Raw genomic sequence first — 54,297 nt, forward strand, 5'->3', positions numbered from 1 at the left:
TTGGCGAAAGTGCATGCCGCTGGTGAGCATGCCCAATGGCAATTCGATCAGCGCCTCCCAGCTCAACGGCTTGTCGCCGAAGCTAAAAAAACGCTGGTCGTAGAGCAGGCCCATGCGGGTTTCGCCCAGGGCCAGCGAGTCGAAGCGCTCGTTGTCCAGGCGTTCCAGGTAGGACACGCCCAAGTCCAGGCGATTGCTCGCCAGTTGTTCGAGGATTTGCTCGGAGCTTAATGCCGACAGCTCAAAGCGCAGGCTCGGATGCTCTTTATGCAGTTGCTGCATCAGCGTCAAGGGGTCGAAGCTCGACAGTGGCACCACGCCCAGGCGCAACGTACCGACCAAATTGCCGCGACACGCCGCTGCTTCGGCCTGCAAGCCGTCATACGCCGCCAGCACGGTGCGGGCCCATGCCAATACGCGTTCGCCCGGCGCGGTAAAGCCTTCGAAGCGCTGGCCGCGATTGACCAGCGGCAAATCCAACTCTTCTTCGAGGTTGCGCAGGCGCATCGACAGGGTCGGCTGGGTGATGTGGCAGCGCGCTGCCGCCTGGCCGAAGTGCCGGGTCTCGTCGAGGGCGATGAGGAATTTCAGCTGTTTGATGTCCATCTTCGCTCCGGGCTTATTCCAATGGCGGGGGATTCTAGCGCGTTTGGGTCTTTGGTCGGCCTGGAACCCAAGCCTGTAGGACTGGTCTAGTCTTGGGCATCTGGAACTTAAACCCCAAGGAGAGCGCACCATGAGTATTTTTAGCTTTGTTAAGGAAGCTGGCGAGAAGCTTATTGACCTGTTGACGCCGGGTAATGCGAACGCAAGTGAGGAGTTGAAGAAGCACATCAGCGATGTTGGGCTTGGAAATCCGAATGTCACCGCAACCGTTGATGGCGACAAAGTCACCGTCAAAGGCGAAGTTGCCACCCAGGAAGAGAAAGAAAAAATCATCCTGGCGGCAGGCAATATTGCCGGTGTTGGCAGTGTAGATGACCAGATCACCGTTTCTGGGCCTGTAGTCGCTGCAGCCACCTTTGTCGTGGTGAAAAAGGGCGACACCCTGAGCGCTATCTCCAAGACTGTTTACGGTGATGCGAATCTGTACAACAAGATCTTCGAAGCCAACAAGCCGCTGTTGTCGCATCCGGACAAAATCTACCCTGGGCAGACGCTGCGTATTCCAGCCAAGTAAGCACTCTCTGTAGAGCGCGCTTGTGTGGGCGCTGGCTTGTCGAACCGCTGCGATAGCATCACCTCGGTGCAATTGATAAACCGAGGTGCCTGCATCGCGGGCAAGCCAGCGTCCACATTTGATTAAAGTCCGGCAATGAGGTCCCGGTAGTCATCAACTGCCGCAAATTCCGCCGTGTCCTTTGGCCCCTTCTTACTGTCCGGCTCTTTCACCGCCAGCAAATGCCCCACGCCAAAATCCCGGGCACTGCGCAGGATCGGCAGGGTGTCATCAATAAACAGGCTGCGGGCCGGGTCGAAGTGGATGTCGGCTTGCAGGGCTGCCCAGAATTGCGGGTTTTCCTTGGGGAAACCGTAGTCATGGGAGCTGATCAGCCGCTCGAAATACGGCGCCAGTTCAATGCGTTCCAACTTCAATGACAGCGAATCACGATGAGCGTTGGTGATCAGAATCACGCGCTTGCCGGCCTGTTTGATCGCCGCCAGAAACGTGTCCGCGTCCGGGCGCAGGGCGATCAGGTGGGCAGTTTCCAACTTGAGCTCGCGCACCGGAATATTCAGCTCCGTGCTCCAGAAGTCCAGGCAATACCATTGCAACTGTCCGGCGTTACGCTCGAACAGCGGCTGCAATTCCATCTGCGCCATGGCGCGGCTCACCCCGTGCAGCTCGGCGTAGCGCTGGGGCAGGTGCTCCATCCAGAAGTGGTTGTCGAAATGCAGGTCGAGCAAGGTGCCATCCATGTCCAGCAAGACGGTGTCGATGGCGTGCCAGTTCAAAGCGGGCATGGGGCGTTCTCATGTAAGTAAAGATATCCGACACAGACAATCGGAAAAGCCACGGTATAGTAACCCGATCACGCCAAGGAGCCGCTTATGCGCCAGAAACCCACCGTCCTCGCCCGCGAAATAGTCGCCAGTAGCCGTTTGTTCCGCGTGGAGGAAGTGCAATTGCGCTTTTCCAATGGCGTTGAACGGACCTACGAGCGCCTGGTAGGCCGCGGTGCCGGCTACGGCGCGGTGATGATCGTGGCGATGATTGATGAGGACCACGCGTTGCTGATCGAAGAATACTGCGGCGGCACCGACGAATATGAGTTGTCGTTGCCCAAGGGCCTGATTGAACCCGGCGAAGACGTGCTGGCGGCCGCCGACCGTGAACTCAAGGAAGAGGCCGGCTACGGTGCGCGGCAGTTGGAACACATTACCGAGCTGTCGCTGTCGCCTGGCTACATGAGCCAGAAAATCCAGGTGGTGCTGGCCACCGACCTGTACGAAGAACGCCTGGAAGGCGATGAGCCTGAGCCGATGCGCGTGGAGCGGGTCAACCTGCGCGAGTTGTCGCAACTGGCGCAAAACGAGCAATTCAGCGAAGGCCGCGCCCTGGCTGCGCTGTATCTGGTACGAGATTTGTTGACCCAGCGTGGAGCGTTTAGCGCATGAGCGAACTGTTTTTAGGCCACCCGTTAATCGCCCCTGTGATTGAACTGGCCCGCCAGGCCGGTGAAGTGATCCTGCCGTACTGGCGCGCCGATGTGGCGGTCACCTCCAAGGCTGATGATTCGCCCGTAACGGCAGCGGACCTGGCCGCTCACCACCTGATTCTCGCCGGCCTTACCACGCTCGACCCAAGCATTCCGGTGTTGTCCGAAGAAGACGCGGATATCGACCAAAGTGTACGCGCGGGCTGGCAGCGCTGGTGGCTGGTGGACCCGTTGGATGGCACCAAGGAATTTATCTCGGGCAGCGAAGAGTTCACCGTCAACATTGCCTTGATCGAACAAGGCCGCGTGGTGTTTGGCGTGGTGTCGATGCCTACCAGTGGCCGGTGCTACTTTGGTGGCGCGGGCCTGGGGGCGTGGCGCTCCGATGTGAATGAAGCGCCCAAGCACATTCAAGTTCGTCGGGCCCCTGCAGCGGGCGAGGCTTTTACCGTGGTGGCCAGCCGTCGCCATACCAGCCCGGAGCAGGAGCGCCTGCTCGACGGTTTGAGCGAAGGCTTGGGTGAGCTGAAACTGGCGAATATCGGCAGCTCGCTGAAATTCTGCCTGTTGGCCGAGGGCAGCGCCGATTGCTATCCGCGTTTGGCGCCGACTTCGCAGTGGGACACGGCTGCGGCCCAGGGTGTGTTGGAAGGGGCGGGCGGCGAAGTGTTGGAGTTGAGTGGTAAACCCTTCAGCTATCCGGCGCGGGAATCGTTGCTGAACCCGTTCTTTTTGGCGTTGCCGGCGAAGGCCGCCTGGCGCGAGCGCCTGCTGACCCTGGCCCGTTCTTAAGGCCTCAAAAAATCAAAATGTGGGAGCTGGTTTGCCTGCGATAGCGATCTGACAGTCACCGCTTAAGTGACTGATCTACTGAAGTGCGCCCCAGAAGTTGGACACCCGTCCAACTCCTGGGGCTTTTCATGAGCAAATACACGACGCAGTTCAAGCTTTCCGCCATTACCACTTTCCTTGAGCAGGGCCGAGGCTTTCGCCGCATAGCCGCTCAATTCCAAATGGATCCCACCTTGCTTCGTCGTTGGGTGGAGGCTTACCGATTACATGGCGAAGCCTGTCTAAGCAGAACCGGCGAACGCTACAGTCCCTTGTTCAAGTTTTCAGTGCTGCAACGCATGTGGCGCGACTCCTTATCCTTGCGCCGCGCAGCGGCGCTCTTCAACCTGGGTAACTCAAGCCAGGTGGGCAGATGGCAACAGCAGTATTACAGTGGCGGTATTGAAGCCCTGGAGTCAGGGAAAAAAGGATCGATTACCGCTATGCCCAAGCCGCCTTCTAAACCGCGTAAAACTACCACCCCACTCACCGACGCACAGCTTGCACACAAGGCATTACTCGATGAACTGCAGTATTTGCGCATGGAGAACGCCTACCTAAAAAAGCTTGGAGAGTTGGGCGAGGCGGTGATGAGGCGAGAGAGAGAAGCGAAGAAAAAGCCCGATTAGTCACTGAGCTCAAACAAGCTTTCCCCTTGAGTGATTTGCTCAAGCTGGTAGGTCTTGCGCGAAGTACGTACTACTACCAACTCAAGGCGATGGGCGTTGCGGACCGGTTTATCTCGATCAAAGCCTCTATCCAGACTATCCAAGACGAGAATGAGGGCCGCCTTGGTTACCGTCGGATGACTTTAGCGCTACGTAAGCAAACGCCGTTGATCAACGGTAAAACGGTACGACGGCTGATGGGAGAGTTAGGCCTGAAATGCACAGTGCGACCGAAAAAATACAAATCGTATAAAGGGCCAATGGGAGAGGTATCGCCCAATATCCTGGCTCGTCAGTTCGAAGCTGAGCAACCAAATCAGAAATGGGTGACCGATGTCACCGAGTTCAAAGTGGCCGGCAAAAAGCTGTATCTGTCCCCAGTACTGGACTTGTACAACGGAGAGATTGTGGCCTATAAGACCGCCGTCCGCCCCCAATACGCCTTGGTAGGCGACATGCTGGAGCTGGCCCTTGAGCGCTTGCCCGAAGGCGCCAAACCCATGCTGCACTCGGATCAGGGCTGGCACTATCGACACTCAAAGTATCGGGAAAAACTGGAAAAAGCTGGGTTGGAACAGAGCATGTCTCGCAAAGGGAACTGCTATGACAACGCCACAATGGAAAGCTTTTTCGGTACCCTGAAGTCGGAGTTTTACTATCGGGAAAGCTTCGACAGCGTTGCTCAGCTGCAGGCCGGGCTGGATAAGTACATCCATTACTACAACCATAAGCGAATCAAAACGAAGCTTGGCGGACTGAGCCCTGTGGCTTACAGAACCCGGTCCGCGGTAGCCTAACCATTAGCTGTCCAACTTTTGGGGCGCACTTCACTACCGCTATCGCAGGCAAGCCAGCTCCCACATTGGTTTTTGTGTTGTGGCGGTTAGCGGTGCAGGACGTACTGGCCGGTGAAGGTCACCGCCTGCTCCTCACTGCCCTCATTCACAACCCACGTTTCCAGCGTCAACCGCGCCCGGCCATAACGCCTGTACGTCGCCAAAAAGCGCTTCCACACCTTCTCCTCTGGCGCCTGGCACACCACCGTCGCATCCCGCGTGACCGGCAGCGGGTAACTGATCTGCCCTTCCTGAATCACGATATGCCCGTCTTCAATACCTTCTTCACGTAATTGCAGGTGCAGCCAACCCCAGCCCGCCAGCACCGTGCCGCAGTAGAGGCTGCCACCGAACATGGTGCTCTTGTGGTTGATGTTGGCTTGCAAGGGCAGGTGCAGTTGCAGTTGGCCGTGTTGCCAGTCGAGCACCTTGAGGCCCATTTCTCGGGTCAAGGGGATGTCGTGGTGGAGGATGGATTCCAGGTAACGGCTGTTGCGGCTCATGGCGGCCTCTTGGCGGGTGGGCGGGGTCATTCGTCGTCGGCGCTGTGGCTGGCGCTGTCGGCGAAGTTCAGGCCGTGCTTGCGCAGTTTGTCGTGCAGGGTTTTGCGCGGTATACCCAGGGCTTCGGCGAGGCTGCGCACCGAGCTGTGGGGGCGGGTCAGTTCGGCGGCGATCAGGCTTTTTTCGAACTGCTCGACCTGCTCACTCAAACCACCTGAGGTAGAAGTCAGCACGCCGGCGGCGGGGTTATCCGCTGTGGCGTCCAGTGCCAGCTCCAACCCAAGGGCAAAGCGTTCGGCTGCATTTTGCAGCTCGCGCACGTTGCCCGGCCAACTGTGGCGCAACAGCAGCGCCCGCTGGCCCGGTTGCAGCTCGTGCAAGGTTAGGCCGTGGCGGCTGCTGGCTTCGTCGGCAAAATGTTGGAACAGCATCAAGGCATCTTCACCGCGCTCGCGCAGCGGCGGAATGCGCAGCGGCGCGACGTTGAGGCGGTAATACAAGTCGGCACGGAAGCGGCCTTGATCGGCCGCCTGGCGTAGGTCTTCCTTGGTGGCGGCGATGATGCGGATATCCAGCGGGATCAGCTGATTGCCGCCCAGGCGTTCGACCACACGCTCCTGCAACAGGCGCAGCAGCTTGACCTGCACATCCAGGCTCATGCTTTCGATTTCATCGAGAAACAGCGTGCCGCCATTGGCGAATTCGAATTTGCCGATACGGCGTTTTTGCGCGCCGGTAAACGCGCCCGGCTCATGGCCGAACAGCTCGCTTTCGACCACCGATTCGGCCAGGGCACCAGCGTTGATCGCCACAAACGGCCCGCTGCGCCGGTTCGACAGGTCATGCAGCGCACGCGCCACCACTTCCTTACCGGCACCGGTTTCGCCGAGGATCAGCACGTCGGCGCGGGTTGCGGCCAGGGCGCCGATCTGCTCGCGCAAGCGCAGCATCTGCGGCGAGTGCCCCACCAGCCGCGTGCTCAATTGCTGGCGGTCACTGAGGGCCAGGCGCAGGCTGCGGTTGTCCAGCACCAGCCGGCGCAGGGCCAGGGCGCGGCGCACGCTGTCGAGCAGCGCGTCGCTGGCGAAGGGTTTTTCCAGGAAGTCGTAAGCGCCGGCGCGCATCGCTTGCACCGCCAGCGGTACGTCGCCGTGGCCGGTGATCAACAGCACCGGCAGCTCCGGGTCCTGGCCGTGCAGTTCGGTGAGCAGCTCCAGGCCGTCCATGCCAGGCATGCGGATGTCACTGACCACCACGCCCGGCCAGTCCCGCGACAAGCGCGCGGTGAGGCCGGTGGCTTCGCCCAGAGTCAGGACGTTCAGCCCGGCCAGGTCCAGGGTCTGGCACAGGGCCTGACGCAGGTGTGGATCGTCGTCGATCAGCACCACCTGAATCTGGTTATCGATACTCATACACTGCGGTCCTCGGACGGTTGCAGACTGACGCCCGGCGAGCCGGCACGCAATTTCAAGGTTAACAGCGCGCCGCCTTCCTTGTGGTTGGCGAACGACAAATCGCCGCCAAAGGCACGCATCAGCGTGTCACAAATCGCCAGCCCCAACCCCAAGCCTTGGGTGCGGGTCTTGGTGGTGTAGAACGGCTCGCTGGCGCGGCCCAGGGCTTCCATGCAAAAGCCTGGGCCATTGTCGCGAATGTACAGGTTGACGCCCTGTTCGGTGGCTTCGGCACTCAGCCAGAGCTTGCGCGGCGGGCCTTTTTCGGTGAGGGCGTCGAGGGCGTTGGCCAGCAAGTTGCCCAGCACCTGGCGCAGACGTGTTTCCCCGGCTTGCACCCACAGGGTCGCCTCCGGCAAATCGCGGATCAGCTCGACTTCCATCGACCGCCGCCGCTTGGCCAGCAACGCCAGCGCATCGTCCAGCGCTGGCTGCAGGGCCACGCTTTCCGGGGCGTGACGGTCGCGCCGGGCGAACGCACGCAAATGCGCGATGATCGAGGCCATGCGCCCGGTCAGTTCGCTGATCAGTTTGAGGTTGCCGCGAGCGTCATTGGTGCGCTCGTGGTCGAGCAGGATCTCGGCGTTTTCCGCATAGCTGCGAATCGCCGCAAGCGGTTGATTGAGTTCGTGGCTGATGCTCGCCGACATGGTTCCCAGCGCCGACAGTTTGCCGGCTTGCACCAGGTCGTCCTGGGCGCGAACCAACTCCTGCTGGGCGTGTTCGCGCTCGAGCACTTCCTGTTTCAGGCGCCGGTTAAGGCCTTCCAGGTCGCTGGTGCGCTCGACCACACGGGCTTCCAGCTCACGGCGCGCCTTGGCTTCAAAGGCGATGCGCTCCAGGTAATGACGACGGCGCTGCATCATCAACCCCAGCAGCAACATCAACACCAGCAACGTCGCACCACCCACAGCGACCACCGTGCGCACCGGGCGGTTGATCAGCGAGCGTGGCGCGAGGATTTCCACATTCCAGCCGGTCTCGGCGATGGCGGTGGATTGGCGCAACCACGCCGTGGAACTGAGTGCCAGCGGCTGCGGGTCGCGGGTTGGGTAGGGCTGGATCGCGATGATTGCCTGGTGCTCTTCGGCGGTCAGTGGCCGCGTGGCGCGGAACCGCCATTGCGGGCGCGAGGTGAGGATCACCACGCCGTTATGGTCGGTGACCAGCAGTTGTTCCGGCGTGTTGCCCCACAGGCTTTCGGTGTGGTCCAGGTCGACCTTGACCACCAGCACGCCAATGATGGTGTCGCCATCGCGCACGGCGGCGGCGAAGAAGTAGCCGCGCTTGGCCGACGTGGTGCCCAGGCCGAAAAACCGCCCCAGGCGCCCGGCCATGGCTTCGCTGAAGTAGGGGCGAAATGAGAAATTGCGGCCGACAAAGCTGTCCTGTTTATCCCAGTTGGAGGCTGCGAGGGTCTTGCCGGTGGTGTCCATCAGGTACATCACTTCCACCCCGGCCTGGGTGGCGACGTCCTTGAGCAGCAGGTTGGCATTGGCTAGGTTGGTGCTGACGTGGGGCGCATCCAGCACGGTGCGCAGGGCCGGCAAGTCACCGAGGATCTGCGGCAGCACTTCATAGCGGTGCAACGTGCCGAGCAGGTTGGCGACGTACAGGTCGAGGGTCTGGCGGTTTTGCCCGGCGAGTTCGCTGCGGTAATAGCGCTCGGCCAAGTGCTCCAGCGGCCACAGCAGCGGTGCCAGGCACAACGCCAACAAGGCGAGGCTGCGCCAGCGGGGTCTTCGCGGGAGGGGAGGAGTCATGGGAGTCGTGCGCCTGTGGGTACAGGCGCATTATGCCTAGCTGTGGTGCGTGATGCTTTGTTATGCGATCAGGTCTTTTGGCTCGGTGTTGCCAAGCCGTTCGCCTTGATAGCTACCGTCCTGGACTCGGCCGCACCAGTCGAGGTTATTGAGGTACCACTGAACGGTTTTGCGCAGGCCGGTTTCGAAGGTTTCTTGCGGAACCCAACCCAATTCGCGCTCGATCTTGCTCGCATCGATTGCGTAGCGTTGGTCATGGCCTGGGCGGTCTTTGACGAATGTGATCAGGTCGGTGAATTTATCCACACCGGCCGGGCGTTGTGGCGCTAGCTCTTCCAACAGGCCACAAATGCCGCGCACTACATCGATGTTCTTCTGCTCGTTGTGGCCACCGATGTTGTAGGTCTCGCCTACGACGCCTTCGGTCACGACTTTTAACAGCGCGCGGGCGTGATCTTCGACGAACAGCCAGTCGCGCACCTGCAAACCGTCACCGTAGACCGGCAGTGGCTTGCCCGCGAGGGCGTTGAGGATCACCAGCGGGATCAACTTCTCAGGGAAATGGAACGGCCCGTAGTTGTTCGAGCAGTTAGTCAGCAACACCGGCAGGCCATAAGTGCGCTGCCAGGCGCGAACCAGGTGGTCGGACGCCGCTTTGCTGGCGGAGTACGGCGAGCTGGGCGCGTAAGGCGTGGTTTCAGTGAACAGGTCGTCCACGCCATGCAGGTCGCCGTAGACCTCGTCGGTGGAGATATGGTGGAAGCGGAACGCGCTCTTGGCCGGCTCTTGCAGCGTTTGCCAATAAGCACGAGTGGCTTCCAGCAGGCTGTAGGTGCCGACGATATTGGTCTGGATAAAATCCGACGGGCCGTCAATGGAACGGTCGACGTGCGACTCGGCGGCCAGGTGCATGATCGCCTGGGGCTCAAAGCGCGCCAGCACGGCGCTGACAGCGGCCTGGTCGATGATATCGGCCTGCACGAACTCATAGCGGCTGTTGGACGCGATGCTGGTCAGCGACTCCAGGTTGCCGGCGTAGGTGAGTTTGTCCAAGTTGAGCACTTCGTGCTCGGTGTTTTGAATCAGGTGGCGAACCAGGGCGGAGCCAATAAAGCCGGCACCGCCGGTGATGAGAATACGCATGTCGAGGGCCTTTTCCTTAGACGGACACTGGGCGAATGAGACATAGCTTGAGTTGTGAATCGGGCCCGTGCAAGCGCGGTATGCGTGAGGGGTTGATTAACGCCCCCGAACAATGGCGATATAGGCGCCTGAAAACGCAGAGGTCGCCACAATGTTACTCGCCACGTTGATCCACCGTGCCAGCTTGCCTTGCCCAGACGTGAGTGCTGATCAAGCTGCGCAGTTGCTCGAGCAACATTACGGCCTGACAGGCACATTGCAGTCGCTGGGCAGCCAACAAGACCTCAATTACCGAATCGACAGCGCCCGTGGCCGGTTTGTTCTGAAAATCTGCCGGGGTGACTACGTGGCGGTTGAGCTGCACGCCCAGCATGCCGCTCTCCATGACCTGCAAGCACACGTACGCGTACCCAAGGTGATCCGCGCACTGACCGGTGAGGAGTTGCTGAGCGTGGCCGTCGACGGGCAAACCGTGCACCTGAGGGTGCTGGACTACATCGACGGCCAGCCCCTGACCCATTTACCTCACCTGGGCCGCGACGTAATCGCAGGCTTCGGTGAACTGTGCGGCCAGGTCAGCCATGCCCTCGCACGGTTCGAACACCCGGGCCTGGACCGCACGTTGCAATGGGACCCGCGCCATGCGCATGCACTGATCAAGCACCTGCTGGCCACCTTGGAAAACCTGCCGCATCGTGACGCTATCGAGCGGGTGGGCGAGCACGTAGAGGCGCGCATTCGGCCGTTGGCCGAGCACCTGCCGTGGCAAGCCGTGCACATGGACATTACCGATGACAATGTGGTCTGGCAGCGCGACGCCCAGCGGCACTGGCAGGTTCAGGGCGTGATTGATTTCGGCGACCTGGTGCACACCTGGCGCATTGCCGACTTGTCGGTGACCTGCGCAGCCCTGTTGCACCACGCTGACGGTGACCCGTTTGCCATCCTGCCGGCGATCCAGGCGTGTCACGCGGTGACACCGTTGCGGCGCCAGGAGCTGCAAGCGCTGTGGCCGTTGATCGTGGCGCGCGCGGCGGTGCTGGTGCTCAGCAGCGAACAGCAGCAACGCCTGGATCCGGATAACACCTACTTACTGAAAAACGCCGAGCACGAGTGGGAAATCTTCCATGTGGCGACCTCGGTGCCGTTTGAGCTGATGGAAGCGGCGGTTCTGGGGTGTGTCGGTGAAGCATTGCCGCCGATGGCCGACCAAGACTTCGCACCTTTGCTGCCGGGCCTGGTGGGGCGTGAATTTGCGCTGATCGACTTGGGCGTACTCAGCCCGCATTTCGAGGCCGGCAATTGGGCGTTGCCCGGCATAGACCGGCGGTTGCTGGATGAAGCGGCGGCAGTGCATGGGTTGGCGGCCAGCCGCTATGGGCAATACCGGCTGTCGCGGACCTGTGCCGACAGTGCCATCGAGCCGCAAACGTTCCCGCTTCACGTGGAATTGCACCTGCCCCATGGCACAGTATTGGACGCGCCGTTTGGCGGGACGCTGCGCCAGGGCGCCGACGGTTTGCTGTGCGTGCATGACGCCCAGTTGAGCCTGCGTTTATGGGGTGTAACCACCGCGTTGAAACCGGGCGCGGTGCTGGTGAAAGGCCAACTCCTCGGTGAGGTCCACGCGCCGCTCACCGTGCAGTTATGCCGCGCCGACCTTGAGCCGCCGTTGTTCTGCACGCCGTCTCAGGCGCAGGCCTGGCAGGCCCTCTGCCCATCGCCCGCCACGCTGCTGGGGCTGGCCTGTGATGCGGAACCCGAGTTGGACGCCGAGGCCTTGCTGGCGCGCCGTGACGCCAGCTTCGCCCGTTCGCAAAAACACTATTACGTCGACCCGCCACGCATCGAGCGCGGCTGGCGCAACCACCTGATCGACATGCAGGGCCGTTCCTACCTGGACATGCTCAACAACGTGGCGGTGCTGGGCCATGGCCACCCACGCATGGCGGCGGTGGCGGCGCGGCAATGGTCGCTGCTCAACACCAACTCGCGCTTTCACTACGCAGCAATTGCAGAGTTCTCCGAGCGTTTGCTGGCGTTGGCGCCGGAAGGCATGGACCGGGTCTTCCTGGTCAACAGCGGCACCGAGGCCAATGACCTGGCGATTCGCCTGGCCTGGGCCTACAGCGGCGGGCGCGACATGCTCAGCGTGCTGGAGGCTTACCACGGCTGGTCGGTAGCGTCGGATGCGGTGTCCACCTCGATTGCCGACAACCCGCAGGCACTGAGCAGCCGCCCGGACTGGGTGCACCCGGTGACGGCGCCGAATACCTATCGCGGCGAGTTCCGTGGGCAGGACAGTGCGCCTGACTACGTGCGAAGTGTGGAACACAACCTGGCGAAAATCGCCGAGAGCAAACGCCAGTTGGCGGGTTTCATTTGCGAGCCGGTGTACGGCAACGCCGGTGGCATCTCCCTGCCGCCGGGCTATTTGCAGCAGGTGTACGGGTTGGTGCGCGCCCAGGGCGGCGTGTGCATCGCCGATGAAGTGCAGGTGGGTTACGGCCGCATGGGCCATTTCTTCTGGGGCTTTGAGGAGCAGGGCGTGGTGCCGGACATCATCACCATGGCCAAGGGCATGGGCAACGGCCAGCCGCTGGGCGCGGTGATTACCCGGCGCGAAATCGCCGAAGCGCTGGAGGCCGAGGGGTATTTCTTCTCCTCGTCGGGCGGCAGCCCGGTCAGCTGTCGCATTGGCATGGCCGTGCTGGATGTGATGGAGGAAGAAAAGCTGTGGGAAAACGCCCAAGTAGTTGGTGGGCATTTCAAAGCGCGACTGCAAGCACTGATTGATCGCCACCCGCTGGTGGGGGCGGTTCATGGTTCCGGCTTCTATTTGGGCCTGGAGTTGGTGCGCGACCGCCACACCCTGGAACCCGCCACAGAAGAAACCGCGCTGCTGTGTGATCGCTTGCGGGAACTGGGGATTTTCATGCAGCCGACCGGCGACTACCTCAACATCTTGAAGATCAAACCGCCAATGGTCACCTCTAAACGCAGTGTGGATTTCTTTGTCGACATGCTGTCGAAGGTGCTGGAGGAGCTACGCTAGATAGCCGATTGTTATCGGCTATTAACCGTCATGTTTGCCAGCTATTATATTCAATCGCTTTTAAGGCCGATTTTTATCCGTTATAAAATCGGCCTTCATCCCATTCGGAGTCCTGAACGCCATGACCACCCTGCACAGCACACCTCGCGCCGATGGCTTCTACATGCCCGCCGAATGGGCGCCACAGACCCAAACGTGGATGATCTGGCCTGAGCGCCCCGACAACTGGCGCCTGGGCGGCAAGCCGGCGCAGGCGGCCCACGCGGCCGTGGCCAAGGCCATTGCGCGGTTCGAGCCGGTGACGGTCGGTGTGTCCGCCGGGCAGTACGAAAACGCGCGTGCGCGTTTGGACGTGCCCAATATCCGTGTGGTGGAAATGTCCAACGACGACGCCTGGGTGCGCGACACCGGCCCAACCTTCGTGATCAACAACAGCGGCGAAGTGCGCGGTGTGAACTGGGATTTCAACGCCTGGGGCGGCTTTGACGGCGGCCTGTACTCGCCGTGGAACCGTGATTCGCAGGTGGGTGGCAAGATCCTCGAGATCGAGCGCGCGCCGCGTTACCGCACTGAGGGTTTTGTGCTGGAAGGCGGTTCGATCCACGTCGACGGCGAAGGCACGCTGATCACCACCGAAGAATGCCTGTTGAACCGCAATCGCAACCCGCACCTGGATCGCGCGGCCATCGAAGCGGTGCTCAGCGCCAACCTGGCTGTGGATAAGATCATCTGGCTGCCGGACGGCCTGTTCAACGACGAAACCGACGGCCATGTGGATAACTTCTGCTGCTACGTACGCCCGGGCGAAGTGCTGCTGGCCTGGACCGATGACCCGCAAGACCCGAACTACGCGCGCTGCCACGCGGCCATGAACGTGCTGCAAAGCAGCACCGACGCCCAGGGACGCGCGTTCACCGTGCATAAAATGCCGATCCCCGGCCCGTTGTACGCCACCGAAGAAGAGTGCGCCGGTGTGGACCCGGTGGATGGCAGCCAGGAACGTAACCCGAGCGTGCGCTTGGCCGGTTCCTACGTGAATTTCCTGATCGTCAACGGCGGCATCATCGCGCCGAGCTTCGACGACCCTATGGACCGCCAGGCCAAGGAAATCCTGCAGAACCTGTTCCCGCAGCACGAAGTAGTGATGGTGCCGGGCCGCGAACTGTTACTGGGCGGCGGCAATATCCACTGCCTGACCCAACAACAGCCGGCGCCGCACAAAAACTGAGTGCAGTTGTAACAGCGCTTGAGCGAAACCCCGGCGCTACCTGTTTATAGCGCTCACAGCAAGCCCGCGGCCCAGCAAGGCCGCGGGCTTTTTTGTGTTCGAATGTCTATAAACACAGGACATTGGCATAGCTCTTGTATCGGTGTTGGCACAGTAACCCAAGGTCGTGACTGCACAGTTCTGTCATAAACCTTGAGTAAGTTAGCCGCTCAAGCAGTAGGAGAGAGCGCTGAAATGAATGCCGATATCAACCTGATCCACACGCGCCCATTCCACCCCACGCGGGTCAACGGTGAGGCGATCCAGGCGCTGGCGCTTTGGTTGAAGGCAAACGGCTCGCGACAGGCAAGGCAACAGCCTGACTTGCGCAGCGTGATGAGTGAACGTTACCCGGTGGGGTTGTTCAGTGAGGATGAAGTGCATGCGTTGTGTGAGTTGATGCAAAACTGAAAAAGCACCACGATCAATTGTGGGAGCGGCGGTGCGACGATTCGACTTGCTCGCGAAGACGTCGGCCCAGCAAACATGGATGTTGACTGACCCACCGCTTTCGCGAGCAAGCCCGCTTTCAACAACAAGCCCGCTCCTCACCACAAGCTTGCTCCCACATTAGAGCGTGATCGGCGTTAGAAACTGTAGGTGCCTGTGACCACCAAGCTACGCGGCTCACCCGGCTGAATCTGCGCCGCACTCGTCGCCGAGGCGTAGTAGTTTTTGTCAGCGATATTGTTCAGCGCCGCGCGCACGTCCCATTCCTTCTGGCGGAACCCCGCCAACGCATCCCAGCGGCCATAACCCGGCAACACCACAGTGTTGAGGCTGTCGGCATAACGGTCGCCTACCAAGGTCAAACCAGTTTCTGCATACCAACCCATTTCCGGTTTCCAGGTGATAAACAGGCTGGCATTACGCTTGGCCACATCGCTGACACGCTTACCTGCAAAGCCGTTGTTGTCTTTCTCGACCTTGGCGTCCTGCAGGCCGACGCCACCGCGCACATACCAGTTATCCACAATCTTGCCGGTGGCGGTCAGCTCCACGCCGCGTGAGCGTTGCAGGCCGCTGAGCAGGGTGATGGTGCGGTCCAGCGGGTCGCTGGTGCGGCGGTTGTAGAGTTCAAGCTCGTACACGGCGAGGGTGGTGCTCAGGCGGTCGTCGAGCCAGTCGCTTTTTACGCCGATTTCCTTTTGCTTGGTCAGCTCGGGGCTCAGGTCGTTGACGCTGCCGGCGGCATTCGGCGTGATGCCAATCAGGCCGCCGCCTGCCGGGGAGAAGGTCTTGCTCCACGAGGCATAAAACGAGTGCTGTTCCAGCGGCGTCCACACCAAGCCTACGCGCGGGCTGGTGCTGCGGCTGTCGACGTCCTGCTGGGTGTTGAGCACCTTGCTGGTGGTGTCCACTTCAAAGTGGTCGTAACGCAGGCCTGCCAGCAGTTGCCATTGATCGTTGAGGCGCAGTTGGTCCTGCACGTACACGGCACGGCTTTCGACTTCGGTGTGGTTGTTACTTGAAAGGCTCATCCGCCCAGTGTGGCTCAGGTGGCGGTTGGGCTGGTTGAGGTCCAGGCTCGGTACGGCCTGGCCGCCCCGGTTGACGGCGGTGGCGCTGTAGAGCTTCGGATCGCGACGTTGGCTGCCCAGCTCTATACCGGTGAGCAGGCGGTGCTCCAGGCCGAAGGTGTCAAACCCACCTTCCAGCTCAAGGTTGTTGAACACGTTGCGGGTGGTCAGGTCCTGCTGCCAACGCTGGCGCGTGACCTGGTTGGCTTTGGGGTCGTAGCCGGTCTGGTAGGTGTTGTCGAAATCGCTGTCGAGCTTGAACACGCCGAGGGTGTGGCGCAGTTGCCAGTTGGCGTTGAGTTCATAGGCAAGCTTGGAGCGCAGGGACTGGGATTTGTCGTCGATGTAGTCGCGGCTGTCAAAGTAAGTGCTGCTGCGGCTCACGTCCGCCGGGCGACCGTTGACCCCGGGGATGCCACGGTCTGGTGTGCGGTTGTAGCGGCTGTATTCGTATTGCACCAACCAATTCAGGTCGGGCGTCAGCTGCCAGCTCATCGACGGCGCGAACAGCTGGCGGTTGCCGCTGACGCCATCACGGAAGCTGTTGTTGTCCTGGTTGCCCATGTTCAGGCGCAGGCTGATGGTGTCGGTGGGGTCGGTGCTGAGGTCGGCATACAGGCTGCGCAGGTCGTTGCTGCCGCCTTGGGCTTCGATACTGGATTTTTGCCCCGCCGTGGGCAATTTGCTTACGCGGTTGACGATGCCGCCCTGGCCGCCTCGCCCGTACAGCACGGCTGCCGGGCCTTTGAGCACTTCGATGCGCTCGATGTTGTGCAGGTCGCGCACGTACTGGCTGTCGTCGCGAATGCCGTCCAGGTAGAAGTCATTGCTGGCGTCGAAACCACGGATGCGCAGGCTGTCGAAGCGCGTGTCGGCGCCGCTGCTGACGTTGGGAATCCCGCTGAGTGCCTGGCCCAGGTCGTTTGTGCCGTAAGAGCGCAGGCTTTCGGTTTTGACCGAGTCGATGGCCTGGGGCACATAACGCACCGACGTGGCCGTGCGAGTGGCGGTGTTGGTCTCTTTGACGCGTGGGTCGTCTTCGTCAGCTTCGGTGCTGATTGAAGTGGCGGGTAAGACCGTGGTCGCGCCGGCAAAACCGGCAGACAGCAGAACAGAAAGCCCAAGGGTGATGGGCGTCAGGCGAGAGGCAGGCATGGGGGCAGGCATCCAAAAAGTTCGGGAAGTAAAAAACGCGCGAATGTTAATGCTTTGCATTTGCGTACGTTATCTATTCCCAAACATGTAGGCGCTAAATATTGTTACTTGATGTGTTTCTGAGAGGTGTAAGAGGATTTTTCAGCGTTTTGTATCAGCAGTTTATAGCCGTCTTTAGACTTTTTTTGAATAAATACAGACGACTCACGAAATTGACACATAGTTCAACGCGCGCATACGATTGCGCCCAACGCCTGTGGCTAACAGCCATAACTCATCCAATAAAAAAGGCCTGCGGCAGTTCAGTCGTCCGCGGGCCTTCTTTTTCCTGGAGAAAGTTGACACCAGAAAAGCAACACGGGGCCTGGTGTCACAGCGCGTACTCAACCAGTAATAAGGAATATAAGAAATGTTGAAGCAACGGATGGGTTTGATCGCTCTGGGGATTTTGAGCGCCACTCAGGCAATGGCTAACGACCAGGAGCAATCCAAGGGTTTTGTTGAAGACAGCCACCTGAATATCGCAGCACGTAATGCCTACATCAGCCGTGACTACAAAAACCCCAAGCAAGACAAAGCCGAATGGGGCCAAGGCTTCATCGGCAAGTTTGAATCCGGCTTCACCCAAGGCACCGTCGGTGTGGGTGTGGACGTGATCGGTCAATACGCTATTCGCCTGGACGGTGGCAGAGGCAGTGCCGGCGCTGGCGGTATCGACTTCTTCAAAGAAGGCGCAAGCACCAAGCGCGCGGATGGCACCACTCGCAACGGCGCACCTGCCGACGATTTGGCCAAGGGCGGCGCAGCCGTCAAATTCCGGGTTTCCAACACTGTACTGAAGTACGGTGATCAGTTCCCGGCTGTGCCTGTGCTGCAGTACGACAGCTCGCGTCTGTTGTCCGAAACCTACACCGGTACTTCGATCGTTTCCAAAGAGATCGCCGGTCTGCAACTGGACGCCGGTCACTTCACCAAAGAAGCGCGCAAGAGCGCCGAAGGCACCGACAGCGGTCGCCTGAAAAGCATCGACTACATCGGTGGTAGCTACAAATTCACCGAAAGCCTGTCGGCTGCTCTGTATGCCTCCGACATGCAAGACGTGCTGAAGAAGCAATACGTCAACGTCAACTACGTGCTGGCCCTGCCAGAGAAGCAATCGTTGACCTTTGACTTCAACGGCTACAAAACCAAGCTGGACCGCAGCTTCGCCCTGGAAAACCAAGGTGATGCGGACGCCCGCGACAACAAAATCTGGAGCCTGGGCGCTACCTGGGCTGTTGGCCCGCACAGCTTCACCGTGGCTCACCAGCGCAGCACCGGCGACACTGGCTACCTGTACGGCGGCTACCGCAACGCTGGCGGCATCGGCGACGGCGGCAACACCATCCTGCTGGCCAACTCCTACTGGTCCGACTTCAACGGTAAGGACGAGCGCTCCTGGCAAGCAGGTTACGGCCTGGACTTCAGCGCCTTCGGCGTGCCTGGCCTGACCTACAACATCGCCTACGTGCGCGGCACCAACATTGACGACGGTACCAACCGCGGCCGTGGCACCGAGCGTGAAATCTTCAACCAGTTCAAATACGTCGTTCAGAGCGGCCCAGCCAAAGACCTGAGCCTGCGCGCTCGTGCCTCCTGGTTGCGCGTCTCCAGCAACGCCAGCGAGTACAACGTAGGCGGTAACGAAATCCGTCTGTTCGCCGACTACCCAATCAACGTTTTCTAATTGATTCGGCGTCGCGCCTGATTCCAGGCGATAAAAAACCCCGACTGGTTCGGGGTTTTTTTATGCGCGCCAACCGGCCTCTGACTTGTTACATCGCAGTACTAATGAAGTACTCCGCGCCACCTTTATCCCCTTCAGGCGCACGCCTAAATTAGCCCCACTTGCCCGCCCATCACCCCGATGGCCGGCCACTGGAGCCACTGCCATGCCCTTTGTCAGCCTGCGCATCACCCGTGACGGCGTTACCCCGGAGCAAAAAGCCCAGGTCATCGCCGAATTCACCGAAACCCTCGAACGCGTCCTCAACAAACGCCCCGACCTGACCCACATCGTCATCGAAGAAGTCGACACCGATAACTGGGGCTACGCCGGTCTCACCACCACCCAATACCGCAAATCCCAAGCCTGAACCGGAGCATTGTCATGAGCAAAGTCGTCATTATCACCGGCGCCTCCCAAGGCATCGGCGCCGCCGTGGTCCACGCCTACCGCGCCCTCGATTACCGCGTGGTCGCCACCTCGCGCTCGATCCAGCCTTACACCGACCCGAACATCCACGCCGTGGCCGGCGACATCGCCGACCCAGCCACCGCCGAGCGCGTGATCCGTGAAGGCGTGGCGCGCTTTGGCCGCATCGACAGCCTGATCAACAACGCCGGCATCTTTGTTGCTAAACCCTTCACCAACTACACCCACGAAGACTACGCAAACGTGCTGGCCGTGAACCTCAACGGCTTCTTCTACATCACCCAACTGGCGATCACCGAAATGCTCAAACAAGGCGCCGGGCACATCGTCAACATCACCACCAGCCTGGTCGACCACGCGATTGACGGCGTGCCGTCAGTGCTGGCCTCGCTGACCAAAGGCGGCCTGAACGCCGCGACCAAATCCCTGGCAATTGAATACGCCAAACGCGGCATTCGCGTGAACGCAGTGAGCCCCGGGATTATCAAAACGCCCATGCACGACGAAGAAACCCACGCGGCGTTGGGCAGCCTGCATCCGGTCGGGCACATGGGCGAAGCGAGTGACATTGCCCAGGCGATCATCTACCTGGAAAACGCCGGGTTCGTCACCGGCGAGATCCTGCACGTGGACGGCGGCCAAAGCGCCGGGCACTGACAAAAAACACCCCGGCCTGCTCAGGCCGGGGCGCTCTATCAACTACCCGTGTAAATCACCTGTGGTGAGCCGGGCTTGCCCGCGATAGCGCCCGCCCGGCCACCCCATTCACATCTTATTGCTCAGCATTGCAGGGCGACTCCAACACCTTCACCACATCATCAATCACCGCCTTTACCATCTCCTGCAAATAATGCGATGCCCAAGCATAACGGTCCGTCTCCTTCGTCATCGCCGCATCTTCTGCTAGCAGTTTGGCGACGTGGAGCAAATCGGAAACGTGGTGCAAGGCTTCATGCAGAGGGACGCCGCTGTTAACTCGGAATAGAGGTTGATCGCAGTGGAAGGAGAAAGGGGTGACGCCGAGGGTGGTTAACGCGGAGGGATTTGTAACGGTCATTGGTGAGACTCCCATATCGAGTGAGAGCTACCACGTTCGTTGTTTCAACGAATACGTGGCGCTTTGGGCGCCTGCATCAAAATCGGGTTCTCAGGCCCGGTCGCTGCATTGGCAGTGACGGAGCGGAGGTTAGCGTGGTGGGGAGAGGGGAGCAATCGGGAAAATGGATTGGTTGTTTTTTAGCCTATCCGAGCGGGATGGATAGGCTGCTGAGGAAATTATTTGTTTTATGGATACGCCATAATTTTGCATAAAGATAGAAGTGCCAGCGGAGGAGGTGGCTTCCGGGGCTATAACCCGTCTATTTCAACGCATGACGTACACCCAAACCCCAGAAACAACAAAGCCCTCACATTGCTGTGAGGGCTTTGTCTTATATGGTGCCGGCACCAGGAGTCGAACCCGGGACCTACTGATTACAAGTCAGTTGCTCTACCAACTGAGCTATACCGGCGTGTTAGGGCGACGATTATAGCGATTGGCAAGCTTCTGTAAACCCCTGAATTCTGACTATTTTTGCAGAAGTGAAGGTTTTTTTGCGATCCCCGCTTTTTCGTCGCTTCAGGGCCTGCAAATCAGCTCAATTCCCGTCGCCGCAATCGTCGGTGAATTTCAGCTATTTCAGCACCTGCGCCTGGCCCTTGGAGTCCAGATACGTCATCCGCGCATTCACTACGCCGTAGCCCGTGCGGGTGTCCTCTGGGGCATCAACGGTGGGTTGGGCTCATTGAATGCCTCGGAGGTAGCTGGGCTGTGTGCGGGTTTTGTCGGGTTGTGTATTGCGTGGCGTCATGCCACTCATCTGAAAGCATTTCGTTACAAACATCCAAATACTGACAGCATCAGTTTGATATCACACAATGCGCGCCACAATAATTCAGCGGTTTAAGCCGGGGAGCAGTCAGTGGGGCGTGCAGATCACAGTTCAACACCAAGCACCGCGCTGGCTGAGCCTTTGCAGCGTTTGCTCGAGCAACTGAACCAAGGCGTTGCGCAATCTCTTCGCCCGCCTGAGGTGGTTGAAGGCCCGCATGGCGAGGTGTATTCGGATGCTTCGGCGCCGAAGGTTGTGGTGGTGGTTTCTGCCACGGGCGGTGTGGGGCGCAGCACGTTGGCGGCGGCGCTTGCCAGTGGTTTGCAGCGTCAGGGGCATCCGGCGTTGGCGTTGGACCTGGACCCGCAAAACGCGCTGCGTGATCACTTGTGCCCGGGGTTTGATTTGCCGGGTCTCGGGGCTGTCAGCCTGCTCAACCAGACCTGGGAGGCCTTGCCTAAGCGCGGGTTTGCCGGGTGCCGTGTGGTGGCCTTTGGCGAGACCGACCCGGTGCAGCAGCAAAGTTTGAATCGCTGGCTGGGGCAGGACCTCGAGTTTCTGCGCAAGCGTTTGGCCGGGCTCGGGTTGAATGGGCAGGACACGGTGGTGATCGATGTGCCTGCGGGTAATTCGGTGTACCTCAGCCAGGCGCTGTCGGTGGCGGATGCGGTGTTGGTGGTGGTCCAGCCGGACGCGGCTTCGTTTCGCCGCTTGGCGAAGATGGACGAAGTGCTCGCGCCTTACCTCGCCAGCGAATCTCCACTGCAACGGTTTTACGTGATCAACCAAGTGGACGCTGGCCACGCCTTCAGCCAGGACATGGCCGGGGTGTTCAAGCTGCGCCTGGGCGATGCGGTGCTGGGTGCGGTGCACCGCGACCCTGCTTTCATCGAGGCCCAGGCCTACGGGCGCGACCCGCTCGACCCGTCGCTTAACAGTGTTGGCGGCCAGGATATAAATGCTTTATGCCGGGCCTTGAAGGGGCGACTGCACGAAGGCCATTAATTTGACTGTTTACCGCCTGTCTAAAAAACAACCAGTCAAAACATCAAAATAATGACACTTTCCTGCGCCTGTCACAGAATGCCTCACTAAGACGCCCATAATAAGACCTGCGGTAAGTGCCTGCTTGCCGACCTTCACGTCTTTAAGCTGCGTCGTGAGGAGCTGGCTATGAGCCTTAGCGAAGAACTTCTGGCGTTGTTCGGCAAGAACGTCACCCATGATGCCGAAGGCATTAATGCGCGCATGCACTTTTTTGGCAGCGTGCCTGCTAATGAAACCCACCCTGCCCACTCCCAATTGACCGATATCGCAGCGCTGCGCCCCAAAGTGGTGGCGTTGGTGTCGATGAATGGCGGCGTCGGCCGCAGCACCCTGGCCACGGCCTTGAGCAGCGGTTTGCAGCGTTATGGCGAATCCGTTGTGGCGCTGGACCTGGACCCGCAGAACGCCTTGCACCATCACTTTGGCGTCAGTGCCGCATTGCCCGGTATCGGCCGCACCAGCCTGGAGCACGGGCAGTGGAGCCCTTTGCAGCAGCTCGGCTTTGCCGGTTGCCAGGTTATTACCTTTGGCGATATCGACATTCAGCAGCAGGAAAACCTCGAGCGTTGGCTCAAGCACGAGCCCACCTGGTTGGCGCAGCGCCTTGCGTCTTTGGGGCTGAGCGAGCGGCAGACGGTGATCATTGATACCCCCGCCGGCAATAACGTCTACTTCCATCAGGCGCTGAACGTCGCCGATGTGGTATTGGTGATTGTGCAAGCCGATGCCGCGTGCCTTGGCACCTTGGATCATCTGGATGTGCTGCTCGCCCCGCACCTTGAGGGCGACAACCCACCGACTGTGCAGGTGGTGGTCAATCAGGTGGATGAGGGCAACCCTTTCAGCCTGGACATGGTTGAGGCGTTCAAACAGCGCCTTGGCACGGCGCCGTTGGAGGTTCATCGCGATATGGCAATCAACGAGGCACTGGCGTTCGCCGCCGACCCGCTGGACAACGTGGCGAAACGCTTGGCGAGTGACGATATCGGCGAGATTTGTCGGGTGCTGAAGGCGCCGAAAAGACGCGCCTAAAGTGCGGTTTATACGCTTAACGCCAGATGCTTATGCACAATCGGTTGGTTGAACCTGCCCCCAAACAGCCATTTTGTGGCGCTGTTCTCAATGCGCTGCAACTGCCTGTTTTGTGTGCATTTTATTTTATGAACAAAAAATGACCAGGGCACCTTTTGCCCTGTAGCGCTGATAACTACAGCCTCTGTAAAGATTTCATCAACAGAGTTATCCACAGGGCGCGTGTAAGATTTTTGCCCTCTAATCGCGCTCGGCCAGCACCATCAAGTTGCGCGGGGTCAACGTCGTTTCGCAGAAGTTGCCTATCTTGACCTTGTAGCCCTGTTCCTTCAGAAAAAGTGCCCGATCCAGCACCAGCCACATCTCCAGTGGGCGCCGAAACAGACCGCGCACCAACTCCAGGTTTCGCACGTGGGCCAGGCGCCGCCAGCCGTGCGCCTCCAGCGCCGCCCAATCCTGTTCACCTGTGGATAAACCTTTGAGGCTCGCCAGCGCTCGGCAATAGTCAGCGAAGGGTTTATCCAGCCAATTGGCGGGCAGGGACGGTGTGGGCAGGTACTCGTCGCAGCCGCGCAGTTGCCGTTGTAGCTGATCGAACCCCAGGCGCCGGGCCATGGACGAGTCCCGTTGCTGGCGTACACGGTTGCCAGCGGTGACCGTTTCGCTCAGCGGCAGGCCGAGGTCATCAATCGACAGCTTAAGTTTCGACGCGCGCCCAGCGTCAGACACGGCTTGATAGCGGTCGGCATTGATGCGGTTGTAACAGCAGGGCGCCAGCGCCAGTTGTTTGCAGCCAGCCGCGCTGGCCAATTGCAGCAGGCGCACGTGCAGGTCGCCGCAGGCATGCAGGGCGACGGGGGTGTGGTCGGCGCTGATCGACACAGGCGCCATCACGTCTTGCAGGCGATGGGTAGCGGGCAGGCCGTGATGGTCGCTCAAGGCCTGGCCCGAGGCGATAAGGGCCGGGTCGTATTCCAGGCACGTCAGCTGCTGGCCGGATTGCAGCAGGCGGCGGCCGAGGTGGCCTTTGCCGGCGCACCAGTCCAGCCAGTGCGTGGGCGTTTGCGCGAAATGCAGCGCGGCGCCGAAGGCTTCGATCTGTTGCCACTTGCGGCCCGGCACGTCGACATTCAGTCGATGGCGAGCGGGTTGCAGCGCCTGTGTCGGTAATTTATCCACAGCACTGAGCTGCAGCGCCTGTTCGGCCAGCTGTGGAAAAGGCGCGGGCGCCGGCAGGTCATGAGGGTGGTTGTGGCAGCTGTCGGCATCGGCCAACGAGCGTTGGCGCAGCCATTGGGCCAGCTCGGGGTGCTGGGTTTCCCAGGGTAAATGCAGATGGGTAAAGGGCCGTGGTCGCCACAGCCCTTGGTGCTCGATTAAAAACGCATCCAGCGCCGCAAAGCGTGATTCAACGTCCTTGGCAAGCATCGACGCGCAGCCAGCGTTCGAGCAGTTTGAAGCCGCGTACCAGGATGTAAGCCATCAGCAGATAGAACAGCCCTGCGGCGAAGAAGATCTCCACCGGCAGGTAGGTGCGCGCGATGATGGTCCGCGCCATGCCGGTCAGTTCCAGCAAGGTCACGGTACTGGCCAGGGCGCTGGCCTTGAGCATCAGGATCACTTCGTTGCTGTACGCCGGCAGGCCGATGCGCGAGGCACGCGGCAGGATGATGTAGAACAGCGTCTTGGGCTTGGACATGCCCAGCGCGCGCGCCGCTTCGATTTCACCCGGCGGGATGGCCTGGATCGCGCCGCGCAGGATCTCGGCGATGTAGGCGGCGGTGTGCAGGGTCATGGTGGCGGTGGCACACCAGAACGGGTCGCGCAGGTACGGCCACATGAAGCTCTCACGCACAGCATCGAACTGCGCCAGGCCGTAATAGACCAGGAACAACTGCACCAGCAGCGGCGTACCACGGAAGAAGAAAATGTAGGCGTAGGGCAGGGCACTCACGTACCAACGGCGCGAGGAGCGGGCAATGCCCAGTGGGATCGCCAGCAGCAAACCGGCGATCACGGCGATGGCCACCAGTTCCAGGGTCAGGGTCGCGCCCTGGGCCAGTTTGGGCAGCCACTTGATGATCACTGCCCAGTTCAGGCCCAGGTCGAAGTGCGACAGCCAGCTGTAGTCACCGCTCATTGGGTGCTCCTCGCAAAGCCGCGGGCGGCGCGTTTTTCCAGGAAGTACATGCCGGTCATGGCCAGCACGGTGAGGCCCAGGTACATGAAGGCGGCGACCATAAAGAAGGTGAACGGCTGTTTGGTCACGGTCACGCCGATCTGCGCATGGCGCATGATTTCTTCAAGGCCGATCACCGACACCAGTGCGGTGTCTTTCATCAGGATCATGAACAGGTTGCCCAGGCCCGGCAGGGCGATGCGCCACATCTGCGGCATGATCAAACGGGTGAAAATCCGAAACTTTGACAGCCCCAACGCCACACCGGCTTCGCGGTGGCCCTTGGGAATGGCGAGGATCGCGCCACGAAACACTTCGGTGGCGTAGGCGCCAAAGCACAGGCCCAGGGCGATAACCCCGGCGGCAAAGGCACTGAGCGAAAGGTCGGGGTTACCGAAAAACTCCCCCAGGGCACGCATCAAATTGACCGTGCCGAAATAAATCAGCAGTACCCACAACAGTTCGGGAATGCCACGAACGATGGTCGAGTATGCGCCGCCAAGCCATTGCAGCGGCTTGTACGGGGAGGTCTTGCCGAGGGCGCCGGCAAGGCCCAGCACCAGCCCCAGGCACAGGGCCGTGAGCGCCAGTTTGACGGTCATCAGCGCGCCGGCGGCGAGCGCCGGGCCGAATCCGTAGAGATCGAAATTCATGGTGTTTTCATATCGCGGCAGGCATTGCTGAAAGCCGGCGCGCTCAAAGCAGCGCGCCGGTCAGGCCGTTCAGATCATTCGATGCTGAACGGGAAGTACTTGTCGTTGATCTTCTTGTAGGTGCCGTCTGCCTTGATCTCTGCCAGGGCTTTGTTCAGGCGTTCGCGCAGTGGGTCGCCTTTGCGTACGGCGATACCGATCTTGTCGCTTTCTACAACCGGGTCGCCTTTGAATTCATAGGCCGAACCGTCTTTGCTCTTGAGCCATTCGTACTGCACGTATTTGTCGGCGAGGATGCCGTCCAAGCGGCCGGACGTCAGGTCGAGGTAGGCGTTTTCCTGGGTGTCGTAGAGCTTGGCCTCGGTGTCCGGCAGCTTGTCTTCCAGATAAGTACCGGCCAGCGTCGCGCGCTGGGCGCCGATGATCTTGCCCTTCAGGTAGGCCGCGTCAGTCTTGAAGTCCGCAGTGGCTTTAGGCGCGATGAATTGCAGCTTGTTGGAGTAGTACGGGTCGGTGAAGTCGACAGCCTGCTTGCGTTCATCGGTGATGGACAGCGAGGACACCAGGAAGTCGAACTTCTTGGCGTTCAGGGCCGGGATGATGCCGTCCCAGTCAGACACATACACTTCGCACTTCTCGACTTTCATCTTCGCGCACAGGGCGTCGCCGATGTCTTTGTCGAAGCCGACGACGTTGCCGCTGGCGTCTTTATTGTTGAAGGGCGGGTAGGCCGCTTCGATCCCCATTTTCAAGGTTTCTGCCATGGCCGTGGCGCTGAACGCCATCGAAACGGCCGCGGCCAGAAGGAATTTTTTATAGTTCTGCATGCATGTTGCTCCGTTAGCGGTTGCTGGACATGAATTGTTTGCAGCGCGCCGAAAGCGGGTTTTCAAACACCTGCTGTGGCGATCCTTGCTCTTCGACCAGGCCCTGGTGCAGGAACACCACTTCACTGGAAACCTGACGGGCAAAGCCCATTTCATGGGTGACCAGCAGCATGGTGCGGCCTTCTTCGGCCAGCGCGCGGATCACATTAAGTACTTCCTGGACCATTTCCGGGTCAAGCGCCGATGTCGGCTCGTCGAACAGGATGACCTTGGGTTGCATCGCCAGGGTGCGCGCAATGGCGGCCCGTTGTTGCTGGCCGCCAGACAGTTGCGCAGGGTAAGCGTGGCGCTTGTCGCCGATGCCGACCTTGGCCAGCAGGGCTTCGGCTACTTCTATCGCCTCGGCCTTGCTCTGGCCAAGCACACGGCGCGGCGCCTCGATGATGTTATCGAGGATGCTCATGTGCGGCCACAGGTTAAAGTTTTGAAACACAAAACCGATTTCACTGCGCAGGCGGTTGATCTGTTTGCCGTCGGCGGCCATCAGCTCGCCGTTTTTCATGGCCTTGAGCTTGAGCTCTTCACCGGCAACGAAGATCTGCCCCTGGTGCGGGTTTTCGAGCAGGTTGATGCAGCGCAGGAAGGTGGACTTGCCGGAACCGGAGGAGCCCAGGATCGAGATCACGTCACCGTCGCGAGCGGTCAGCGAGATACCTTTAAGCACCTCCAGCTCACCATAGCGTTTATGCAAGTTGCGGATTTCAAGCGCGGGCGCGGCCTCGGCCATGTGCGGTCCTCATTGTGTTCAGTGCGTTCTTGCTGTTGGGCCGCCTTCCTGGCGAGGCGCCAAGCTAGCATAGCGCTCAGATGGCAGCCAACAGCGCTGCGGACGGTTAACAGGTGGTCTGCGTCAGGGTGTCGCATCAGCGCAGCAGCGTGTCGCGCTATCAACAACCTAACAGACGTTTGAACCCGATAAATCCACAGGCTTCGCGTAAAAAAGGGCGCGATGGTGCCAGCTTTGGGCGGGTGTTGGAAGGGTTAACCGGGCAAACGGTGCACATCAGCCCTTTTGTAGGGCGTCACGCACTTTTTGTGTGTGTTTTTGGTGCGCGCATGCGGCTGGAATGTGGGTCGCACGGTAACGCTATAGCGGAATGCCATTGTTCTCAACGACTTGCGAGGGCTGATCAATTGTCCTACAGGCCGCGTCAATTGCGGCTCTGTAACATTTTGGCGCAAATCTTGCGTAAAAAATAAAGAACGCCCCGTTGGTTTCTTTTCACGAAAAAGATCGCGCGCCGGGTGGACCGTTTTCGCAATTCCTCGTAAAGGTGTGTCAATGAGTAGTACGCAAAGCTCCAATGACCTCGAACAGGGGCTCAAACCGCGGCACGTCACCATGCTGTCGATTGCCGGCGTCATCGGTGCCGGTTTGTTTGTTGGCTCCGGCCACGCGATTGCTGCCGCTGGCCCTGCAGTGCTGCTGGCTTACGCCGCTGCGGGTACGCTGGTGGTGTTGGTGATGCGCATGCTCGCCGAGATGGCGGTAGCATCGCCCGACACCGGTTCGTTCTCTACCTACGCCGACCGCGCGATCGGTCACTGGGCCGGTTTCACCATCGGCTGGTTGTACTGGTGGTTCTGGGTGTTGGTGATTCCGCTGGAAGCCAACGCCGCTGCGACCATCCTCCACGCCTGGTTCCCCGACGTGGCCATCTGGGCGTTTACCTTGATCATCACTTTGTTGCTGACGGCGACCAACCTGTTCAGCGTGAAGAACTACGGTGAATTCGAGTTTTGGTTTGCGCTGATCAAAGTCGTGGCGATTGTGGCCTTTGTGATCCTCGGCCTGGCCGCCATTTTCGGCTTCCTGCCGACCAGCCAGGTCAGCGGCGTGTCGCACCTGTTCGACACCCAAGGCTTCATGCCCAACGGCATGGGCGCAGTACTGGCCGCCATCCTGACCACCATGTTCTCCTTCATGGGCACCGAGATTGTCACCATCGCTGCCGCTGAATCCAAAAACCCAGGCCAGCAAATCACCAAGGCCACCAACTCGGTGATCTGGCGAATTGGTTTGTTCTACCTGCTGTCGATCTTCATCGTTGTGTCCCTGGTGCCATGGAACGATCCGACCCTGGCGGCCGTAGGTTCCTACCAGACCGTGCTGGAACGCATGGGCATCCCGAATGCCAAGCTGATCGTCGACCTGGTGGTTCTGGTTGCCGTGACCAGTTGCCTGAACTCGGCGCTGTACACCGCCTCGCGCATGCTGTTCTCCCTCGGCCGTCGCGGTGACGCACCGGCCATGGCCAAGCGCACCAACAAAAGCGGCACGCCTTATTGTGCAGTGCTGCTGTCCACTGGCGCGGCGTTCCTGGCGGTATTCGCCAACTACGTGGCCCCGGCGGCGGTGTTCGAGTTCTTGCTGGCCAGCTCCGGCGCTATCGCGTTGCTGGTGTACCTGGTGATTGCCGTGTCGCAACTGCGCATGCGTCAGAAGCGTACGGCGGCGGGCGAGAAGATTGTCTTCAAGATGTGGCTGTTCCCTGGTCTGACCTATGCGGTGATGGTGTTCATCGTCGGTACGCTGACCATCATGCTGTTCCAGGAAGCGCACCGGGTCGAGATCATCGCGACCGGTATCCTGAGCTTGCTGGTAGTGCTGGCGGGGTTGTTTGTGGCGAGCCGTCGCAAGGCGCAGAAGGTAGGCGCTGCGGTACTCAATTGATGTAATGAAATGCGGTTTTTAATGTGGGAGCGGGCTTGCCCGCGATGACGGACTGACAGTCGATATCTTCATCGGCTGACACACCGCTATCGCGGGCAAGCCCGGCTCCCACATTTGGTTTGTGTCAGTCTGCTGAGTTGGCGAGTGCTTGGGACGCCGCCACGTAATCCGCCTGAAACTCCTCCGACTCGATCCACGCCAACGCCGCCGCCTCATCATCGGAATCCGTCGCCCACTGCCGATACTCGATCAGTGCCGCGAGGATAAAGTCGGTAGCTTCCTCTTCGCCTTCCTGCTCCAGCACCAACGCCAGCAGTGGGTGCGCCAGGAACACCGCACACAGCGCCTGCTGGCTGGTCTCGCCCGCCGCACGCATCTCTACAAACAACTCGGTCAAATCCACTGACTCAAGGTCAATGCGGCTGTCATCGCCGGAGAACGCATCCGGCTTGGTCGCAACGGCGCGCTGGGTACGATTTTGCTTGGCCTTGGCTTTTGCCCGGTGGGCACGTTTTTGCTGCTTGTTCGGCGAGGCCATGGGCTCACGTCCTTTGTTCAGGATCTGGGTGGGGTATTGAAGCGCAGGTTGGGGGAAATCCCAAGGGTTTCTAAACGCGCTGGCCGGGGGTGCCTTGTGCCAACTCGCCTCGTTGCAGCCAAGCCAGTGCAATCGGCCACAGCCGATCCTGATACTCACTGCGGAAAAATGCGAAATGCCCGACGGCTTTTTCACCGATATCCTCGGGGGCAATGCGCAGATGAGTAAGCGCGCAGCCTTCAAAATAGCTCAGCAACCGCTCAATAGCCGCCACCGTGCCAAACGGGTCGTCGGTGATGCTGATGGCCAGCATCTGAGCCTTTACGCGGGCAAAGGGCAACTCACCCAAGGCACGCCCACTGGGGCGGGTTTCATACCTGGGTGTCGGCGTGCCCCAGTCGCGCACTACGCCGGCCGGCGTATCTTCCAGCCAGCCCAGGCGCTTGCCCGGGAAGTAACCGCACAGCGCGGTCACCAGCGGCATCACCACGTGCCATTTGCCGAACATTCGCCAGCGCCCGCTCGCTTCATAATCGCGCCAGTACGCAAACTGCGCGCCGACCGTGACGATTCGGCGAATCACCGCACCTGATGCGCCCAGCCCTGCTGCGCAACCGCCAAAGCTGTGACCGACCACATCAATCGGCTGCCCCGGAAACTCCCGTTGCGCGCGCTGCAACATCGCCTCGAAATCCAGCACGCCCCAATCCGACCACGACGCCTTGAAGCCGCGCAGTGAGCCGCTGCGGGATTCGCCGATGCCACGGTAGTCGTAGGTGATCACGTCTAAGCCGTTGGCAAACAGGTAGTCGGCGAAGCGTGAGTAGTGGCGGCAGCGTACGGAGGTGGCGGCGTTGATGATGACGACTGGGCGTGTCGGGTCGGTTCTGACATGGCGCCAGGTGAAGCCGCCAACAGCGTAGTTATCCGCCGCGGGCTCGCGGAATGCTTCTGGGGCGGGTCGGGTGGGCAGGTTCATAGGTCTGCTTGATCCTTGCGCTTTTGGTGTGGGCTGTAGGGCCACGCGCTTTTATAAGAAACCGAAATTAACAAATTTAGGGCGTCATGGGCGTAAGAAATATCGTGATGCTCGACCTTAGCTCCCTGGGTGCTTAGGCTTGCGATCTATTGATCTGCCAGAGTCGGCCCATGACCCGCGACACCCTCGAACACCACCAAATCCCCATCTACTTCGTCGCCGTCCTCCTGGCGGCCGCATTTGGTGTGCTCGCGCCGTTGTCGGCCCACGGCCTCAGTGTATTGGTCACGCCCGCCATTGCGTTGCTGATGTATGCGATGTTCCTGCAAATTCCGTTTCTGGACCTGCGCCAAGGCTTGGGCAATAAGCGCTTTATTTCGGCGTTACTGTTGGCCAATTTCATTCTGGTGCCGTTGCTGGTGTGGGCATTGACCCGTGGCCTGGTGGAGCGCCCGGCGTTGCTGGTGGGGGCGTTGCTGGTATTGCTCACGCCGTGTATCGATTACGTGGTGGTGTTTACCCATATCGGCAAGGGCGATTCGCGGCTGATGTTGGCGGCGACGCCAGTGCTGTTGTTGCTGCAACTGGTGCTGTTGCCGGTTTACTTGGGTTTCATGCTGGGTGCGCAATCCGCCGTGGTGGTGGCGGTGGGGCCGTTTGTCGAAGCGTTCCTGTGGTTGATTGTGCTGCCGATGATCCTGGCGGTGCTGACGACATCCCTGGCGCGGCGCTCAAGCGTGATAAACGCGTGGAACAACGCCTGGGCCTGGTTACCGGTACCGGCGATGGCATTGGTGCTGTTTGTGGTGATCGCCTCGCAGATCACCTCGGTGGTGCGCGATATCGGCTTGTTGTTGCCGGTAATCCCGGTGTATGTGGGCTTTCTATTGCTGGCGCCGCTGATGGGCGCGTTGGCTGCACGGTTGTTTGCGTTGCCGGCGGTGACGGCGCGCGCGGTCACGTTCAGTGCGTCGACCCGTAACTCCTTGGTGGTGCTGCCCCTGGCGTTGGCGTTGCCTGAAGACGTGCGCGGGCTGGCGGCCACGGTGGTCATCCTGCAAACCCTGCTTGAACTGGTGGGCGAGCTGGTCTATATCCGGCTGATTCCGGCGCTGGTGTGGCGCGTCGGTCGCTAAATCCATAAATGTTCGGGTTTGTTCAGGCGCTATTCAGGGGCTGAGTCGGCACCATAGAGTCGGCGCAGCCTACCTGAAAGGACATTCGATGGATCACCGCAGCCGTTTTCGCCTGGAGTCCCTGGGCATTTTCCTGATTGCTTTGTTGTTGTTCACGTGGGGCATCTGGGATGAGCAGCCCCAGGGCTTTGATGGGCGTTGGGCGCTGTTCATGCAGGAAATGTTTCGCCATGGCGCGAGTCTTTTCCCTACCACCTACGGCCAGCCGTACGCGGATTACCCCGGTACTGCGACCTTCTTCAGCTTTGTGTTCGCGCGCTTGTTCGGTGCACCGAATCACCTGGCCAATGTGCTGCCGACCGCGCTTGCTTCGGCGGGCATGATTGCCGTGGTCTATCGCCTGCTGGCGCCGTCCAGCCGGCCTTGGGCGTTGCTGACGGTGCTGCTCACGCTGCTCACCACCCAATTGCTCGATAAGTCGCGCTCGGTCTGCTTGGACCTGATGATCGCGCTGTTATGCGTAGGCAGTTTCTACCTGCTGCACAGCGGCGAGCGTCTAGGCTCGCGAGTGAGGCAGCTTGCCGTATTCCCGTTGTTTGCCCTGGCCTTTGCGATTCGCGGGCCACTGGGGCTGATCGAGGTCTGTGGTGTGGTCTGCGTGTATTGGGCGCTCGGTCGGCCGGGGCAGCGGGTCAAGCAGGTGTTGATCCACGGCTTCGTTGGGCTGGCGTTGCTGGTGGCGTGCTGGTGGGTGCTGATGAAGTTGGCGCGGATCAGCGGCGGCGATGCCTTTGCCGATGAGGTGTTCAAGATGCAGGTCGGCGGGCGCCTGGATGAGTCCGGCGAGCCGTTCTATTTTTACTTCAAGCTGAGTTTGTACCGCTACTTCCCCGTCGTGCCGTTGGCCCTGGCCACGATGATTGCGCTGCGCCATCGCTGGTCTGAACGTTGGGTGAATGATGACGTCCAGCTGGTCGTGCGCCTGGGGGCCTGCGGCTTGATGATTTTGCTCGGGCTGTCGGTGCCGCACTTCAAACGCGCCTACTACATTCTGCCGATGGTGCCGATGTTTGCCGCTGTGGCCGCCTATGGGCTGCTCCAGGCGCAAAACTGGCTGGTCGGCGTGCGTCGCTGCTATGAAGGGCTCGTCGCCGCGCTGCCGGCGTTGTGCGTGGTGGTGCTGTTTGTGTGTCGGCAGTCCTGGCACAAGCGCGGCTATTGGCCGGACGTGCCGTTGCCGCTGTTGATCGGTGGGCTGGTGGTTCTGCAAGTGGCGGCGTTGATTGCCTGGCACCGTGCCGTGCGCTTGGTGTGGCTCAGCCTGATCGCCCTGGCGGCGCAGTGGTTGCTGTTGGTGGTGGTGATCGATCCGGCTAAGGACCTGCAATTCGATACCCACAAGTTTGTCAGCCAGGTCGAGGCGCTACGTGTGTCCGAGCCTGGGCCTTTGGTGTTCGTCAATTTGGGTCGCGACACCTGGGCGGTGCGCTACATGATGAACCTGGATCACGATGAGCAGCCGCTGTTCGTCGCGGGCTATGAGCTTGAAAAGTTGGCGACGTTGCCAAGGCCGTCCTGGGTTGTTGTGTCGCGCAAGGAGACTGCGCTGTTGAAGGGCACGCCGATGGCGTCGCAGGCCCCCGTTTTCGAGGGCCGGCTGAACGACAACCCGCTGATGGTGTTTTTACTCAAATAAGCGGGCAAAGGAGAGGGGATGAGCCGCTGGCTATTTGCAGCGGTACCCCTCAGGCATAGTGACGGTGTAGTTGCGTTGCACGCGGTCATGGAAATTCAGGTTCTGCAGCCCCTGTTCCACCAGAAAGGCCTCGACCTTGGCAGCCTGGCAGTCTTCGTTGTAGGACGTCGCCCGCAACAGGTACACCGCACGCCTGCTGACTTCATCGCGTGCCGTGGCCGTGAAGGTGGTGAGCGTGGTGTAGCCGGTTCGCTCTGAGGTGCCCACCGGGCCATAGGTGGTGTTCGGTTTGCTGGTGCAGGTCAGTTGGTCTTCTTTTTTCTTGTTCTTCTTGCACTGAGTGGTGGTGCTGGTTGGCACCTGGCCATATTCGGTGGCGGTGTAGCGGTAGGTCACCTGGTGGCTGTCGACATCGAGGAGGATGGTCATTTTGATCGGTGCGTGGTTCTTGGGCAGGGTGGTGTCGGTAAACACTTTTTGAAAACCCTGGTCCTTCATGGCGCTGACCATATCGCGCAGGTAGTAGCGGGCGTTAAGCGTGCTTTCTGCGCTGCCACCAACGGAGGTCGTCACCAGCACCGTTGCCTGTCGATCAAAGTGATAGTCCGGGTCGGGTGTTGCGTTGATCGCTACGTCCATTTGCGTGGCGCATCCACTGAGCAGCGCTGTCAGCAGTAATAGCGTGCAGAACAAGTACCGGGTCATCCAATAACTACCTTGCAGTAAAAAATTTAGTACCCGCTAAACGATTGAGCCGGGCGATAAATAAGCCTCGGCCATTAAATCGCAGGCAATAAAAAACCCCAAGGAATTATCTTCGCTTGGGGTTTTTCGGTATTAGTGGTGCCAGAGACGGAATCGAACAGCTGTCTACAGGTCACGTCTTTAAAGGGTTTGTCTTTGGTCGATATATAAATCTACTCACAAATCTACTCTCTTTTCAGAATGCTGCTCTGTTTTGAACCTGCCGGCGGCGACCGAAACCGTGCTGATTTCCTCTGTCGATGCCCGACGAGTGGTAACGCCATCTTGATAAGCCCGCCCAAGTGCAAAGGTATGGCCATCACCACCACTCCTTTGATGGATCAGTCAAAAAGTGGCCCGATTATCTCGTTCCTCACTTTTGAGGAGCCATCGCCACACTTTCGCGGCGATGGTGCTGGCCCCGTGTGGCAGTTCCACCACACAGAGGCGTTCTTGCCATTCCCCGCGCCAGCACCACCCCGGATCAGGGTAGTGGTCGTTCATGGGGTGTTTCGCGAAAGGGGATTGTCCTGGATTCTCCGTAATTAGCCTGGGCTCCCATTTCGGTATGGCAGGTACTGGAAAAACTACCGAGGCCCCCGGCAGTTCTTTTTCGGCCTATAAGCGCATTTCCCTGATTACGCGTCTTGGCTCAGCTCCCCGCGAAAGGGCGCGTCGAGCATCCTTCGTGAGCTGGTCGAGCGCCTGCTCCTCGAATGCAGCCGCCATTGCGCTGGCCTTCCTGACGATCAGCAGCGCCAGCTCCGGCGGAAACACCACCTTGTCGGCGGGTAGATAATCACAGTCAATAACGGACACGGCTTTATCCTCGGTGCGCGGTGGATGCTGGCGCCGGAATGAAGCGGAGCCAGCAGATGACCTGCAGATGTTACCAGCGGAACGTGAGCAGATATCTGGAATCCGGGTAGTTGGCCAAGCTGACAAACCGACCGGTTTCCGCTCTGGGGTGAATTACTCGGTCACACCTGCTCCGACCTGCTATCAGGTCGCTGGAAGCCCCGGAAAATACTTGACGAGCATCTAGCATCAGCACGCCACCTATAACGCTGGAAGCGGCGTATTGCTTGGACTGCGGGCAACTTGCCCGTGTTCTGTCAGCGAAAATCCGTCTAGTGCCTGTCTAGTATTGCCTGGCGCGCTAAGCATTTTCCTGGCCCGGCATTTCACCACCCCATCGCGCCAGGATATTGATCGAGCATCCACCTTGACGGCCGCCTCCCGAATTTTAGACGAGGCTGGTGCTGGCCAGGCAGCCAGAATGCTCGAAAAGCCTTGATCTGCGTGGCTTTCAGCGCGCCTACTACCGGCGGCGGCAGATAAATCCGTCAAGACCTGTCAAGAATTTCGTCAAGGCTGGTCAAGGATTATCGGGTCGTTTTTCTAGATGCGACTGGGGGCCAGCTATTACCCAGATCGCCGTCGTTCTGGGTTCTGGACGTTGTAGCTATCCGGCCGGCTGTTCGATTTGCTGCGGCCCTTGCTGGCTGTGGTTCCGGGCCTGAGTGGGCCAACCTGCCGACGCGCAGGCTGTCCAATGCCTGTCCAGAATCCTAGCGTGCGTCACGACTGCCCCATGCTGCCGGCGACGGTCAGCTCAGCAATGCCCTGGCGAATGAACACTAGGTTCTCATCGAGCGTTTCGAGAGCGCCGCGCACGTTGTTGGCAATATCCGCCGAACCGCGCCGTTCGACCCAGTTGGAAAGCTCCTCCACCGCGGCGCCTAGGGCGAGCTGGTTTTGATTGAGGCGGTCGAACAGGCTGGCGATCAGTTTGGTATCCGTCATGGTGGCTCTCCGTGTTTCGAGAGAGCGTAGCACCGGCGCCTGGAGAACCGTCTGGGGTCTGTCAGGGGTATGAGACGGCCAGACAGCCTACTTTGACGGAGCCCGCGGGGAATAAGCATCAGACGCCCATCCAGCTTGGATTCCGTCTCATGCCTGTCTCACATTTCGTCAAAGTGTGGTCAAAGTAAAAGCCGGCGCCAGGGCATAGGCATAGCCCATCACCTTTGCGCGCTCGAAACCGTGTTGATTCCTACACAGAGTGTCGTTTTCTACACGCGTGGACCTGACAAAACCTGACATGCAGTCGACCGCGGTAAAGCGTGCGAATGGTGGTTTTGATGTGGTCATTCATGGGGTGTTTCTCGACGGCGGCCAGGTTGCCAGTGGAAACCACTGCCAAACCCTGGAAACCACAGTGGAAACCAGCGCCTGGCAACCATAACTTTTGATAACAGGCTGGCGGTCTGGTTCGCACCAGGTTCGCGTTAGAGGGTGCGAACCTTAGTGCGAACCTACCTCCGGTGCGCACTCAGAATACGTGATAGCGGTGCGCAATTTGCGCAATTGCTGCGCAGTAAACCGGTGCTCCATTGCTGACGCGGTGGCGTCTAAATCGTCGCGCTGACATAACTCGATCTGCTGTTACACCGGCTGTTACACGGCCCCAGTGCGTGAATATGCTGCGTGAAGGGTGCGTGAACCCTTGCCGGGGCGCAGCTTCGCGCAGGCCATGTGCGCGACGGACGTGCGCGAAAGAATGCGCGAAACACGTCGGCCGGCACTGGCGCCAGCCGTCCATGGGGTGTTTCGGCGAAGGGGGGGATGCGTCAGTACCCAGGAGGGGCGCTCACCACCCAGGGTGTCCGCGCCGATTTGCCCTATTCCGTGGATACCAGCGTGGATACCGGACACTGCTTAAACGAGTTCATGCGCCCATTTGTAGCTGCTATACAAAAACAGGCGACTTTCCTCTTTTGCCGTCTCCACAACTCGCAAGCGCACCTTCGTGCCTACCGGATAATCCCTGATCTCCCTTGAACACTCGATCTTCATGTTTTGGGCAAAGGGTTGCCCGCTTGCCGGGCGAACACCATTTTTGCGGCGTGCGGGGTCATAGAAAACCTCCGCGATGATCGAAACGTATTCGTCTGGGCTGTGCCTGCTTTCCCAATTCATGGTCACTCCTGATCCATTTTTGTGTGCTGAAGGGTGATTGAAGGTGAGCGCCAGCGACTTGTCAAAACTTGACATCGGAGCGGCGCAGGAACCTGTCAAAACCTATCATCGAGCGCGCACCAGAACCTAACAAAACCTAACATCGGATCGAGTGCGGGGCCTGGCGCCATGTTGAGAAATGTTGAGATCAGACCGGTCTGGAGCCAGTGGCAATACTCGCGGCCTGTTAGCAAAAGTTAGTCCCTGGGGAGGTTGGTCGAAGTGGTAAGGCAAGTTTCAAACCTTTCAGCTGCGACTATCATTGCGCATTCGAGTGGGCGGCATGGTTCGTCGACAAATCCAAGTTTCTCTAGATCGCAAGGAGCCTCACGATGGGACTTTTTTTCGAACCATACCAAGCTGACCGCTGCTGCCTATGTGGCTCCCCGGAATCTCTCACGGGAGAACACATGGTAAAAGCTTCTGCGTTACGAAAGATCTTTGGTAGAGAGCCTATGGTCATCGGCAGTTTTGATGGGACCGGCGTTTCCCGTGACGCGCAAGGTCCAAAGTCCCAGGCCTTTCATTTCTCGGCTCGCATATGTGCATCATGTAATAGCTCTCAAACCCAAGCTCCTGATCGCGAGTTTGACCGGTTTAGTGCCTTGGTATCCGAGCTGATATCGCAAGGTAAGTCTCCGGAATCAGTATTCAGCCTACCGCAATATGAACTGTCGTCCACGCCGTACCTAAACGTATTCCGCTACTTCGCCAAACTCCTCTGTTGTCACGTCGCGGAGTCGGGCGGCCCGCGTGCATTAGCTGTAAGCGAATTCGCCTTGGGCCGGGCGGGTAGGAACACCGTAGGTTTGTATATCGATGCAGATCCAACATATGAAACTTTTTATGAGCAGTTCGGTGAGCATAAATTTGCTGGGCACGGAGGGCTCATCGTGCCAGTGGATTCAAAAACACAGCTCCCCACCAGCTTTCGAAGTTCACTCACGCTAGGTCCGGTTCGCTATATATTCTGGGTCAGGTTTGGCGCGCTGACTGGATTAGCACTTCAAGTATTTCACCGACCTTTCTTCCAAAAGTGCGAGGCGGCATATCGTGAAGCTCTAATAAACCCACTGTCAGATGATGAACGGCGTCGTCTAGGCATCTAAGGGTGATACCGGCTGTTCCTTTGACTACGGTAACCAGGCGGGTTGGTTACTTTTGGTGGTTACCAGAGTGGTTACCGCCCGATCGGGACACCGCCAGCGACTCAACAAAACTTAACCTTTTCTCAGGTCGAGAAACTGACAAAACTTGTCATCGAGCGCGCACTAGAATCCAGCACGCCTTCATCATATCGCCGCCAGATGCGTGGGTACTGGCGGCGCGATCACGCTGCTTCAGCGCCTACAATTTGGCTATCTCACCCTCGGCGACAATGAAGGCATGGTCAACTAATTTTCCGGACAGGGATTAAAGACCTCCGTGACCGCTACTGAGGAGAAGTAGGGGACTTTGGTGCCCGGTATGACACCGACAGAGTAGGACTTCTTGCCGGTGTCACGCACGTACGTTTTATCTGAGTCGAGGTTGCTCGGCTGGTTCTGACCAATCAGGTAATCCAGAAACTGGATTTTTACCGGGGTGTTGAGCTGCCCGTTAGCAGTCAGTGGGATGATCTGTGCGGTACCGGCCTTGGTGAAGGCAAAGAAGCTTTCTGGGGCTTCTCTACCACGGAAGGTCTTGATACAGAGTACATCGCTGGTGCGCAAGGTGATAAAGCGCTGATAACTACCACCTGAGTAAGTGCTCAATATCAAGCCGTCGCCGACGAGGATTCCCAAGCCTTGTATAGCTCTGCACTGGCCGTCGCCGCCATGGTCCGAGCCATAGGGCAGGTAGCACCAGTTGGTCTGGCTCAGGGCCTGTACCGAACCCTGGGGGATTTTCAGATCGTGCTCGATCTGTCTAAGGGCTTCGGGTGTTTGATAAGGAATGCTACAGCCGGCGAGCATCCAGCCAAGTAGAACGTAGATCAGGCAATAGGGGCGCATGGGACTTCCATAACGGGGCAATCGAATAGAAATGACAGTCAGTTAACAATTGTCAAGGGTGGCGGGGCCAGGCGACTCTATGCGAGGTAGATCAGCTCGGTTATCCCTGATCAAGCGCTTGATGACGGCTTGACGAGCGTTAAACTCACTTCATCCTCACTGTCGCGGATGTAGAGTTCAGGGGTTGATTCTTCCGCGATTCCTTCAAGCATCAGAGCTGCTTTAGCTTGTTGGAATGCTTTGTTAATGGACAAGCCAAATCCGATAGCTGAGTAGAATTGAGCAGAGAAGACTCGAGCGGCTTCGTCCCCAATTGGATCGTTCATGCCTATTGCCGCGGCTACATACTGAGCGCACGCCTCTGCTTGGTTGTACGAGTAACAGGTGTTGAAGAAAACCAACTTTACTGTTTCTGAGGCTAATGCCATAGCCTGAACGATCGCGGGCATGGGTACAAATTTTGGATTGCCATTATCGTCTTGCAGAATCAGTTCATCGGCGGATGAGCCATGGCCACTAAAGTGAATAATCGTAGGTTTCAGCTCGTTGATCGCTTGGAGAATATCCCCAGGTCGAACCGCCCAGCGAGACTCAAGCTTTACTGCATCCCTGTGTTCCGACGCACGTATTTTTATACCAATGGACCTGACTTCTTCGTCCAAGGCGAGCCGTGTTTCTGAGTTGGAACCAGGGTCTGACGCAAAGAATACAACTGTGATGTGGTCAGGCAAGGACGACAGTTCTCTAATTTTTGACTGAGTTTTGACATGAAGGTCATCATGCCTCGCTATATCCTCGCGAATGCTTTTCATACGCCTATCTTGCTCTTGAGCCGCTCTCGTCTGAGCACCGGTTTTTTTCTTTTGCTCACGTACCTCTTCTTGATCGAGACGAGTCTGTGCAGAAATCAGCCTCTTTTGCTCTGCGGCAATTTTGACTTCTAGTTTTCCAAGATCTTGCTGGGCCTTAGCTTCATCTCCGGCGTATCGCTGGGCCTCTTTCAACTTGGAGGATACGGTTGAGAGACTCTTTGACTTACCAGCAGCAATTTGGGCATCTAGAGATTTTTTGCTCGCTACGGCTAACTTTTTAGCGACCTTTCCTTTTTCAACTTGCAACTTTGCGATGTTTGTACTGTGCTGTGACACTTGTCTGCGATAGCTATCAACGCTCATCAGTTCAGTCCTTTGTAAGATAATTGCTGCCCGCTTGGGGCTTTTTCATGAGAGTTCGAAACAGACGATTTGGTCTGAGTGAGACCATATCGTCTGTCTCAGCGCGTGACAAAGCCGCCCGAAGGCGGCCCTGTATTTTCGCTAAAGCGTGGTTGGGAGGATGTCTAAAACGCCGTCCCCGCTCGTTGATATTCGGTAGTTTTTCACCTTCCCGCCGGTGACGATTGTTTCTCGTTCCTGCCTTTCGGCCCCCATCCCGCAGATGCCGCTTCCTTGGTAGGCGGCGCCGACAACAACAGACCCCGCTGGAACGTGGAGGGCAACCCTCTCTCCAGGCTTGAGTAGTGCGGCCACTTTCCCGTCTACGAAAAGGCCTACCGAACAAAGACTTCCCGTATGGCCAGAGTCTCGGGTCACCGACAATGTGCCAGTACCTGGCGAATTCGTCTGATAGGCGAGAACCCTTTCAGGGGGTACCGCAACAGCACTTGTCGTTGGCACTGGGGAAGTGGCACAGCCGGCCACCATGGCGGCAAATAGTGCTGTTGTGGCTATCCTGCGCATACATCGTCCTCCGTTAAAAAAGGCAATTTACCATCGTCGCTACATCTGGTCTTCGGCATAGATTGCGGCACTGATTATCGCGCCGCCTACTCGCCGCTTGCCGTAGCAGAGCGGAACCGGGTTGCCAGATGCCGTGGTGTTCTTGGCGCTGCCGAAGGCGTAGCCGGGGGTGTTCTCGGGGGCTGCGCTGGTCTTCAGGCCGCCGGCCTGGGGGCTGAGCATTTGGATGATGCCACCGATCGCCATGGCCGCGCCAACTTGGTAGAGGAACGGGGAGGCTGCCGCGAACGGGGTGAATGAAAGCACAAAGGCAGCAGCGATCAAGACAGACCCAATGATGGTTTGCAATGAGCCTCCGCGCTTGCTGCCGGTAATTACCGGGGCAATCGTGATGTCGCCGGTACCACTGAAGTTCAGTTCGCTCTCCCCGATATTTCGCTTGTCTCGGAACACGGCGAACTCCAAGCCTCGGGATTTCGCGTTCGAGAGGTAGCGTTCAAAGCCAGGGATCTGCACACACAAGGCTTTTACGGCTTCCGCCGGTGTACGCACGGCCAATGGATAGGACTTGCCGAACTGGCGAAGGGCACCGCGAAGCTTGAAGTTGATGACAGGCGTGTATTCGATAACTAATGCGGCCATGGTTTATTTCTCCTACTTGTCGTTTGTGGCGTGGGTTGGTACTTCGGCGCCGATCTGCATGGCGAGCATCATTCGGGATGCCATGGCATCGTCACGGATCGCCTTTTCACGTTCTGGATCTGGATTCCACGCCCAGCAATGTGTGGACACAAACGCTCGAGCGAACGGCTCTATTGGCTTCATCAGATCGGCGGCTATACAAGCCTCCTCCTCGGTGTAATACGGGCCATCGATCTCCTTACGGCCGCCTTTGACGATGTGGTCAACGCCCCAGACGTAATACCCCGCCACCGCTTTCGGGTTGATCAAAAAGTCAGTCACCTTGCACGCCTCGGTGAAGCGCTCCCGGTGTGTGGGCAACTGGCCCGTTGTGTTGTTGTTTTGGTCTGTCATGTTTTCCTCTATGCGCCGCTGGCGCTGGTCATGGGCTTGTGCCCGGTGGTGTTGCTCGGTTTCGCGCCACGTTTTCGTGATTCGCAAAACGTGGCGCGGAAAATGGTCAGTTGCCGACGATGCTCAGGACTGGCGGCAGCTTTGGGCCGAATGGGTCGGGCAACTGATCTTCTGGGCATTCCCTGATGAACCGGATCATGGCGGCATGGCAGGCGCGATATAGCGGGCCACCGGCGCCCCATTCGTCGCTTTTGCGGTCGGCGCTGTCCTCCAGTTGGGATATGTAGGCCACCCCGCGAAGGCTGGTGTCACCGTCGTCGCTGGCCTGTTGGCGATGTACTGGGTTGACGCCCAGCAGGTCGCACATCTGGTCGAAGCCCAGCGCCTGCGCCAGCCCCTCGCGGTCGAACATCAGTGATTGGCCAAACCCAGCAAGTGCGCTCCACGCTCCGCTGCGGATGGCCTCTTGGTGTTCCTGGGCTCGCTCCTCCAATTCAGCAATGGCCTGCCGGGTGAATGGGAGAAACGCTTTCAACTTTCCCGCTTGCCGGCGTAGGGCTCGCCGTTCGCTGCGGATAACGTCGAGCTGGTCTGCAATGGCGCGGCATATTCGCCGGGTGGTGATGAGCTGCGTGGCGGCGCTGATGCCGGGTTTCATACCGATGTTGCACAAGCGGGTGATAAGGCTGGGCGTCATTGGTGCGCCTCCATAGGTGTGTTGTCGTAGCTGGTGCGCAGGTGGGCGCCAGCCATGCAATAGCGGCCGGTGGGCGCGTAGCAGCTCCGACAAACCATGATGTGGTTGAGGTACTGGTCACGGGCCTGTCGCCATTCGGGCGTGGCAGTGGCGGCGCTTGCGTGTGGGCTCGTGACGAGCCGGGGAGCGCGATTGACGGGGTTGGCTAACACCAGGTGCGGGCGAGGCTGAGTTCGGCTGTTCGTTTTTTGCGAATCGATTCCGGCGATAGCTGGCGGCATTTGATCGAGCAGACTGGAAAGGAGGCTCATGCCGTCACCTCGGCCTGATCATTGCTGATCCAATGTTCCTGTGATTTCAAAAACACCGGCAACAGCGGCAACAATGGCAACAGCCCCGTAAACCGTGGCCTCCAGGCGTTGCCGATGCTGCCAAACTGTTGCCACCGGTTTTTTACCGGCAACAGTGATAACCAAATGAAGGGAAAGTGCGGGTCTCTTATGTTGAAAATGAGGTGTGCGTTGCCAGTTGTTGCCACTTTTTTTATAGGGTGGCAACGGCTGTAAGCCACGCCACACAAGGCCGTTGCCGGTGTTGCCACCGTTGCCAGTGATTCTAGGTTCCTGTGAACTTGGGCAATCTGGATTGCTGGTCGTTGAGTGACGCTCATACGCCACCGCCTTCACGATCCATGATGTCTGGATCGATCACATAGAGACGCGCCTGGCCACCACCAGGGAGTCGGTAGTTTTTGGTTTTACGCTCGTTGTCACGGCGTGCGAGGACGTTGGCGCCCTCCAGGGCTTTGATGATGCGAGACAGGCCATAGCCGTGCGCCGCCTCGATGAGCGCCGGCTTGTTGAACAGGTACAGGCGGTTTGTGCCCACCAGCTCCCAGTAACCGGCCCGGTTGAACACCTTGGTGTCAGGAGTTTGATCGTCGACATCTGAAAAGCGGCTGCTACCGTGGCGGTCGATAAAGTCCAGGATGCCGGCCAGGATCTGCCGATCTTCGGCATTGCCGCTGCCTACCCTGCTGAGCCATTCGCCGTAGAGCAAACGGCAATCAGCGAGAGCGGTGCCCGGTACCCATGGGAGCAGGCCGTAGGCGATGGCCATCTCCCCGGCAAGCGCGATCACGGCGAACCGATCAGCCACCCGGCCAGCCTGGGCGTTGTCTTCCACAAAGCTGGCGCGTACCCCAGCGAAGTCTTCCAGCAGGCCGGTCCGGTCGTCGCTCTCGAGCAGCTTCTCGACAAAGGCTGGCCCAAGGTGGCCGTGGTGGGCGCCGACTGCCACGGTGAGCTGCCGGTGAAAGTCCGCTCCCTCAAGCCCATGCAATTCGTCGAAGGCCCGGTGTGTACGTGTACCAGCGTTCACGTCGACCATGCGCAACTCGGCGCCAGCGTGGGCGGCATTGCCGGATATGGCAGCGTGCTCAGAGAGGGAGCGCTCGCCGCTGGAAAGTGTCAGCAGGCGCCAGCTCAATTTGGCGCGGCCTTCGCGCTCGCGGGTCATGGTGCCTTTGCCCTGGCCGTTAGCGAGGGAGTAGGCCATTTCCTGTACGCGCTTGGGGTCGGCACGCTTGATCTCATCCAAGGGCAGGATGGTGTCATTGCGGCTCGACGCTTCGATCTCCAGGCCGCCCTTGGTCATGTCCCAACTGGCGGCGAAAACGCCCGGATCGCCCCATACAGACGAGCCGATCAGTTGCGCCAGCGACTTGCCGCTCGAGCTATCGCCCACCAGGTGAACACCACCGCCCAGCACGCCGACCAAACTCAGCAATGGGCCAGCTAGTGAGCAGCCGATCGCCAGTGTCAGCACCGGGTTGCCCGCGCACTTGGCGGCCACCTCCGATTGCCACAGCGCCAGCTCGCCGCGCCGGCTGAAAAGTACCTGGGCCTTGTTGCTGGCCTGGTACCGCACATTGTTGCTGCCGATGGTTCGCCCAGGCAGCACGAAAGCGCCCGACTCATGCCAGCCTGGCCGGCTGGTGGTGGCAAACACTTCTGCAGGATGCTGGTCGAGCAGGTACTCCATGAACGTGCCGCGTTTCTTGAGGGCGATAATGACGCCCATCCCGAACAAGGCGCGCCGGGCGTCCTCGCCGCTGCCGCCGAACACCTCCATGGCGATGATCCATTCCTTGATGCCGCCCTCGGTGACCAAGCGCAGCAATCGACCTTCGCTGCCATCGTCGCTGTTGGTGGTGCGGGCGACGACTGTGACGGGGCTGGAGATCCACTCATCGGTGATAGGCCGGTCGCCGGTATCGCCCTCGGCGTCGTCCTGATCAGCGGCGGCGCGCTTGAAGCTGTGCCAGTAAACACCCGGGCGCAGCTTGCGGCCCTTCTCATTGATCACCCAGTGCTCGTACACCGCCCAGCAGGGGCGATCTGGCGCAATAGTCGCGGCGTCCGGCCGAAGGTTGATCACGTTGGTATCAGGCTTGGACATGGGCGAGTTTCCAGTTGGCGAGGTCGTTGAAGTCGGTGAGGTCATCGGGCGCGCCTTCCGGCCACTCGGGGAAAGCCACTTGGCCACCCACGGCCGCCGCCGCTGCGTTTGCCGCTGAGCGCCCCGGGTTTCCATCGGTGAGCCGGTCGTCGTCGCCGGCAATGACGATTGCCTGGCCCGGGTAGCGAGCGCGAAGAGCCATCGCCGCCGGGAGCAAGTTGCCCGCGTTCATGGCAGCGGCAACGACATAGCCGCCGTGCTGGTGGAGGCTGGCGGCCGTCGCCCACCCTTCGCAGATGCAAAGCACAGAACCTGGCTCGATGATGCCCAGCGGTGAATAGGTGCCCTTGATCCGGCCGCCGAACAGGAAGCGCTTGTCGCCGTCGGGAGCAATTCGTTGCAGATTGACCAAGCGCCCATCCAGGTACAGCGGGATCAGCAGGTCAGTGCCACGCTGGCGCAGGCCGTAGGAGCGAACCGCCTTGGCGGCCAGATACGGGTGATCGGGTGAGGCGCGGCGCGCATTTCGCCACCAGTGGTTGGCCTTCTCGGCGGCCTGCTGCTGGCGCTGGTGTTGTTCGGCTTCGCGCTGACGCCGGGCCTGGTCAACCCGCTCGCGGACTTGTGCGGCTTCGCGGGCGTCCATCGGCTCGCGACTACACCAGGTGCTGGCGCCACCGGCCTTCCAACTGCCGAAAGCGCCGGATGCAATGCCGTCCAGGTACAGCACATACCACCCGTTGAGCGAGCCGGGCTTATCCTCCGGCACACGGAACCGGTGGATTGCACCGTCTGGCTCTGGTAGCCAGTCGAGCGGGCCATAGACGGCCTGGAGCGCATCACGGAATAGGATCGTCACGTCTGTCATGCGGCCCCCTTCGGCGGGGTAAACCGCTTGGCCAAGCTCTCCAGATTCTGAGTCAGGCGCTCCAGCTCATCGCAATGGCGGCCTTGGTCGCCTTCCGAGATGCGCAACTCCAGGAAGCCAACCAGGGTTTCCACCAGCAGCACATAGCTGGCGCTGTCGATATGAGCACCAGCAGTTGGTGGGCCGCCGCTGCCTTTGCGCTTGATGAGGGTTACGTTACCCATGACGCACCCCCTCGACGCCCGAGAAGTCGGCCCAGGCTGTGCCGTCGAAGCGTTGCAGGCGCACGTCGGCCAGCGGCACGGCGCCAGCAATGGCAAACCAGTTGATGGGCGAGGCACCACGCTTGCGCCCCACGGATTCCAGCTTGCGGCGGGTGGTGCTGGTGATACCTGCGTACTTGCAGGCATCCACCCAACTCATCAGGCGCGCGTCGTCGGCAGGAAGGGAAAACCGGGTACATCCAAACTCGGCCAGTTGCTCGGCAAAGGTCAGCAAGCGCGGACCATCCGCCCCCTTGACCATCTTGGTCGCGGTGCCCTCCCAGCGTTGCGCCTTGGAAAACCACACTAGCGGCGGCTCATGCTCGGCACCGGCGTTGTTTGGGCGAAGCGATCCGGACGTGAGGATCAGCGGCAGATGATGATGTTCGGTCGTGTAGTGGTGAACCATTATCACTGGCCACCTCCTTGGCGATCAGCGCCAGCAAAGGCCCGGCAAACTTGACCGTTGTTCACGCCGTGCCAGCGGGTAATGTCGTCGATTGAGTCAACCAGGCAGGCCGTCACCTGAGCGCCAGCACTGCGCATAACAACGCGCCCGCATTCAGCGTCGGCCTCGGTCAGGAATGGCCCAAGCAGCGCCTTGGGCACCTTCGGGTGGGTGACGTAAAACAGTTCGGTGGCTTTCTTCAGGCAAGCCGATCCCGTCGACGCAGATGCGCCGTTTTGAATTTTCATAGTTAACCTCTTAGGTCAGGGCGCCGGTACGCTGCTTGGGTGACTTGGCCGTCGTTTCGGGCTCATCAATATCAAGGTGGACGATCCCTTGCTCCGACATGACGGCACCGCCGTCTTGGAATTTGGCGATGGTCATGGTTTCACCTTCGATTCAATCGAGGCCATAAAGGCCGCGTCAGTTCTTACCAGGCCTTCATTCGCCTGTTGGACGAAGGACCGCTCAGGGATAACGTCGAGAGTCGAGCCTAGGCGCTCAGCGGCAGCCTTAATCCAGCTGCAAATTTCATACATGAAGCCGGTGCGCTGGCCTTGTAACGACGCAGCCTCGTCTTCGGTTGAGGGCTTCTTCGCGTCCATCGCCACGAGTATCGAACTGAGAATTCCCGATGCGTTGTGGATTTCGTCGCTGCGGTGATCCCTGACGTACTTGAGATACACCAAAGCCATTGCGCGACCGGCGTCAATACCGCCGAAGTGGCCGCCCACCATTGGCACATCCCAGAAGGATTGCCGCCCATGGTCCTTACCAACGAAAGGCAGCCGATCCCATGCCCACTTACCTTCCGGCTTCGACCGAAGGCCGATCTGCTTACTTTTGGGCAGTGGGCGCCTTGATTTCTGGATAGAGGTCTTCATGCTGGTGTGCCTCCCAACAAGTCAACCAACTCAATCAGCTCGTGCTGGGCCTGGTCAGAAAGGAGGTGGACCGCCTCATGGATGCTCATCTCGTTTTCAGCATCAAGCTGGGCAGGCGCATGACCTGTTGCCTCGGTCTTGACGCAGTCGTTATCCATGAGGATGACCGCAAGGCCGCGAATTACGCGCAGGTGGGCATCGATGTTGTTGTAGAGCTCGCGGGACCGGTTCATGGTTGCACCTTCGCAGAATCCCGCGCCACGTTTTCGGTTGGCGCGGTTTGTGGCGCGCACCCACTGAGAGCCTTGCCGATCGCCTCAAAATCTCCGCTGGCGGTGTTGGCGCCATCAGCGGCCAGGTTCCACGCAATGTCCACCAGGTTGCGGACGTGCTGGCTCGTGCCATTGTCTGCCAGTGCGGCATACAGCAGGGATTCAAGCTTGCCCAGGACGACCTGTGCGCTGCCTAGATCCTCAAGCGCGTCGTGGGCGATCTCTTGGATGGTGCGGGCGGGGGTATTCATTGCACACCCCCTGCAGACTCTAGGGAGCGGGCGATGCTCATGTGGTGCGAATAACGCTTGAGTCGGGTTGCGAGGCTGGAGTTTGCGCGGAGGGCACTCAGGGCCATGCGGCGGTGAGCAAATGCGCGGAGCGCGGACGGATTTAGGGCTGGCATGGGTGTAGCTCCTTTTGCTGAGGAGCTGCCACGGTTCGCCGTCAAACGAATTAGGGTGGCAGCTGTGCGTGGGTTGACGGACCGGGGCAAAAGGAACCCGGCAGACCCGAAGGTCTCCCACGCACAGCCACCATAAACTTGATGTGCGGGCACAAAAAAAGCGCCTGCAATCGTGATGGGGGCGCCTGTGCGCCTTTTGCTAATCGGGCCGTCAAACCCAGCCACGGATTTTGCCATGACTTGGGGCGAACCATACCGATCACTTCCGGCGCGTGCAACCAAAGTTATCGACCGTTCATCGCTGATCATGAGCATTGCTGTCATGGGCGGAAGTCCTCCGAGTCGAGTGGTAGCCTCAGTTGCTCCCTCAAATGGGCTACATGCGCGTACATGCCAGGCTTGTCGTAGCGCCAGTGCGCCAGCCGGCGACCACTGCTGCTGGCTTCCTTCTTGCGGGCCTCCAGCGTCAGGGCGGCGCACCCATAACGGGCCTCGCGGAACGCCATGATGAGGCTCGCTTTCAATTCCACAACGCGGTCGGTATTGCGGGACAACGACAGCAGGAAGAACGCTTGATCTTCGTTCAGCAGGGCGAAGCGCTCTGGCCTACCACCGGCAGTTCGGCCCAAGGGTTTCTCCGTTTGAAAAGGAACAACCCCGAACTCTTCAAATTTCGCCAGGTAGCGCTCGATAAGCGCCATTGGGTTTTTGTGCTTGGTTCCCAGCTGCTTCGCGAGCTGGCGGCTGTCCACGCGAGGTTCGTCGCCTACGCGGGTAAGCGGGGTGATATTCATGCCGCCACCTTCGCACCTGGTTCAGCGATCAGTGTGTAAACGGCAACACCGCGGTGGATGCGCCCCCACTCATCCGTCATCGTGATGCGGTTGGTGATGATCTTGTAGCCGGCGTTGCGCAAATCGCAGATACGGGCACCAGGGCGGCAGATGTTCAGCTCGCGCATGATGGTGAACGTGTCGGATTGCCCCAGGCGCAGGTGTGCCGCCAGTCGCGTGTTTTGGGCGTTGATGCTGGTGTTACTATTGCCTTGCGACAGGCTGCGTTTCTCTTCGGGGATCGTGGCCTTTTCCATTTCAGGCCACCTCGCGGCTTTCGGCAATGCGGTCATTCATCCAGCCATAAATCTCCGCCTCAACCCAGACAACGCACTTAGGGCCGAGTGTTACTTGCTTGGGAAAGTTTTCTGCGGCAATGCGACGGTAGATCTCTGTACAGGAAAGGCCGGTGATTCCCTCTACGGCCTGGCGCTTGATAAAGCGAATTGCCGGTTTATCGCCGGAGACAAGTGCGGCTTGCTTGGCAGGGGTGCGGATTGGGTGGGTAGTGGCTGTCATCGTCTAATCGCTCCAGGGCGGTTTGGGTAATTGACGATGGCAATGCTGGCGGGGTGTCTGAGGGTAGTCATTGCAAATGCAAAAATCAGTTTTGCAATTGCAAATAGCTGTCCTGTATTTGCAAATCAAGAAATGCGAAGGGATTATCGTAGCGGATCAGCTAGGCGCCAGGCGCAATATGGCTTCGCACTTCCTTGTCTGACTCCTTCGCTATCTTTTTGGCATCAGCTATCAGGTGCTTAATCGTTGATTCGCCAGCGCCCGGCCAGTCCTTGGCCGCTATTGATGCGACGATGGTTTCTTGTGTATGGCTGGTTCTCCGAGTGTTAACCGTGTAGTCGATCATGCCAGCGATGACCAGGTATGCGGATTTCTTCGGTGATTCGGTTGCAGCAGGCTTTTCCTTAAGCGCCGCAATTTCGTCTTTTAGCTCGCCAATTTCTCTAATAGCTTCGTGTAGCTCCAGCGTGGCACGCTCTTTTTCTGCTCGGTGGCTCTCGGCTGCTATTTTGAACGCCTCAATATCGGACGCTGTGGCAGCTAATTCATCAGCGTTAATTTTTTCTCCCAGTGCCTCGATGTGAGGGGATTGGAAGGCTAGTGAATAGTCCTTGATGCTGGCTGCCGTGAACCAGCGAATTTGCCTACGGCTTAACGATCCGTCCGGGCATTGGCTGGTGACGTGCCCGAACAGGTCAAGGGTCGTTCCGCGAAGCTCGTGGGGCATGGCGAATATTTCCGGGCTTTCCATGCGATGGTAGCCGGACGCTACAACGTCGCAGCTCCAATCGCTTTCATCGGTTCCGCTGCAGCCAAAGCCAACATTTATAGATACGTCAAGAAGCCGGGCCGCGCAGTAACTCATAATGATGTCCTCTGTTACCGGGGCGCGAGTGATGATTCGCAGCCAGTCGGTAGCCTGACCGATATTCAGCCAAGGAAGACTTCTATAAATCTTTTGCATCATATCGTTCATACCACGGATGCCGATGTCAGAGCTGTATGGATAAACATAGTTGGCGCTATGTTATCAGTAATTTCCAGTCGCACCCACGCGCACCCGCCCCTTAGCAAAAGATCACCTAAGATCGGTGTCTGATGCTCACTACGTTGGCGCCAGCGCATAGCGCGTCGATTGAGTCTGCCCAGGCTTGCATCATTTCCCGGCGCTGCTCGACATAAGCCGCATGGTTGTAGGTGCCGCGTATTTCGTCGCTGTCCCCGTGGGCAAGCTGACGTTCGATCCAGTCTTTGTTGTACCCGCGTCCGTTCAACTCTGTGCTGAGTAGGTGACGGAATCCGTGGCCTGTCTGCCGGCCTTCGTACCCGGCCAACCGCAATGCCTTGTTAACCGTGTTCTCGCTCATGGGGCGCTCAGGGTTGGCGCCAGCAAAGACCAGTGCATAGCGTCCAGTGATCTCTTGGAGCTGGCGCAGGATGGCAACGGCCTGGCGGGGTAGAGGGACGATGTGAGGGCGGCGGGCTTTCATGCGTTCGGCTGGAATTGTCCAGGTGGCGCGCTCCAGATCGAACTCTGCCCAGGGGGCTTGGCGAAGTTCGCCCGGGCGAACGGCCGTTAGTGTCAGCAGGCGGATGGCGTGCCGGGTAAGTGAATGGATATTCGCGGCCTCGCTCTTGGCCAACAGTTCTGGGAGTTCAGCAAAGGTGACCTGCGGATGATGGCGTGCAGCTTTCGGTGGTGCTGCTACCACGCTCAGATCCGTGGCTGGGTTGGTGTCAACGACGCCCTTGGCCAGCCCGTACCGAAATATCTGGTGTAGCCATTGTCGGATCTTGCCTGCGGCATTGAGAGTGCCCCTGGCCTCTACCTTGCGCACCAGGTCTACCAGATCGGGCCGGGTGATCGCTTTTACGGGGCGAGAGCCTATACCCGGAATCAAATCATTCTCCAGGTACAGCTTGGCTTTGTAGGTTGTGCTCTCTGCCCAGCGGGGGGCGTTGTAGGCAAACCACTCTCGCGCCAACGTCTCGAAAGTCAGCCCCTCGACCTTCTGGGCTTGTTTGGCGGTTTTTTTCTGCTCGCCCGGGTCGGTACCTTCAATCAGTAGCTGGCGTGCCCCATCGCGAAGCTGACGAGCTTTCAGTAGGGTGACCGATGGGTATGCGCCAAGCGCCAGCATCTTTGCGCCGCCGTTGAAGCGGTACCGATAGCGCCACAGCTTGGAACCGGTCGGGGTCACTTCTAGGCATAGGCCGTTGGCGTCGGTCAGCCGATACAGCTTGTCCTTCGGCTTGGCAGTACGGATGGTGGTATCTGAGAGTGGCACGCAGCCTCCTTGCAGGCCGCACCAGGCGGGCGTATTGCCGTCCTAGTGTGAGTAGATTTCTAGACCGAACTGGATCTACTCACGAATCTACTCACATATGTTTGGGCTTACAAGGGAACGGTTGGGAACCGTAGAAAGCAAAAAACCCGCATTAGGCGGGTTTCTTGGGTGCTTTCAGGTGTGCTTGGCATCACCTGAAAACGAAAGGTGGTGCCCAGAGACGGAATCGAACCGCCGACACGGGGATTTTCAATCCCCTGCTCTACCGACTGAGCTATCTGGGCAACGGGGCGCATTAAACGGGTTTTTCAGGGGGTCGTCAAGCAAGTTTTCAAAAAATATTTAATTATTACCGTCGCTTACGTGCCGACCCCGGTTTTTGATCAATTATTGAGCAGGCGGTACGTAACCGTCGGCTTTGGCGTAATCCTCGCCGGAAAAGAACTTGTCCATCTCGCCTGACAGGTATTTACGGTCTTCGGCGTTCATCATGTTCAGGCGTTTTTCGTTGATCAGCAGGGTTTGGTGTTTCAGCCAGTCGCCCCAGGCCTGTGCAGAGATGTGCTCGAAAATGTCCTGGCCCTTGGCACCTGGGTACGGAGGGCGTTCGAGGCCGGGCAATTCTTTGTGGTACTTGCGGCACATGATGGTGCGGGTCATGACGGAACTCCTGCGTTCAATACTTCGGCCGCGCGCTTCAGCAGTTTTTTCACCGGGGCGGCAAGGCCCAGGCGCGGCGGGGTGGCGAGGTTATACCAGAGCCAGTCGGCCTCGGCCACGTGATGGGCGGATTCCTCGACCTGGACCAGCCAGGGTTCGATAGCCAGCTGGAAATGGCTGAAGGTGTGGATCAGCCCCGGCAGTTCATGCGGCGTGCCCAGCTCGAGCGCGTGCTGGTTGGCCAAGTGTTCCAGGTCTTGGAGGTCGTCCAGCTCCGGCAAGCTCCACAAACCGCCCCACAGGCCCGTGGAAGGGCGACGGTAAAGCAGAATCGCGCCCTCGGCATTGGCCAACATCGGCATCAGCGTGCGCTTTTGCGGGATGGTCTTGCGCGGCTTGGGGATCGGGTAGCGGGTCTCCAGGCCGAGCATATGGGCTTCGCAGCCTTTTTCCAGCGGGCACAGCAGGCAGCTCGGTTTGCTGCGGGTGCAGAGCGTGGCGCCCATGTCCATCATCGCCTGGGTGTAGGCGTTGACGCGATCGTGTGGCGTAAAGCGCTCTGCGGTCGCCCAAAGCTGCTTGGCGACCTTGGGCTCGCCTGGGTAGCCCTCTTGCGCGGTAAAACGCGCCAGTACGCGTTTCACGTTGCCGTCGAGGATCGGCGCGCGCAGGCCCATGCTCAGGCTGGCGATCGCACCGGCGGTAGACAAACCAATGCCGGGCAGTTCAGTGAGCTTTTCGACGTCCTTGGGAAACTCGCCGCCGTATTCGGCGACGACGATCTTGGCGGTCTTCTGCAGGTTGCGTGCGCGGGTGTAGTAACCCAGGCCGGTCCACAGGTGCAGCACTTCGTCTTCCGGCGCGGCGGCCAGGGCTTCGACCGTCGGCAGTGAGGCCATGAAACGGTCGAAGTAATTGAGCACCGTGCTGACCTGGGTCTGTTGCAGCATGATCTCCGAGACCCACACCCGGTAAGGCGTGATGCCTTGTTGCCAGGGCAGGTCATGGCGACCGTGGCGGTCGTACCAGTCCAGCACTGCCTGTGAAAACTGCTCGTTTCTCATCGTTTGAACAGGCCTTTAAGGGCGTCTTTCAACTGCGGGTTGACCTTGTCGAGTTTCTCTTCGAGCTTCTCGCTGAGCCTGTTGCCAGCGGCCTTGACTGCGACCTGAGTCAAGCCGTCCTTGTCCAGGCGACAGGCCTTGGCGCCCAGTTCCAGCGGGCCACGGCAGCGCAGTGGCACTTCGATGCCCTGGAAGTTGGAGCCGACCTGGCAGGCCGGGTCCGGCACGTCGCGCTTGTCGCCTTCGACGATGATGCCGACGCGGTAGTCCATGCCCAGCACGCGCAGGTCGACGTCACCGTTGCCGTTGACCGTCAGGCCCGGGATGCGCACTTTCAGGTCAGGGTTGCTGGCCACACCGT

59 protein-coding genes and 2 tRNA genes (2 of these 61 cut by a window edge) are annotated in these 54,297 nt (G+C 59.4%); 16 read left to right on the top strand and 45 right to left on the bottom strand.

What is annotated here, in order from left to right; translation table 11 throughout:
- A protein-coding gene (locus KZH41_RS02680; RefSeq protein ID WP_094950890.1) for a LysR family transcriptional regulator crosses the window boundary here: on the bottom strand, positions 1–606 show its 5' portion. It extends 282 nt beyond the left edge of the window; 606 of the gene's 888 nt are visible here — the first part of the coding sequence; the start codon lies at positions 604–606; the stop codon falls past the left edge of the window.
- Between the two features lie 130 nt (positions 607–736).
- On the opposite strand from KZH41_RS02680, the gene lysM reads away from it, so the two are divergent.
- Positions 737–1,180, top strand: a complete 444-nt coding sequence (gene lysM / locus KZH41_RS02685) for a peptidoglycan-binding protein LysM (RefSeq protein WP_094950891.1) — start codon at positions 737–739, stop codon at positions 1,178–1,180.
- A 122-nt stretch (positions 1,181–1,302) separates the two neighbouring features.
- Here the strand turns inward: lysM and yrfG are convergent, their stop codons facing one another.
- Complete coding sequence (yrfG, locus tag KZH41_RS02690) at positions 1,303–1,965, bottom strand: GMP/IMP nucleotidase (RefSeq protein WP_242153923.1); 663 nt, start codon at positions 1,963–1,965, stop codon at positions 1,303–1,305.
- Between the two features lie 87 nt (positions 1,966–2,052).
- Between yrfG and nudE the strand changes: the two genes are divergently transcribed.
- The 3 genes from nudE (at position 2,053) to KZH41_RS02705 (ending at position 4,956) form a co-directional block, all read left to right on the top strand.
- Complete coding sequence (gene nudE / locus KZH41_RS02695; RefSeq protein ID WP_094950893.1) at positions 2,053–2,619, top strand: ADP compounds hydrolase NudE; 567 nt, start codon at positions 2,053–2,055, stop codon at positions 2,617–2,619.
- Positions 2,616–3,452 carry a 3'(2'),5'-bisphosphate nucleotidase CysQ gene (gene cysQ / locus KZH41_RS02700; protein WP_263274331.1) on the top strand — a complete coding sequence of 279 codons (837 nt, stop codon included), beginning with the start codon at positions 2,616–2,618 and terminating at the stop codon, positions 3,450–3,452. Before nudE ends, cysQ begins: the two co-directional genes overlap by 4 nt.
- 128 nt (positions 3,453–3,580) lie before the next feature.
- Positions 3,581–4,956, top strand: a protein-coding gene (locus KZH41_RS02705) for an IS3 family transposase (protein WP_412548774.1) whose coding sequence is annotated in 2 segments (ribosomal slippage) — positions 3,581–4,060 and positions 4,063–4,956 — 1,374 coding nt in all. Because the reading frame shifts where the segments join, the coding sequence is not laid out codon by codon here.
- Positions 4,957–5,042: 86 nt separating this feature from the next.
- Here the strand turns inward: KZH41_RS02705 and KZH41_RS02710 are convergent.
- Genes KZH41_RS02710 through rfbB form a run of 4 tightly spaced genes read right to left on the bottom strand, consistent with a single transcriptional unit; the run spans position 5,043 to position 9,858 of the window.
- Entirely contained in the window at positions 5,043–5,498 is a 456-nt protein-coding gene (locus KZH41_RS02710; protein ID WP_094950895.1) for a YiiD C-terminal domain-containing protein, read from the bottom strand.
- 26 nt (positions 5,499–5,524) lie between these two features.
- Positions 5,525–6,910, bottom strand: coding sequence for a sigma-54-dependent transcriptional regulator (locus tag KZH41_RS02715; RefSeq protein WP_263274332.1), 1,386 nt, complete (start codon positions 6,908–6,910; stop codon positions 5,525–5,527).
- On the bottom strand, positions 6,907–8,715 hold the full coding sequence (locus KZH41_RS02720) for a sensor histidine kinase (RefSeq protein ID WP_242153925.1): 1,809 nt from the start codon (positions 8,713–8,715) through the stop codon (positions 6,907–6,909). The genes KZH41_RS02715 and KZH41_RS02720 overlap by 4 nt, the downstream gene beginning before the upstream one ends.
- Positions 8,716–8,775: 60 nt before the next feature.
- Entirely contained in the window at positions 8,776–9,858 is a 1,083-nt protein-coding gene (gene rfbB / locus KZH41_RS02725; RefSeq protein WP_263274333.1) for a dTDP-glucose 4,6-dehydratase, read from the bottom strand.
- A gap of 151 nt (positions 9,859–10,009) precedes the next feature.
- Between rfbB and KZH41_RS02730 the strand changes: the two genes are divergently transcribed.
- From KZH41_RS02730 to KZH41_RS02740, 3 genes are all read left to right on the top strand, one after another.
- On the top strand, positions 10,010–12,913 hold the full coding sequence (locus tag KZH41_RS02730; protein WP_263274334.1) for an aminotransferase: 2,904 nt from the start codon (positions 10,010–10,012) through the stop codon (positions 12,911–12,913).
- 121 nt (positions 12,914–13,034) lie between these two features.
- On the top strand, positions 13,035–14,141 hold the full coding sequence (aguA, locus tag KZH41_RS02735) for an agmatine deiminase (RefSeq protein WP_242153929.1): 1,107 nt from the start codon (positions 13,035–13,037) through the stop codon (positions 14,139–14,141).
- A 234-nt stretch (positions 14,142–14,375) separates the two neighbouring features.
- Positions 14,376–14,591 carry a hypothetical protein gene (locus tag KZH41_RS02740; RefSeq protein WP_094950900.1) on the top strand — a complete coding sequence of 72 codons (216 nt, stop codon included), beginning with the start codon at positions 14,376–14,378 and terminating at the stop codon, positions 14,589–14,591.
- A gap of 176 nt (positions 14,592–14,767) precedes the next feature.
- On the opposite strand, the gene KZH41_RS02745 is transcribed toward KZH41_RS02740, so the two are convergent.
- Positions 14,768–16,855 (bottom strand): TonB-dependent receptor, encoded by a 2,088-nt coding sequence (locus KZH41_RS02745; RefSeq protein WP_094950901.1) that lies wholly within the window; start codon positions 16,853–16,855, stop codon positions 14,768–14,770.
- A gap of 409 nt (positions 16,856–17,264) precedes the next feature.
- On the opposite strand from KZH41_RS02745, the gene KZH41_RS02750 reads away from it, so the two are divergent.
- The 3 genes from KZH41_RS02750 (at position 17,265) to KZH41_RS02760 (ending at position 19,706) form a co-directional block, all read left to right on the top strand.
- Positions 17,265–18,581 carry an OprD family porin gene (locus KZH41_RS02750; protein WP_094950902.1) on the top strand — a complete coding sequence of 439 codons (1,317 nt, stop codon included), beginning with the start codon at positions 17,265–17,267 and terminating at the stop codon, positions 18,579–18,581.
- Positions 18,582–18,786: 205 nt separating this feature from the next.
- Positions 18,787–18,990: a tautomerase family protein gene (locus tag KZH41_RS02755; protein ID WP_094950903.1), complete on the top strand. Its 204-nt coding sequence runs from the start codon at positions 18,787–18,789 to the stop codon at positions 18,988–18,990.
- 14 nt (positions 18,991–19,004) lie between these two features.
- Positions 19,005–19,706 carry an SDR family NAD(P)-dependent oxidoreductase gene (locus KZH41_RS02760; protein WP_263274335.1) on the top strand — a complete coding sequence of 234 codons (702 nt, stop codon included), beginning with the start codon at positions 19,005–19,007 and terminating at the stop codon, positions 19,704–19,706.
- Positions 19,707–19,821: 115 nt separating this feature from the next.
- Here KZH41_RS02760 and KZH41_RS02765 read toward each other — a convergent pair whose 3' ends face one another.
- Together KZH41_RS02765 and KZH41_RS02770 are read right to left on the bottom strand one after the other, a co-directional pair.
- A complete protein-coding gene (locus KZH41_RS02765; protein WP_083355748.1) occupies positions 19,822–20,106 on the bottom strand; it encodes a DUF3077 domain-containing protein in 285 nt (94 codons plus the stop codon).
- Positions 20,107–20,484: 378 nt separating this feature from the next.
- Positions 20,485–20,560: transfer RNA gene (locus KZH41_RS02770), tRNA-Thr, on the bottom strand.
- Positions 20,561–21,010: 450 nt separating this feature from the next.
- On the opposite strand from KZH41_RS02770, the gene bcsQ (KZH41_RS02775) reads away from it, so the two are divergent.
- The gene (gene bcsQ, locus KZH41_RS02775; protein ID WP_263274336.1) at positions 21,011–21,925 is read left to right on the top strand and encodes a cellulose biosynthesis protein BcsQ; all 915 of its coding nucleotides are present in this window, start codon (positions 21,011–21,013) and stop codon (positions 21,923–21,925) included.
- A gap of 168 nt (positions 21,926–22,093) precedes the next feature.
- The gene (gene bcsQ, locus KZH41_RS02780; protein WP_263274337.1) at positions 22,094–22,999 is read left to right on the top strand and encodes a cellulose biosynthesis protein BcsQ; all 906 of its coding nucleotides are present in this window, start codon (positions 22,094–22,096) and stop codon (positions 22,997–22,999) included.
- Between the two features lie 240 nt (positions 23,000–23,239).
- Here bcsQ (KZH41_RS02780) and KZH41_RS02785 read toward each other — a convergent pair whose 3' ends face one another.
- From KZH41_RS02785 to KZH41_RS02805, 5 genes are all read right to left on the bottom strand, one after another.
- On the bottom strand, positions 23,240–24,427 hold the full coding sequence (locus KZH41_RS02785; protein ID WP_263274338.1) for an SAM-dependent methyltransferase: 1,188 nt from the start codon (positions 24,425–24,427) through the stop codon (positions 23,240–23,242).
- Positions 24,408–25,097 carry an ABC transporter permease gene (locus tag KZH41_RS02790; protein ID WP_026013808.1) on the bottom strand — a complete coding sequence of 230 codons (690 nt, stop codon included), beginning with the start codon at positions 25,095–25,097 and terminating at the stop codon, positions 24,408–24,410. The genes KZH41_RS02785 and KZH41_RS02790 overlap by 20 nt, the downstream gene beginning before the upstream one ends.
- A gap of 38 nt (positions 25,098–25,135) precedes the next feature.
- Complete coding sequence (locus KZH41_RS02795) at positions 25,136–25,831, bottom strand: ABC transporter permease (RefSeq protein ID WP_094952839.1); 696 nt, start codon at positions 25,829–25,831, stop codon at positions 25,136–25,138.
- A gap of 74 nt (positions 25,832–25,905) precedes the next feature.
- Positions 25,906–26,658: an ABC transporter substrate-binding protein gene (locus KZH41_RS02800; protein ID WP_064450233.1), complete on the bottom strand. Its 753-nt coding sequence runs from the start codon at positions 26,656–26,658 to the stop codon at positions 25,906–25,908.
- 13 nt (positions 26,659–26,671) lie between these two features.
- Entirely contained in the window at positions 26,672–27,445 is a 774-nt protein-coding gene (locus KZH41_RS02805) for an ABC transporter ATP-binding protein (RefSeq protein WP_094952841.1), read from the bottom strand.
- Between the two features lie 555 nt (positions 27,446–28,000).
- Here KZH41_RS02805 and gabP point away from each other — a divergent pair.
- Complete coding sequence (gene gabP / locus KZH41_RS02810) at positions 28,001–29,392, top strand: GABA permease (RefSeq protein ID WP_094952842.1); 1,392 nt, start codon at positions 28,001–28,003, stop codon at positions 29,390–29,392.
- A 124-nt stretch (positions 29,393–29,516) separates the two neighbouring features.
- Here the strand turns inward: gabP and KZH41_RS02815 are convergent, their stop codons facing one another.
- Entirely contained in the window at positions 29,517–29,930 is a 414-nt protein-coding gene (locus KZH41_RS02815) for a hypothetical protein (protein ID WP_094953835.1), read from the bottom strand.
- Between the two features lie 70 nt (positions 29,931–30,000).
- Positions 30,001–30,909 carry an alpha/beta fold hydrolase gene (locus tag KZH41_RS02820; protein ID WP_318654896.1) on the bottom strand — a complete coding sequence of 303 codons (909 nt, stop codon included), beginning with the start codon at positions 30,907–30,909 and terminating at the stop codon, positions 30,001–30,003.
- A 170-nt stretch (positions 30,910–31,079) separates the two neighbouring features.
- Between KZH41_RS02820 and KZH41_RS02825 the strand changes: the two genes are divergently transcribed.
- Together KZH41_RS02825 and KZH41_RS02830 are read left to right on the top strand one after the other, a co-directional pair.
- Positions 31,080–32,045: an arsenic resistance protein gene (locus tag KZH41_RS02825; protein ID WP_263274339.1), complete on the top strand. Its 966-nt coding sequence runs from the start codon at positions 31,080–31,082 to the stop codon at positions 32,043–32,045.
- 88 nt (positions 32,046–32,133) lie between these two features.
- Positions 32,134–33,741, top strand: coding sequence for an ArnT family glycosyltransferase (locus KZH41_RS02830; RefSeq protein WP_094953832.1), 1,608 nt, complete (start codon positions 32,134–32,136; stop codon positions 33,739–33,741).
- A 30-nt stretch (positions 33,742–33,771) separates the two neighbouring features.
- Here the strand turns inward: KZH41_RS02830 and KZH41_RS02835 are convergent, their stop codons facing one another.
- From KZH41_RS02835 to KZH41_RS02850, 4 genes are all read right to left on the bottom strand, one after another.
- Positions 33,772–34,446, bottom strand: coding sequence for a hypothetical protein (locus tag KZH41_RS02835; protein ID WP_083355727.1), 675 nt, complete (start codon positions 34,444–34,446; stop codon positions 33,772–33,774).
- 657 nt (positions 34,447–35,103) lie between these two features.
- The gene (locus KZH41_RS02840) at positions 35,104–35,304 is read right to left on the bottom strand and encodes a hypothetical protein (RefSeq protein ID WP_149411341.1); all 201 of its coding nucleotides are present in this window, start codon (positions 35,302–35,304) and stop codon (positions 35,104–35,106) included.
- Positions 35,305–36,066: 762 nt separating this feature from the next.
- The gene (locus tag KZH41_RS02845; protein WP_263274340.1) at positions 36,067–36,291 is read right to left on the bottom strand and encodes a hypothetical protein; all 225 of its coding nucleotides are present in this window, start codon (positions 36,289–36,291) and stop codon (positions 36,067–36,069) included.
- Positions 36,292–37,206: 915 nt separating this feature from the next.
- Positions 37,207–37,467: a hypothetical protein gene (locus KZH41_RS02850; RefSeq protein ID WP_263274341.1), complete on the bottom strand. Its 261-nt coding sequence runs from the start codon at positions 37,465–37,467 to the stop codon at positions 37,207–37,209.
- Between the two features lie 449 nt (positions 37,468–37,916).
- On the opposite strand from KZH41_RS02850, the gene KZH41_RS02855 reads away from it, so the two are divergent.
- Positions 37,917–38,615, top strand: coding sequence for a hypothetical protein (locus tag KZH41_RS02855; RefSeq protein ID WP_263274342.1), 699 nt, complete (start codon positions 37,917–37,919; stop codon positions 38,613–38,615).
- A 285-nt stretch (positions 38,616–38,900) separates the two neighbouring features.
- On the opposite strand, the gene KZH41_RS02860 is transcribed toward KZH41_RS02855, so the two are convergent.
- The 25 genes from KZH41_RS02860 to KZH41_RS02980 all read right to left on the bottom strand — a co-directional run.
- Complete coding sequence (locus tag KZH41_RS02860; RefSeq protein WP_263274343.1) at positions 38,901–39,500, bottom strand: hypothetical protein; 600 nt, start codon at positions 39,498–39,500, stop codon at positions 38,901–38,903.
- A gap of 110 nt (positions 39,501–39,610) precedes the next feature.
- Positions 39,611–40,675, bottom strand: coding sequence for a CHAT domain-containing protein (locus KZH41_RS02865; protein ID WP_263274344.1), 1,065 nt, complete (start codon positions 40,673–40,675; stop codon positions 39,611–39,613).
- 603 nt (positions 40,676–41,278) lie between these two features.
- Positions 41,279–41,881, bottom strand: coding sequence for a tail assembly protein (locus KZH41_RS02870; RefSeq protein WP_263274345.1), 603 nt, complete (start codon positions 41,879–41,881; stop codon positions 41,279–41,281).
- A 12-nt stretch (positions 41,882–41,893) separates the two neighbouring features.
- The gene (locus tag KZH41_RS02875; protein ID WP_263274346.1) at positions 41,894–42,274 is read right to left on the bottom strand and encodes a hypothetical protein; all 381 of its coding nucleotides are present in this window, start codon (positions 42,272–42,274) and stop codon (positions 41,894–41,896) included.
- A gap of 106 nt (positions 42,275–42,380) precedes the next feature.
- Positions 42,381–42,971, bottom strand: a complete 591-nt coding sequence (locus tag KZH41_RS02880) for a hypothetical protein (RefSeq protein ID WP_263274347.1) — start codon at positions 42,969–42,971, stop codon at positions 42,381–42,383.
- Positions 42,968–43,282, bottom strand: coding sequence for a hypothetical protein (locus KZH41_RS02885; RefSeq protein ID WP_263274348.1), 315 nt, complete (start codon positions 43,280–43,282; stop codon positions 42,968–42,970). Before KZH41_RS02885 ends, KZH41_RS02880 begins: the two co-directional genes overlap by 4 nt.
- Positions 43,279–43,641, bottom strand: coding sequence for a hypothetical protein (locus tag KZH41_RS02890; protein WP_263274349.1), 363 nt, complete (start codon positions 43,639–43,641; stop codon positions 43,279–43,281). Before KZH41_RS02890 ends, KZH41_RS02885 begins: the two co-directional genes overlap by 4 nt.
- Positions 43,638–45,431 (bottom strand): DUF927 domain-containing protein, encoded by a 1,794-nt coding sequence (locus KZH41_RS02895; RefSeq protein ID WP_263274350.1) that lies wholly within the window; start codon positions 45,429–45,431, stop codon positions 43,638–43,640. Before KZH41_RS02895 ends, KZH41_RS02890 begins: the two co-directional genes overlap by 4 nt.
- Positions 45,418–46,299 (bottom strand): toprim domain-containing protein, encoded by an 882-nt coding sequence (locus KZH41_RS02900; protein WP_263274351.1) that lies wholly within the window; start codon positions 46,297–46,299, stop codon positions 45,418–45,420. The genes KZH41_RS02895 and KZH41_RS02900 overlap by 14 nt, the downstream gene beginning before the upstream one ends.
- Positions 46,296–46,523, bottom strand: a complete 228-nt coding sequence (locus tag KZH41_RS02905; protein WP_263274352.1) for a hypothetical protein — start codon at positions 46,521–46,523, stop codon at positions 46,296–46,298. The genes KZH41_RS02900 and KZH41_RS02905 overlap by 4 nt, the downstream gene beginning before the upstream one ends.
- The gene (locus tag KZH41_RS02910) at positions 46,516–46,977 is read right to left on the bottom strand and encodes a hypothetical protein (RefSeq protein WP_263274353.1); all 462 of its coding nucleotides are present in this window, start codon (positions 46,975–46,977) and stop codon (positions 46,516–46,518) included. The genes KZH41_RS02905 and KZH41_RS02910 overlap by 8 nt, the downstream gene beginning before the upstream one ends.
- Positions 46,974–47,258, bottom strand: coding sequence for a hypothetical protein (locus KZH41_RS02915; RefSeq protein ID WP_263274354.1), 285 nt, complete (start codon positions 47,256–47,258; stop codon positions 46,974–46,976). The genes KZH41_RS02910 and KZH41_RS02915 overlap by 4 nt, the downstream gene beginning before the upstream one ends.
- Positions 47,259–47,268: 10 nt before the next feature.
- On the bottom strand, positions 47,269–47,394 hold the full coding sequence (locus KZH41_RS02920; protein ID WP_263274355.1) for a hypothetical protein: 126 nt from the start codon (positions 47,392–47,394) through the stop codon (positions 47,269–47,271).
- Positions 47,391–47,894, bottom strand: coding sequence for a hypothetical protein (locus KZH41_RS02925; protein ID WP_263274356.1), 504 nt, complete (start codon positions 47,892–47,894; stop codon positions 47,391–47,393). Before KZH41_RS02925 ends, KZH41_RS02920 begins: the two co-directional genes overlap by 4 nt.
- A complete protein-coding gene (locus KZH41_RS02930; RefSeq protein WP_263274357.1) occupies positions 47,891–48,127 on the bottom strand; it encodes a hypothetical protein in 237 nt (78 codons plus the stop codon). Before KZH41_RS02930 ends, KZH41_RS02925 begins: the two co-directional genes overlap by 4 nt.
- Positions 48,124–48,417 (bottom strand): hypothetical protein, encoded by a 294-nt coding sequence (locus KZH41_RS02935; RefSeq protein ID WP_263274358.1) that lies wholly within the window; start codon positions 48,415–48,417, stop codon positions 48,124–48,126. The genes KZH41_RS02930 and KZH41_RS02935 overlap by 4 nt, the downstream gene beginning before the upstream one ends.
- A gap of 475 nt (positions 48,418–48,892) precedes the next feature.
- On the bottom strand, positions 48,893–49,366 hold the full coding sequence (locus tag KZH41_RS02940; protein WP_263274359.1) for a Rha family transcriptional regulator: 474 nt from the start codon (positions 49,364–49,366) through the stop codon (positions 48,893–48,895).
- Positions 49,363–49,662, bottom strand: a complete 300-nt coding sequence (locus KZH41_RS02945) for a helix-turn-helix domain-containing protein (RefSeq protein ID WP_263274360.1) — start codon at positions 49,660–49,662, stop codon at positions 49,363–49,365. Before KZH41_RS02945 ends, KZH41_RS02940 begins: the two co-directional genes overlap by 4 nt.
- Position 49,663: 1 nt before the next feature.
- Positions 49,664–49,924, bottom strand: a complete 261-nt coding sequence (locus KZH41_RS02950) for a helix-turn-helix transcriptional regulator (RefSeq protein ID WP_263274361.1) — start codon at positions 49,922–49,924, stop codon at positions 49,664–49,666.
- A gap of 160 nt (positions 49,925–50,084) precedes the next feature.
- The gene (locus KZH41_RS02955; protein WP_263274362.1) at positions 50,085–50,900 is read right to left on the bottom strand and encodes a hypothetical protein; all 816 of its coding nucleotides are present in this window, start codon (positions 50,898–50,900) and stop codon (positions 50,085–50,087) included.
- 106 nt (positions 50,901–51,006) lie between these two features.
- Complete coding sequence (locus KZH41_RS02960; RefSeq protein WP_263274363.1) at positions 51,007–52,212, bottom strand: tyrosine-type recombinase/integrase; 1,206 nt, start codon at positions 52,210–52,212, stop codon at positions 51,007–51,009.
- Between the two features lie 208 nt (positions 52,213–52,420).
- Positions 52,421–52,496 (bottom strand) — tRNA-Phe (locus KZH41_RS02965).
- Between the two features lie 103 nt (positions 52,497–52,599).
- Positions 52,600–52,872 (bottom strand): oxidative damage protection protein, encoded by a 273-nt coding sequence (locus tag KZH41_RS02970; RefSeq protein WP_094952171.1) that lies wholly within the window; start codon positions 52,870–52,872, stop codon positions 52,600–52,602.
- Complete coding sequence (gene mutY, locus KZH41_RS02975; protein WP_242153942.1) at positions 52,869–53,936, bottom strand: A/G-specific adenine glycosylase; 1,068 nt, start codon at positions 53,934–53,936, stop codon at positions 52,869–52,871. The genes KZH41_RS02970 and mutY overlap by 4 nt, the downstream gene beginning before the upstream one ends.
- Positions 53,933–54,297: the 3' portion of an AsmA family protein gene (locus KZH41_RS02980; RefSeq protein WP_094952173.1), read on the bottom strand. Its footprint extends 1,852 nt past the window's final position; 365 of the gene's 2,217 nt are visible here — the last part of the coding sequence; its start codon lies off the right edge, out of view; the stop codon is at positions 53,933–53,935. Before KZH41_RS02980 ends, mutY begins: the two co-directional genes overlap by 4 nt.

It is taken from the genome of Pseudomonas sp. YeP6b (assembly GCF_025642995.1).
In the GTDB taxonomy this organism is placed as follows: domain Bacteria; phylum Pseudomonadota; class Gammaproteobacteria; order Pseudomonadales; family Pseudomonadaceae; genus Aquipseudomonas.

What these genes read in the sequence shown, in the direction of transcription:
- KZH41_RS02870 (WP_263274345.1), bottom strand. Translation starts at nt 41,881, where the DNA reads ATGGCCGCATTAGTTATCGAATACACGCCTGTCATCAACTTCAAGCTT.
- nudE (WP_094950893.1), top strand. Translation starts at nt 2,053, where the DNA reads ATGCGCCAGAAACCCACCGTCCTCGCCCGCGAAATAGTCGCCAGTAGC.
- aguA (WP_242153929.1), top strand. Translation starts at nt 13,035, where the DNA reads ATGACCACCCTGCACAGCACACCTCGCGCCGATGGCTTCTACATGCCC.
- KZH41_RS02765 (WP_083355748.1), bottom strand. Translation starts at nt 20,106, where the DNA reads ATGACCGTTACAAATCCCTCCGCGTTAACCACCCTCGGCGTCACCCCT.
- KZH41_RS02895 (WP_263274350.1), bottom strand. Translation starts at nt 45,431, where the DNA reads ATGTCCAAGCCTGATACCAACGTGATCAACCTTCGGCCGGACGCCGCG.
- KZH41_RS02905 (WP_263274352.1), bottom strand. Translation starts at nt 46,523, where the DNA reads ATGGGTAACGTAACCCTCATCAAGCGCAAAGGCAGCGGCGGCCCACCA.
- KZH41_RS02860 (WP_263274343.1), bottom strand. Translation starts at nt 39,500, where the DNA reads ATGCGCCCCTATTGCCTGATCTACGTTCTACTTGGCTGGATGCTCGCC.
- KZH41_RS02955 (WP_263274362.1), bottom strand. Translation starts at nt 50,900, where the DNA reads ATGAACGATATGATGCAAAAGATTTATAGAAGTCTTCCTTGGCTGAAT.
- KZH41_RS02915 (WP_263274354.1), bottom strand. Translation starts at nt 47,258, where the DNA reads ATGAAAATTCAAAACGGCGCATCTGCGTCGACGGGATCGGCTTGCCTG.
- KZH41_RS02885 (WP_263274348.1), bottom strand. Translation starts at nt 43,282, where the DNA reads ATGAGCCTCCTTTCCAGTCTGCTCGATCAAATGCCGCCAGCTATCGCC.
- KZH41_RS02805 (WP_094952841.1), bottom strand. Translation starts at nt 27,445, where the DNA reads ATGGCCGAGGCCGCGCCCGCGCTTGAAATCCGCAACTTGCATAAACGC.
- gabP (WP_094952842.1), top strand. Translation starts at nt 28,001, where the DNA reads ATGAGTAGTACGCAAAGCTCCAATGACCTCGAACAGGGGCTCAAACCG.
- KZH41_RS02745 (WP_094950901.1), bottom strand. Translation starts at nt 16,855, where the DNA reads ATGCCTGCCTCTCGCCTGACGCCCATCACCCTTGGGCTTTCTGTTCTG.
- rfbB (WP_263274333.1), bottom strand. Translation starts at nt 9,858, where the DNA reads ATGCGTATTCTCATCACCGGCGGTGCCGGCTTTATTGGCTCCGCCCTG.
- KZH41_RS02875 (WP_263274346.1), bottom strand. Translation starts at nt 42,274, where the DNA reads ATGACAGACCAAAACAACAACACAACGGGCCAGTTGCCCACACACCGG.
- KZH41_RS02795 (WP_094952839.1), bottom strand. Translation starts at nt 25,831, where the DNA reads ATGAATTTCGATCTCTACGGATTCGGCCCGGCGCTCGCCGCCGGCGCG.
- KZH41_RS02880 (WP_263274347.1), bottom strand. Translation starts at nt 42,971, where the DNA reads ATGACGCCCAGCCTTATCACCCGCTTGTGCAACATCGGTATGAAACCC.
- KZH41_RS02720 (WP_242153925.1), bottom strand. Translation starts at nt 8,715, where the DNA reads ATGACTCCTCCCCTCCCGCGAAGACCCCGCTGGCGCAGCCTCGCCTTG.
- KZH41_RS02755 (WP_094950903.1), top strand. Translation starts at nt 18,787, where the DNA reads ATGCCCTTTGTCAGCCTGCGCATCACCCGTGACGGCGTTACCCCGGAG.
- KZH41_RS02715 (WP_263274332.1), bottom strand. Translation starts at nt 6,910, where the DNA reads ATGAGTATCGATAACCAGATTCAGGTGGTGCTGATCGACGACGATCCA.
- KZH41_RS02970 (WP_094952171.1), bottom strand. Translation starts at nt 52,872, where the DNA reads ATGACCCGCACCATCATGTGCCGCAAGTACCACAAAGAATTGCCCGGC.
- yrfG (WP_242153923.1), bottom strand. Translation starts at nt 1,965, where the DNA reads ATGCCCGCTTTGAACTGGCACGCCATCGACACCGTCTTGCTGGACATG.
- KZH41_RS02845 (WP_263274340.1), bottom strand. Translation starts at nt 36,291, where the DNA reads ATGACGGATACCAAACTGATCGCCAGCCTGTTCGACCGCCTCAATCAA.
- KZH41_RS02850 (WP_263274341.1), bottom strand. Translation starts at nt 37,467, where the DNA reads ATGAATTGGGAAAGCAGGCACAGCCCAGACGAATACGTTTCGATCATC.
- KZH41_RS02825 (WP_263274339.1), top strand. Translation starts at nt 31,080, where the DNA reads ATGACCCGCGACACCCTCGAACACCACCAAATCCCCATCTACTTCGTC.
- KZH41_RS02925 (WP_263274356.1), bottom strand. Translation starts at nt 47,894, where the DNA reads ATGAAGACCTCTATCCAGAAATCAAGGCGCCCACTGCCCAAAAGTAAG.
- KZH41_RS02900 (WP_263274351.1), bottom strand. Translation starts at nt 46,299, where the DNA reads ATGACAGACGTGACGATCCTATTCCGTGATGCGCTCCAGGCCGTCTAT.
- KZH41_RS02710 (WP_094950895.1), bottom strand. Translation starts at nt 5,498, where the DNA reads ATGAGCCGCAACAGCCGTTACCTGGAATCCATCCTCCACCACGACATC.
- KZH41_RS02740 (WP_094950900.1), top strand. Translation starts at nt 14,376, where the DNA reads ATGAATGCCGATATCAACCTGATCCACACGCGCCCATTCCACCCCACG.
- mutY (WP_242153942.1), bottom strand. Translation starts at nt 53,936, where the DNA reads ATGAGAAACGAGCAGTTTTCACAGGCAGTGCTGGACTGGTACGACCGC.
- KZH41_RS02950 (WP_263274361.1), bottom strand. Translation starts at nt 49,924, where the DNA reads ATGACAGCCACTACCCACCCAATCCGCACCCCTGCCAAGCAAGCCGCA.
- KZH41_RS02835 (WP_083355727.1), bottom strand. Translation starts at nt 34,446, where the DNA reads ATGACCCGGTACTTGTTCTGCACGCTATTACTGCTGACAGCGCTGCTC.
- KZH41_RS02945 (WP_263274360.1), bottom strand. Translation starts at nt 49,662, where the DNA reads ATGGAAAAGGCCACGATCCCCGAAGAGAAACGCAGCCTGTCGCAAGGC.
- KZH41_RS02920 (WP_263274355.1), bottom strand. Translation starts at nt 47,394, where the DNA reads ATGACCATCGCCAAATTCCAAGACGGCGGTGCCGTCATGTCGGAGCAA.
- lysM (WP_094950891.1), top strand. Translation starts at nt 737, where the DNA reads ATGAGTATTTTTAGCTTTGTTAAGGAAGCTGGCGAGAAGCTTATTGAC.
- KZH41_RS02940 (WP_263274359.1), bottom strand. Translation starts at nt 49,366, where the DNA reads ATGAATATCACCCCGCTTACCCGCGTAGGCGACGAACCTCGCGTGGAC.
- cysQ (WP_263274331.1), top strand. Translation starts at nt 2,616, where the DNA reads ATGAGCGAACTGTTTTTAGGCCACCCGTTAATCGCCCCTGTGATTGAA.
- KZH41_RS02760 (WP_263274335.1), top strand. Translation starts at nt 19,005, where the DNA reads ATGAGCAAAGTCGTCATTATCACCGGCGCCTCCCAAGGCATCGGCGCC.
- KZH41_RS02855 (WP_263274342.1), top strand. Translation starts at nt 37,917, where the DNA reads ATGGTAAAAGCTTCTGCGTTACGAAAGATCTTTGGTAGAGAGCCTATG.
- KZH41_RS02830 (WP_094953832.1), top strand. Translation starts at nt 32,134, where the DNA reads ATGGATCACCGCAGCCGTTTTCGCCTGGAGTCCCTGGGCATTTTCCTG.
- KZH41_RS02935 (WP_263274358.1), bottom strand. Translation starts at nt 48,417, where the DNA reads ATGAATACCCCCGCCCGCACCATCCAAGAGATCGCCCACGACGCGCTT.
- bcsQ (WP_263274337.1), top strand. Translation starts at nt 22,094, where the DNA reads ATGAGCCTTAGCGAAGAACTTCTGGCGTTGTTCGGCAAGAACGTCACC.
- KZH41_RS02800 (WP_064450233.1), bottom strand. Translation starts at nt 26,658, where the DNA reads ATGCAGAACTATAAAAAATTCCTTCTGGCCGCGGCCGTTTCGATGGCG.
- KZH41_RS02930 (WP_263274357.1), bottom strand. Translation starts at nt 48,127, where the DNA reads ATGAACCGGTCCCGCGAGCTCTACAACAACATCGATGCCCACCTGCGC.
- KZH41_RS02865 (WP_263274344.1), bottom strand. Translation starts at nt 40,675, where the DNA reads ATGAGCGTTGATAGCTATCGCAGACAAGTGTCACAGCACAGTACAAAC.
- KZH41_RS02820 (WP_318654896.1), bottom strand. Translation starts at nt 30,909, where the DNA reads ATGAACCTGCCCACCCGACCCGCCCCAGAAGCATTCCGCGAGCCCGCG.
- KZH41_RS02890 (WP_263274349.1), bottom strand. Translation starts at nt 43,641, where the DNA reads ATGAGCGTCACTCAACGACCAGCAATCCAGATTGCCCAAGTTCACAGG.
- KZH41_RS02815 (WP_094953835.1), bottom strand. Translation starts at nt 29,930, where the DNA reads ATGGCCTCGCCGAACAAGCAGCAAAAACGTGCCCACCGGGCAAAAGCC.
- KZH41_RS02785 (WP_263274338.1), bottom strand. Translation starts at nt 24,427, where the DNA reads ATGCTTGCCAAGGACGTTGAATCACGCTTTGCGGCGCTGGATGCGTTT.
- KZH41_RS02750 (WP_094950902.1), top strand. Translation starts at nt 17,265, where the DNA reads ATGTTGAAGCAACGGATGGGTTTGATCGCTCTGGGGATTTTGAGCGCC.
- KZH41_RS02730 (WP_263274334.1), top strand. Translation starts at nt 10,010, where the DNA reads ATGTTACTCGCCACGTTGATCCACCGTGCCAGCTTGCCTTGCCCAGAC.